Raw genomic sequence first — 53,698 nt, 5'->3', positions numbered from 1 at the left:
TGCTTTTTTTTAAGCGTTTTTCTGAAAAGCGGTTCGGCAATGTATTTGACCTTGCGCAATTCTTTTACACTGGGCACGCCTTGAACCGCCTTCTGTTTTGCGGCGTCTTCAATAACAACATCAAACGCGCCTATCGGCAGAGGGAAAAACCGAACGTCATTCATGAACGGAAAACATGAAGAGATGGAAAACGGCGTTTGAGTACATAATTCTTCCGGGTTGTCGTCAAACAGAAGAAACCATTTCTGCAGCACCGCCCCCCATAGGGAATCAGAACGGAAAGCCTGTTCCACAGACTCCTGCCCGATGCCCTCAAGGCCGAAATGTACAGGATCCTGAAACTGTAAATGGTATGCAATCATCATACAGGCGCCTTTTCTTTATTTATAAACAGGGCAAACTGTTCCTGATATTCTGAGAGCTGCCGTTCCATCTGCCCCTGTTTGTAACTGTCTGCTGTCCGCTCGGTAACCGAGGTGACAATAAATTCAACCTGGCCGTATCCCCGGGTGCCCTGGCCGCCTATGTAGTCATCCTCCACCAGGGACAATGCCTGGCAGACAAGGTGAACAAACCGGTCCGCCCGGCTGTTTTCCCCGTTTGAACCGGCATCCACATTATAGAGGTCAAGAACAAGATCAAGTCCGAAACGGGCACCGGCAGGCACCCGTTCGAACTGCCGGGGATTGGCCTTTGACGTCAGCCGGTCAATGGCAACCTCGGTTTTTATTTCAGTGCAGTACATATCGGTATTTTCAGCTTCTGCCAGGGTCTGTTCGTTAAGAAGCCTGCTGTCTCTGACCGTCAGGCGCGTTGGGGCGTAATCCGGCTTTGTATCAGCCATGTCTGCAGGAAACCCGAATAACTGGACAGCATCTTCTTCCGGGTTTTGACACAACTTTCCTGTCCACTCACCCCTTTCCTGGGAAATCTGGACAAGGCCAAGACTTTTTTCCAGCAGGGAACGCATTTTCCCCTTTATAGATGAGCCGGGGATATAGGGTACATTGTCAACAGGATTGCGGATCACAACCTTGTCCGCGCCGCCGATGCCAAGCCCTAATGAAGAACCGCCCACATGCATACCGGTAAGCAGTTTGATTTCTCCCTGAATAAAAATTTTGCGATCCAGCTTCAAGGTATATGTTTCGCTCATTGTTTTTTTCCTTATTTGCCGCCAAAGGCGCGATGATAGGCCAGGACGGCCTCAAACAGTTTACAGAAATTAACAAAACGCTTGGGTTCGTTTTCTGGGCTGCCACCCTCAAACACAGCATCAATGCCGATGGTAATTTTATCTTTGAATAATCGAAGCCCTTCTACCCGGTCCTGCCTTCCGGCTGCATAGGCAAGGTAGGGCTTGAGCATCATGAAATCTGTTCTCTGCGTGGCATAGCCCTTTGCTTCTATGGACTTCAAACGGGTAAACACCTGCCTGATTTGAGATGTTGTTAATTTCTTTTCGTTAATTTCCCTTCCCAGCTGCTCGGCAGCATTCAATAACGCGGGTTGAGGACCCTGCTGCACCCATGAAACAATCTGTTCTTTTTCCATGTTAACTCCTTATCATTAACGTAGTTTCAATTCGCTCCAGCGTGTCAGAACGCCAAGAAGCTCAATTCCGGTAATTTCGGTTCCAACAACATTCCCGGTTATAAATTCCTTTATGGATTCAATATCATTTTTTATTTTTTCGCTTTTACTGTCTGAATACCGGGATAATGTGTATACCATTCTCCATCGCCACTTTTCAGCTTGTAATCGTTTGCGGATCTCTTCAAGGGGTATTTTTCCTTTTGATTGTTTCAATTCCCGGGCACTTTCCTGCCAGGAAAGTGCAATCGCTTTGAGCCGTTGTAAAAGCGGGTAATGTTCTTTCTGACTGACAATTGCCATAAGCTTTTCCTGCATGGCAGCAAGGGCTGAGAACTGTTTCCAGTGCATGGGCTGATCAAGAAAGGTAAAAGCGTTCTTTTGCCTTTTCTCCCTGGCCTGAATAAGAACCGTTGTGTGGGATTTTGCCTTTGCTTCAGCCTCACCTGCCATTTCCGCGCTTTTGTATATAGGGAAACTGCCTCCGCTAATCACCATACCGCCGGAAAGGCTAAAGGAAGTATTATGACATGAAAACTGGGAAAACTGCCTGTGAATCTCAAGGGCGACATCGGGCAGTGCGTCCCAGGCGCCAAGCAGAAACAGGTCATCCCCCCCGGAGTAGACCACAGTTACCCTTTCACTCCAGTCAGGATTGGCATTGATCATGGCAGGAAGCACAGCACCAAAGAACTGACTCAATTGCCAGCTCATAGTCGTGATTCTTCCCAGTGAATGGAAACGGGTAGAGTTCTGAATCAGGTCGTGCTCATAATTTTCAAGCCCTTCACTGAAAATACGTCCAAGATTATCCACATCCATACGCAGGATACCAAGCCGCTTGAAGTTCCCGGCACTGCGTTCAGCAATTTCATTAAAGGTTGTGTCAAAACGATGGGAAGAACCAATGGTAAAAGGGACACAATTAACTGGAATGCAGCCCTGGACGGATTGGGAGATCTGATGGTAATCCTCTGAATTGATCCCCATGAAAAGCAGATTTTTTCCATTGATTTTTTCGGGCATTTTTTTAAGGAGCCATAACCGTTTCCCGTATATTTGCATGACAGGTTTACCCTGTTCAGGAAGGCCCGCACCGTTTGAACCGATAGCAATCCAGTTTGCCGTGCCGAGCTGACGTCCTAATTCAGCCATCTCTTTGCAGCCTGTACATATTGTTTGTGCTTTGTCTTTCATGGTTTGGCGGCATACCTCGCAGGCACCCAGGTTTTCCTGGGACCGAACGGCAAATAACAGGTCATAGTCATCTGTCGCGGCCTTGCAGTAGCGCTGCCTGTCCTGATAGACCAGCCGTCGGGTCAGCCGGTCCCAAATCCGGTAAAGCGTTGTTCCGCTTTGTCTTGTCAGGTCATCGGCTGACAAAGCTTCGTATCCGGTCCGAAGATAGAGTGTCCCGTTATATTGCGCCAGTAACTCCATGTTTACGGCATGCTGCATATCTTCAACCGATTGAAGAATTTCGGGCAGATTGGGAAGCATCAGGTAAAACTTTCCGCCGCTGGCATAAAGGATGTTGGTCTGACTCAATGAAAACCGCTCAACAAATTTATTGGCAATAATTTCGGCGAGAAGCTGGATATAAAAAGATTTACCTTTTAACGTCCGGTAGGCACCCTTAGAAGAGATTTTGTAAATAAAATTCTGGATTCCGCTGATATCCCCGCAATACAAAAGAAATTTGAGAACAGAATGGTCCGTGATATTCTTTTCGCTGAGGCTGTCGCAGTGAGCATGATACCAGTACAGACAGCCTGCCAGAGCCGCAGTTACTTTTTGATGATCAAAAAGCGATACATCCGGAAGTTCTTCCCTTCTTGTTGATGCCGGCAGGCACCATTGAAATTCTTTGCAAACGGAAAGAACCACTGGAAGCTGGGCAAATAGATCCAGCCCGTTCCCGGGAGACGACTGTATTGCTTTCTTAAAATTATGCCAGTGCTCCACATAATCCCTTTCCACCTGATTATAGGTGTATTCATCTTTCGGCACAGGAAAAAATGAAGTGAATGTTGCGGCAGATGCTGAGATCGCAGCAGGGTTAATTTTATACCGAAAGTCTTCGGATTTGACCTGCTCCCCGAGAAGTTTAATACGCGACAGGATACTGAGCAAAGGGGTTTGTCGTTTACGTTCCCTGCCGCCGGTATCATAACCGGAAAGCTCATCACCCCCTGAACGCTCATGGCCTGAGGCAATCCGATCCGCCTGGGAAATAATCAGCTCATACATGTTTCTGGGTTTGTGATGCCTTGACGCCATATTCAGGACATTCACTTCTGTGCTGCCGGCAAATCCCCGCTCAAGCTGTCCTGCAGGAAAAAGAGACTTTAAAGCCGATTCTGTGTGATAGGCATGGGCATAACGGTAGTCTTGCGCTACCATATCTTTATCTCCCTGCTCAACAGCACCGGCTCTTTCTGAAAATTTACCAATATCATGCAATAAACCGGCAATGCTTATTGCCTGAAGCAGTTCTTCATCCATTGTCACTCCCTTTTTATTTTTCCTGTTTCCTGTTTTTGAATCCGTTTTTTTCCGGCTATCTTACCAAGTTCATAATTTGTTTGACCATTTTTCCCTCATTCAGGCTGGCGCGTTTTCCTTCTTTGAAAACAACTGCGGTCAGCCATCTTGCCGATGATTTCCTGTAATTGTTTTAAATATTGTTCCCCTTTTTGTTCGATTTCAGGGGATGCTGTTTTTTCCGAAGTCCAGGCATGGTCAAACCCGTTGCGGATTTTGACCATTTCATCAACAATTTCCCGAAGCTTTGGTTCAATGCCAGCCTGTTGAAGTTTCTTAAACCATGGCATCAGTTTCAGGCGGCTTTCTTCGGCAAATTCCGAAAACTTCCATTCATTTTCCGGAAACTGCATCATATTGACAAAAACCTCGGCAAACCGTTTTCTGTATTTACGGCCGTCGCCTGAACTCATATTTTTTTGGGCGTATTTACCGCCCACACCGGCCATACCAATGGCGCCGATAACTTCGCGCATCACCGTGAACGCCTGCATGAAAAGTCGATGTTCCATGAGTACCTCGATGATTTTAATCTGGGTTTCAAAATAGGGCTGGTCATACCGGCCGCTGGGGGGATAGTCCGTGGCCAGGGCGCAGAATTTTTCCCAGACCAGATCCAGCATGAGTTGGGCGGAACCGACGGCTTTTTTGCGGCTGTTTTCCACATACGCCAGGGCGGCATTGACCTTTTGGGAGACGTTGTTCACATCCACGTTTCGGATGCAGTCGGTCATCTCCTGGAAAGCGGCCACCAGGTTTTCATCGGCCAGGGGAGCCAGGGCATCCACCCGGGATTGTTTTGCCATTTCCCCCAGTTTTCTGGCGTCCGCGTCCTCGGTCAGGCGGGATACGGACTCGGCCCAGTCGTTGATGACGTAAAAGTCTTTCATGTCCACAATGGGGTGAGGATCCCCGTCCTGGCGATTCTGGTCGTACCAGGCATACAGCGCATGTTCCAGGGTGATGTTTTTGGCCCTTGTAAGAAAACCAATGGCGCTGGAAAAGATGATGGGAACCGCCCGCATGCCGTGGGTGAAATCCATGACGAGCCTGTCACCGAAACCCACATTGTCCAGCAGCTGCTCAAACCAGCCCCACTGGTTGTCAGCGGTCATATCCGTAGGTACCAGAGCCGGGGTAATGATTTCTGGTTCATGCTTAAGATGGTGTTTGAATTCATCTGTTAACAAGTTCAGATGCTTGTCATAAGATTCCCGGGTGCAGAACAGGACCACCCGGTCCACGGTAGAGCGTTGTGTTTCACACGCTTCCATTGCAGCAAGAATGGCGGTCTGGGCAAAACAGCAGGTAATGCTTTTCTGCGTTTTTTCCGGCCAGATATATTCAGCCTTGTCATATCCCGGCTTCTTGTCGAAACCGCCGATCCCTAAAAAACTTATAAAAACATGAGCCATATTTTTCTCCTATTTTATATGCCGTAAACCCTAAACATCCGGTGTTTAAAGAAATGGGTATTTTTCACGGTGCCGTCCGGCGCCATTTCCTCCCGGGCCTGCCTGACGGTAACGGAATAAACCGGTACAAGGCTGTTGTTCAATGCATGCTGGACCATGAGCCAGGTGGCGCCGAAATCCCCTTGGATTAAAACAACATCACTGGGACAGGATTCCTTTTCAAGCCATGTTCGAAAAGGTGTCAGCGTGTCAAAAAGGCATTTTCTGTCTGCGGGGATTTGTGACCAAAGTGCCTTCAACTGCGCCGGAAGCCCAACAAAGTGCAGTTGCCTTCCCCATATGTTTTGGGCATCAGCTTCCTGATCTTTGGAAAGTGAATGATTAAACATCAGGAACATTTTTTCAGGTTTTGTCTTTTTTGGGGCATTCATCCGTTCATTGTCTCCAGCGCAACCTTTCCCAGCCCGAACGCCGTGTTTTTCCCGGCATGAACGATTTCGGCCATGCGAAGAAACGGCAGGAACGGCCCAAGGTCGCCCTGATAGGCCGCTTGACCTAAAAGACCACCCATATACATTTTCTTATCCTGGCGGGAGGAGTACCGCTGCCAGTCAAACCAGGCCAGGCGGTTGTCTGTCAGACGCACCTGGCCTGCCTGTTTCACCAGGTCCGGGTAATCCAGATCCGGCTCGCCGTTTCCGTAAGTGTTGAACAATGCTGTACACCGGCGGATCAGGGAACGCATTAAAAGGTCAAAGGGCAGATCTGGACCCTGGCCGGTTTTCGTACTGATCCTGAACGGGGTTTGCAGTTTCAGTGTGACACGATCTGTGTTGCCGTTCGGGTCCGGATGCAGAGTCATCTCCGGTAAAAGATCAGGCAGCGTAACCCTGCCGTCCGCTTTTGAGTAAACCGCGTTATTACCAAAAGTGACGGATTCCAGCGTAAAACCGGCCCGGGTGCCGTTTTTGCCCTTGCCCAGGCCGATGCGGCCCATCTGGTCAAAGGCATAGATAAAGTAGGGCAGGTTCCGGTTCAGGTCCCCGAAAAGGACCATGCCGCATACCAGGGTGTCGCCGGCAGTAAACTCTCTTTTTTCGGTTAAAGGCGGTTCCAGGACCATGGGGTGCGGGGGATCGGAAACCTTTGCGTTTTCCGGGGCAGGCAGGGCATGGGCGGTTTCAAATACCAGAGCATAGGTGCAGTTTTGCCTTAAAATACAGGTGGCGCAGGTCTGGTTCTTAAGGGCACACACGGTGCGTTTCAAGGCATGGCCCAAAAGCCCTCTGAATGTGGACCCTTTGTACGCGGGCAGAACTGCGTTTCGGGTCAGTTTGATATGGAACAGGTATTTTCCGAATTTCATGGGTGTATATTCCCTTGGATGTTGTTTTTTCACCGTTTGCTTTATCTACGGAGCGGACTGGCGGTTTTTCAAAAAATCTGTCCGGAAAACATTTATATCATATGGTTGTCAAGCTTGTATTCTGATCTGTGGGAACATATTACCTCGGTCAAAAACATGATGAAAAATGAAGTTTGATTTTCATGGACTGACAGCGTAATATTGGGTCCAATACTTTCCGGTGCTGTTTTAATAATGAACGGACCCAAGACAGTATCAGATTAACTTTTAGACCTAAAATATGCAAGCCTATCACAACCGATTGTATTTGTTAAAATGTTTATAAGAAACTGGAGACAAGATACAGGAAACAAGAGGGCGAAGCGCTTGGGGCGCCCATTTTAGCCCGCATTGTTGGCGTCTTTAGTTTCATTGTTCGTCGTGGGCTCGCGGCCCATGTGGGTTATCAGAAAACCGGCGAGTGTGAAAATTTTCAACCTATTGAATTTAAACGTATTTCAAAGCACAACTGCAACTTTCAGGTTATAGGCAGTATTCATCCGGGAATTATGGTTTTTCATTATGAAATCAAAAAAAGTGATAGTGATGTTCGGAATAGTTTTTCTATCCTGCTGAATCTCGCTTTGATTCCCACAGTATTAAAAATGCGGAAATGACATACCTGGCAGTGTGAAACGCAAAAAGGGGAAGACCACCCGGCCTTCCCCTTTTTAAATATATGCCGCGTAAACGGGTAGTTAAGTTAACCGTCCGCCGGAATAATTACATCGCTTTATGGCAGTCGCCGCATTTTGTGCCGACGTTCAGACCTTTTTCCTTGTGGCAGCCAATGCAGTTTTCATGGATGGCTGATTCAAGGTGCATGATGTCAACAGGATTTTTCTTATATTTACCCTGGAAGGTTTTGTCGCCAGGTTGTGCATGGTTGTGGCACGATTCGCATTTTTGGACATCATCGCCTTCTTTAAGATCGGCAAGGGGGTTGCCGTCTTTGTCATGATGGCAGTCGCCGCAGGAAAGTTTGTAGTCTTCATGATGTTTTTTATGGGTGAATTCAACCAGTTTGCACGGTTTTTTTGCATCCGGACTTTTTTTGCGCGTTGCATCTAAAACTTGGCTTTTCATTGTAATGACGTCGTCTGCTTGGGTCCCTGCCTGAATTCCGGAGGCAGTGAAAAACACAGCAATTCCTGCAGCCAGCAGGAGGGCGAAAAATTTCTTGTTCATAACCTCTTTTCTCCTTGTAAAAGTTAAAACGATATTACTTTTTGTATCTTTATAATTCATTTCCGGTTTTTTTACACCCAAGCCCCGGATAAAGTCAAGACCAAACAAAATGCCGGACCCTGGCGTAATCCTTGTATTCAGGGCTAAATTTAAATGTTTAAACCGTAGTGAACAGCCTATTTAAAATTTTTGCCGGGAACTATTTCCATGGGAGAACCATGGTGGGGGGAAGAAAAATTACATTGAAATCAGGTCCTGTTTTTCATATAACCCCCAGAGTAAACTATAAGGTTGAATTTTAATCAGGGGAGCGGTCGTGATTAGGCCCGGCCAAGGTGTGTGAATGGCAAAAAGAAATAGAAACACCAGAAAAAAAATACAAGAAAAACAGCGGCACATTGCAAAATTGACGTTTGATGAGCTTTTGAAGCAAGGAGATAAGCACATCCTCGACAAAAAACCCCGGGATGCCATAAAGATGTATAAACTGGCCATTAAAAATTCAAATTCCGAAGACCAGGTTCAGGCGGGGCATCACAAGTTGTTTTTAGCCTATATGCTGAGGGTGAAGGAGCTTGCCGGTAAAAATATGCCGGTGGAAGCCGCATCTTTACGGAAACAGGCCATGGATTATCTGCCGGCTCCCGGCGGTGTTACGGATCTGCGTACCATCGCTTTTGTTATTGAACTGTGCGATATAGGGAAAGCCTTTGCCTACAGCGAACAATATATTTCCCGGCAAGGGACGGATCCCCTGGTGGGTGTTCTACTGGCCGACCGCCTGGTAACCTGCGGAGACTGGGATTTTTTGGATAAGAAAGAAGCGCCGTTTTTTATTTCCCGGGATGCCCCTGTTGTTAAAGCGTGCATTCCTTTGATGGATAAAGGCCAATGGCAGCAGGCATCTGACAAAATGAAGGCATTGCCGAGAAATTCCTGTTTTGCGCATATCCGAATGTTTTGCAGGGCCATGGCGCTGTTTGGACAGGGGGATGACAAAAATATGTACAAAGCCATTTCCCTGATCCCTGAAGCATCTGTATTCGCTGAAATTGCGGCCGTGCTTGGGACAACGGTTCAATCCGTGAAAGAAAACGCCTGTATCCAGGAAAATAAAACCCTTGCGGCATGCCTGTGGGAAGGGCCGTTGGACGCATGGGAGACGGCTGGAAAGATCCTTGAAAAGGAAGAAAAAAATCAGTTTGACAACACAATGCAACAACTGATCATTACCTTTTCAAAGCAAATTTTGCCGGATGACCCTGAATATGCCAGGCAATATCTTGTGGAGACATTGTGGCAGCCAGAATTTTCCAGTCAAAAGGCGTTCATGGCATTTGAAAAAGCCCTGCTGCCCCAAAAAGGTGCATTGTTGCAGACCAAGCGGAAAATTTTATCCATGGACACCCCCCTGGACAATGCAGCCCAATATCTTGACCATCTGGAAAAAACAGGTTCAGACGCCCAGACCCTTGCCATGGTGGAGTCTGCCATTTTTTTATATGTGTGCAGGGCTGCTGTTTCGCAAACTCCCCAGGATAAGTTGACGCGGTTAAGCGATAAAACCGCCGCACGATTCTGCCTTTCTCCCGGTGAGGGAATAGATAGTCTGTGGATGCAGTGTGCGGCCCGGGGAATCCAATGTGATCCCGGTAACCGAGCGCTTTATGAGCTGGTGGCCCAAAGGAACGTCAATGCCAGGGAACCCAAAAAGATCAAGGAGGAATTGCTGCTTTCCATGTGTGAGGCATTCCCAGATGATCCCTATCCCTGCATTGAACTGGCGTCGCTGTATCATGGTAAAAACGCCTTCAGGAAAGCTGAAAATATCCTTAAAAAAGCCATGGAACTTGCACCCTATGACAGCCGGGTTCAGGATATGCACATTCTCTCACTTGTCATTTCTGCAGATAAGAGCCTTAACAAAGGTAATTATCAGCGTGTCCGGCAGGATCTGGAAAAAGCACAGGACCTTGATACCGGTACCAATGCCCTTCTTTTACAGGAAAAAAAGTTATTTTATCAAATTTGTGAACAGCCTGAAATTCCTGAAAAAAACATTGGATTAAATCTGGATCAGTTCCCTTTATTCCAAAGACTTAAACTTGTTTCCATGCTTCGCATGGATGTTCAGGACAAACCTAAAAATAATTATTTAAAGGTGTTTCACAAAATTGACACCTTGTTTAAAAACGAACTTGGGCAGGTTTCACGCCTGACCTCGGAAGAGCTGCTGGCGCTTCTGACGCCTTTCCCTCGGGAGTGGCAACATGTCTTTGCAAGCCCTGTGGTTCACCTGGTGTTTTTGGCGGCCGAAAACAAGGTGATAGAGCAATTAAACGGTGATGATCTCATCAGGTTTATGGACCGGGTTCTTTCACCGGATAATTTTACCCTTTTTCAACGTGAACTGCTAAGACGAACCCGGAAAAGACAAAAAGAACCCAACCATGATTTGCTGCAATTTTACGCTGTTGCCCTGGAAGGTATCATGGATAATGACTGGGATGTGGATAGGCTCATGGATTTGGTAGAGGATGCAGAACCTGAAACCAAGAAAAAATTCAAGGCTGCCGGAGAGTGCCTTTCCCGCCATACTCATGGGCCCTACCGCTATGCGCTTCAGAATCTTGAATTTGAAATATTAGATGAGCTGTTCATCAATGATCCGTTTGATGACTATGATGATGACTACGATGATGATGAATTTAATCTGTTTGATTTTTTTCCAAGCGGCATGATGGATATTGAGATGCTCAACGATCCGTTCATTAAAAAAATTCTTTCGGAAGAGGCAACTCGTTTGAAGCGGGAAGACCCCAGGATGTTTCAAGAGGGATTTGAACAGTTGAAGACTGCGCTGGAATCAGTTATTGACGACGAGGGATTACGTGGTGCAACCACACCCGTGTTAAATAAATTTAAAAAGGATTTGATGAAAAAAAATAATGAATTTATTGGGTTGATTTTGGCGCTCAATCTTGTTTTTGGGAATGAGGGCAAAAAGGGGTTGTCCCGGGAAGCCAAAGCTATTTTTTTTCAATAAGGCACAAAATCAATCCTAAAAAAATTTATTTCAAGGAAGAAATATGCTGAAATCTTATCTTGTTCTGGGGCTATCCCTTAATGCAACCGACCTGGAAATCAGAAAAAAGTACCTTGAGCTGGTAAAGGCCCACAGCCCGGAAAAAAATCCTGAAATGTTTCAAAAGATAACAAGTGCCTATGAGTCCATCAAGGATGCAAGAAGCCGGGCTGCAACGCAGCTTTTTTCCGCGCTGAAAAATGTGGAATCCAGGCAGGCCATTGAAACCCTTGCCTCATCCGTTAAAATCACCCGGCGCACTCCCGGGCTGCAGGAGCTGTTAAATGCCGTCGGCAGGGGAGATGGAAAAATTGATGGATAAGATATCTGAAGACCCAACCCCGTTGTCAGAGCGCGATGGGATGCAGCCGTGGAAAACCAAGGTGCTTGATGATTTTAAAACCTGGCTTTCCCAGATGCCGGACCAAGAGCCCCCGGCCCTGTCCGTGACGCCGGATACCTGTGACCTCTATACCCTGCTTTCTGAATTTACGGCCTTAAAACAGGAAATTAAGATGCAAAACAGGGAGCAGCACCGGACGTTAAAAGCCTTGGGCCAGATCACGGCCATGACCGATGCCTATGGTGAGGTCATGGACCACTTTAATGAAAAGACAAGACAGATTGCCGCGTTAGAGCAGAATATTCGAATGGAGACCGAGAAAAGAACCGTATCATATTTTCTTGATATCCGGGACAGTCTGGTGCGGGGCAGGTCTGCCTGTCCGGCCCCTGTTTCCAAAAAGAGATTTTTCCGGAAATCACTGAAAAACATGGACAGTATTCGTGACGGATATGATATGGCTATACGGAAATTTGACGCATCACTTGCCTTGCTGGGCATTTATCCCCTGGCGTCCACGGGAGCCGTCTTTGACCCCATGGTCATGAACGCCCTGGAATCAAGGACCATGGCGGGGGTGGAAAAGGGAACGGTGGTGGAAACCGTATCCCAAGGCTTTAAAAGAGGCGATGAGGTTTTACGGTATGCCCAGGTGATTGTGGCCGCCTGAACTTTTTAGAAGAATTTTTAAGGGAAAAAGGACGTTTTATATGGAACCGATCATCGGGATAGATCTTGGTACGACAAATTCTGAAGTCGCCTTTATTGTGGATGGCAAATCAACCGTTTTAAAGGAGAATGATAACGGTATTGTGCCCTCCTGTGTGGGGCTTGGGGCAAACGGGATGATGAGTGTGGGAACAGCGGCCAAAAATCAGGCCACGCTGTACCCTGACAAAACGGTTCTTTCCATCAAACGCCTCATGGGTTCACCGGAAAAAGTTGCACTGGGAAGCAATACCTACACTCCCCAGGAGATTTCCGCTTTTATCCTCAAGGAACTTAAGGAGAGGGCCCGGCGGATAACGGGCCAAAATATTACAAAAGCGGTGATCACCACCCCGGCCTATTTTACGGATGCCCAGCGCCAGGCGACCAGGGAGGCCGGCGAGATCGCAGGACTCACCGTGGTCCGGATACTCAATGAGCCCACAGCTGCGGCCCTTGCCTATGAATCTGCTGATACCCATTCCCGGACCATCCTGGTGTATGACCTTGGGGGCGGTACCTTTGATGTCTCCATTGTAAGGATTGAGGACGGGGTGGTGGAGGTTCTTTCTTCCACAGGGGACAACCATCTGGGAGGAGATGATTTTGACCTTGAGATTGAGAATACGCTTCTGGCCCATATTCAAGAGGAATATAACATTGACCTTTCAGGGGATACCATTGCAAGGGCAAGGCTTAGGCATGCTGCGGAAAAAGCAAAAATAGAACTGTCCAGCGCTCCTTATGCCGCCATTGAAGAGGATCACATCGCCCAAAAAGATGGCATGGGTATACATCTTTCCTATGAATTATCCAGAATAGATTTTCAGGCCATGATTGAGCATTACCTTCAAAAAACAATGGACAGCGTGAACAAAGCCTTGAAAGATGCTGCCATGCTGCCGTCAGCCCTTGATAAAATTATTCTGGTCGGAGGCTCCACAAGGATTCCCAGACTTTCGGCCATGCTGGAAGACAGTTTCGGCATTTTTCCCAATCAGGAAATTGACCCGGATCTGTGTGTCGCCATGGGGGCAGCCATCCAGGCCGGGCGGGAAATGGGATTGGATTCTGCCGGCATATTACTGGATATTACGCCCTACACCTTTGGCACTTCTGCCATAGGAGAACTTGACGGTGTAATGACAGAGAGCCTTTTTGTCCCCTTGATCCGGAGAAATACAAAGCTTCCTGCGGTTAAAAGCGAGGTGTTCTGGACCGTTTTTCCCGAGCAGGAAAGGGTACAGATCCAGGTGTATCAGGGGGAAGACAGAGATGCATTGAACAACATTCTCATTGGCAACTACCGGCTTGATTTGAGCCCGCGGCAGCCGGCCGAGAGCCCGGTCATTCTGAAATATGAACTGGATCTTAACGGCATACTCAAAATAACCGCCATTGAAAAGAATACGGGCAAACAGATTACCGGTGTGATCGAAAATGCCTTTTCCGAGATTTCCCAGGACAATGTGTCGGCATCAAAAAGCAAGATTGATAAGGTGTGGGAATCCCAGGACGATTGGGATACCGCAGCAGATGATTCGGATGAACAAAAGGCAGACCCGGGTGAAACAGCCGAAGGGTTTGACTCTCTTATTTCCAGGGCCAGGGATGTCCTTGAAGAGGCTTCTGCCGAAGATTGTGAGGAGATTATTAACCTCATTGAAGAGATCAAGACTCTGGCCGCTGATAACAAACTGGATGAGGCCCAACAGTCAGCCCAGGCCCTTGAAGATATTCTTTTCTATCTTGAGTAAGGCAAGGAGACCCCATGGAAAAATGTCCGGCCTGCGAGGCTCTGGTGAGTCCGGGGCAAAGCGTTTGCCGCAGGTGCAGAACCGATTTATCTGTTTTGTTAAACATTGAAACCCAGGCCCGGATGCATGAAAAAAAAGCCTGGCAGGCCTTTGAAAAACAGGCTTTTGAACAGATGTTTTACCATGCAAAAAGGTCTGCTGCCCTTATAACTACGCCTGAATCCGGCAGATTGCTGGCAGGTGCTGCGGTTCTGGCCGGAAAATATGAAACAGCCGTGAATTTTTTTAAAATCTGGAATCAGACATAAATGAATGATAATCTGCCAAAACGATTTGGACAGATCAATCAATTGAAAACGAAACTGGATTCATATCGTCCATTGACACCAGAGACTGTTTCTAATCTTCATGAGGATCTGGTGCTTCGCTGGACCTATCATCAAACGCTATCGAAGGAAATACGCTGACACTGAAAGAAACCAAGGTTGCTCTGGAAGGGATCACAATTGGTGGAAAAACCATGCGGGAGCACTTTGAAGCGATCAACCACAGGGAAGCCATTTTTTTCGTTGAAGATCTGGTCAAAAAAATGAGCCATTGTCTGAGGGGCAGATTAAATCAATTCACCAATTGATCCTGAAAAATGTGGATGGTAATGACAGAACATCACGGCTTTTGATGAATCTGGAATTGATGAAAAGTGGTTTCCCACCGGTTGTTCTTCCTGTAGAAAATCGACTGGCGTATTACGAGACTCTGGATACAGCCCATACGAAGAATGATTATAAGCGGATTTACTCTTAATTCCCGCTCAAGATTGGTCTGCAGTGGATCCATTACACACCAATATGAGCGTTTTCAGAGCTATTGAGAATGGCGTATCTTTGGTTAAAAGCACTGGCGGAGGACTATCAATTGCCGTGGACCCCTTCATCATCATTTTCACCATCTGATTTAGAATTTTTGCCGAAAATTTTTGTTCCGAGAATGCCGATTTCGTATAAAAGAATCAGCGGCATGGCCATCATGATCTGGCTCATCACATCCGGCGGGGTGAGGATCGCTGCTACCACAAAGAACAGAAGCAGTGCATATTTCCTGTTTTTTTTTAAAAAGGCTGGGGTGACCAGTCCCATGCGGGACAAAAAGGTCAGCACAAGGGGCAGCTCAAAAACAAAACCAAAGGCCAGGAGCATTTTGGATGCAAAGGATAGGTACTCCTTCATGGAGGGCATGGCCTGGATGGTTTCCGTGGTAAAGCCAAGAAAAAACTGGAACCCATAGGGGAAAACAATGAAATACCCGAATGCGGCGCCGGCAATAAAAAAAATAAGCGATAGAATGATGATGGGCAGGATATATTTTTTTTCTTCCCGGTACAGCCCGGGGGAGACAAACATCCAGAATTCATAAAACAGCACCGGGGTAGCAAGGGTGATGCCTGCCAGTAAAGACACTTTAAGATAGATGAAAAAGGCTTCGGGCAATCCTGTATAGATCAGTTTTGCATTGCCGTTTTTTGCCATGGCAGTTACCAGGGGGGCTGTCAGAATCTCAAACAGTTGTTCCTTGAAAAAATAGGCCGCAACAAAGCCTAAGCCCACGGCAATAAATGAGTGAATCAGGCGGTCACGCAATTCGCCCAGGTGCTCGGTAAAAGGACTTTTTTCTTCCGGGTCGCTCATGTCAGATACCTGATGGATTTATGCTTTTGGGGGCGTTGTTTCGGTTTCAGGTCTAGCCGGGGTGCCTGCATCCGGACTGCCCTGTGATGATTCCGGGGCCTTTTTTGTTTCAGGGCTGCCAGGGCTTTCGGTTTCAGCGGCCGTCTGCTGCGGTTTGGATTTGGGATCGTCCTCTGTTATATCCGTGATAACGTCTTTAAGTTTGTTTTTAACAGGCTCTGGCTTGACCTCTTTAACTGTTGTCTCTATATCAATGGAATTTTTCAGATTCTGGGCAGCTCGCTTGAATTCCCCCATGGCTTTGCCAAGGGTTTTGGCCACTTCCGGCAGTTTTTGAGGGCCTATGACGATGAGGGCAATGGCCAGAATCAGTAAAATTTCCGGCATTCCTAGACCAAACATATGCTGGTTTTACTCCTTGTGATTGCTTATTGGATTTAATTACCATGTTGTTTTTACATTGAACCTGATTGGGTGTCAACCGGGTCATTGGTTTTTGGCAGCCGCTGTTTTTGCCCGTCTTTGCCGTCTCCTGTAAGGCTTTTTATCTTTATTGGCGCCTTTTGTTTGATTCTGTTTAAACCTTTGTTTTGGAGGACATGGGACCGGTGCGGGCAGATCCGCCTCCAGAGCCGCTGTGGGATATTCGCAGCTGACCTTGTGGCCAAGAACCGCTTCAATTTTCGGAATTTGAAACGAACTCATTTCGTCGGCAAAACTTACTGAGGTGCCGGTGGCGCCGGCCCTGCCGGTGCGGCCGATTCGATGGATGTAATGCTCGGGTTCCAGGGGCAGGTCATAGTTGATCACATGGCTGATGTTTTCAATGTGAAGTCCCCGGGCTGCCACATCCGTTGCCACCAGGACATTGATATCTCCTGTTTTAAACTGGTTGAGCACCTTGAACCGTTTGTCCTGGGCCACATCCCCGGACAGGACCCCTGCGTTCAGGCCATACCTGGATAGTTTTTCGGACAGATACCGGGCCGTATCCTTGCGGTTGACAAAGATGATAACCCGTTCAAGTTTTTCACGGATCAGAAGATTGCAGACATTTTTAAACTTATTTTTTTCCGTGGTCAGATAAACAATCTGGGTGATGCTATCCGCAGCCGCCTGTTCCGGATCAATTTCAATGCGCACGGCATCCCGGGTCCAGGATTCGGCCAGGCGGAGCACCTCGTCTGTGAGGGTGGCGGAAAAAAAAAGGGTCTGGCGTTTGTCCTTGTGGGGTGTCATGTAAATCAGGCGGCGGACATCCGGGATAAATCCCATGTCCAGCATTCGGTCTGCCTCGTCAATGACAACAATCTCCACCCTGGACAGATTAATCAGTTTTTTTGAGATAAAGTCCAGAAGGCGTCCCGGGGTTGCTGTAATGACGTCCACGGGTTTGTCCGTGAGAAGGGTCTGCTGTTTGTGATAATCTGTGCCGCCAAAAACCGAGACAATGCGAAGATGGGAATATTTGGCAAGTTCCTTGAAATCCTTTTCAATCTGGTGAACCAGTTCCCGGGTGGGGGCAAGGATCAGTGCCCTGGGATACTTTTTTTCCCGCTTGACAGATGTGCGTACAAACCGATTAATCAAGGCTATTATAAAGGTGGCGCTTTTGCCTGTTCCGGTCTGGGCCTTGGCCGTGGCATCCCGGCCGTCAAGGGTATGGGGAAGAAGCCGGGCCTGGATCTCTGTGCAGTATTTGAAATTAAGGTCGCAGATGGCATGCATCAGCCCTGTGGGAAGCTTAAAGTCATGGAACCGGGTTTTGCCCTCCTGGGGGGGGATATGAAAGCTCTCTATGGTCCAGCGCGGTTTTTTTGGGGGGGGCTGGGGCGTTTTAACCGCCCTGGCTTCCCTGTCAGGGGGCAGTGCAGCCGGTTCGGGCGTCCGGGTTTCTGGAATAGTGATACTGGGAATTTGTTTTTTTGGGGGGCCGGTAAAAAGTTTTTTTATGAATCGAATTAATTGTTTCAAAGTGATTTAAACGTATCTTTATCTTTATTTTGAGGGTAATTTAAGGTAAATATCTAACGGTCAGTGTGTTTCTAACAGACACGCCGTTTTTTGGGAAGGAAAATTTCGCGTTTTGTGGCACGGTGCGGATCATAATTTTTAGTATAAAATTCCTTAACTGCGGCAATGTTTAGAAAAAGTCAAAAAAACTTGACTTTTCAATTGGTTCACGGTAACAAGTTCCATAAAAATAACCTGAACCATGGTGATTTAGAATGCTGATACTGTCCAATTTCTTTATGGCTGTTGCTATTGTCCTTGATTATGCTTTAAATATATATATGTGGATTGTTATTGCTTCGGCCGTGCTGTCCTGGGTGAATCCGGATCCGTACAACCCAATCGTCCGGTTTCTTCGCAAGGCTACGGAACCGGTGTTTTACCAGATCCGCAAACATCTTCCCGTGACCTTCGGCGGTCTGGACCTGTCCCCGATAGTTGTGTTTTTACTTATTATTTTTATGCAGAATTTTGTTGTAAAGAGCCTGGTTGGCCTGGCCCGGTCAATGTGATAAGGACCGCAGATGAAAAAAAATTACGGTCCGAATCTAAAGGGAGTTTGTTAATGGGCGTTACACCACTGGTGATCAAACAAAAAGAGTTCTCCACCCGTTTCAGAGGTTTTGATGTACAGGAAGTGGATGCCTTTCTTGAAGAAGTGGCAAGGGAACTTGAATCCCAGGAAACTGCCCTGGAAAATTTCAGGCAGGAAAACTACCGGCTGAATCTGGAAAACCAGGGGTATAGAAAACGCGAAGAATCAATGAGAAATGCCATGATTCAGTCCCAGAAAGTACTGGATCAGATGAGGGAGAACGCTGAAAAATCGGCCCAGGTAACCATTGCCAACGCAGAGGTTGAGGCTGAAAAAATCCTGAACCGGGCCCATAAACGTCTTTCCCAATTGCACAGTGATATTACGGAACTTAAACGCCAGCGTCTCCAGCTTGAAATGCAGATCAGTTCGGTGATTGATTCGCACTCAAAGCTGCTCGAGATGACCAAAGAAGAAAACAAAGCGGCCGATGAATCAGACGCGGCCCTGAAATTTATCCGGCGGGCCTGATTCCTTTTAAATAAGCTTCTGGTTATACGTCCTTATCGTACAGGGCTGTGTTGTTTTATGGACAGGTGTTTCCAATATTCTCATTCAGGGGGCAAACAACAAAAAAGGGGCAAAAATGGCTGAAATTGATGCATTTTTTAAGCTTATGCATGACCAAGGGGCGTCCGACCTGCACCTGACGGCGGGGCAGCAGCCTGCGTTAAGGCTTCACGGCGACATTGAGCGAATTAAATACGATAAGCTGACCAATGATAAGCTGAGGGGCATGCTTTATGAAATCACCTCCCAGGAAAAAATTAAGGAATTTGAGGAGACCGGGGATGTTGATTTCGGATATGAAATTCCAGGCCTTGCCCGCTACAGGGCCAATTTTTTTATGCAGAAAAACGGCATAGCTGCTGTCTTCCGCGAAATTCCATCGGATATCATGACTGCCGAAGCGTTAGGGCTGCCAGCGGTGATTTCAAAACTGGCAGATCTGCCCCGGGGGCTTGTACTGGTGACAGGACCCACCGGGTCCGGTAAATCAACCACCCTTGCTGCCATCATTGACCAGGCCAACAGAAACAGAAAAGACCATATTATTACCGTGGAAGACCCCATCGAGTTTGTTCACAAAAGCCAGAGCTGTATTGTGAACCACCGGGAAGTGGGGACCCATACCAAAACCTTTTCCGCCGCGCTTCGCGGGGCCCTGCGTGAAGATCCGGATATTATCCTGGTGGGAGAGCTTCGGGATCTTGAAACCATTTCCCTGGCTATTGAGGCGGCTTCCACCGGTCATTTGGTCTTTGGCACCCTGCACACATCAAGTGCCCATAAAACCGTGGACAGGCTTGTTGAGGTATTCCCCAGCACCGAGCAGGCCCAGATCCGTTCCACATTGGCAGACGGCCTTCGGGCCATCGTGGCCCAGGTGCTGTTTAAACGGGTTGATAAAAAGGGCCGGTGCGCTGCAATGGAAATCCTTGTGGCAACCCCTGCGGTCAGAACGCTTATTCGTGATTCCAAAACCCATCAGATCCCTTCCATGATCCAGACCGGCAAGCAGTTCGGGATGCAGCTTCTGGATGATGCCATCATGGCGCTGTATAAACAAGGGAAGATCAGTTCCGAGGATGCTTATTCAAAGTCCAATAACAAATCATTGTTCCGGCCGTTTCTTAAACACCCGCCTGCGGATTTCACAGAAGCGTGATCGCCGGTTTTGTGACATAACAGGAGCAAGGCATGAAAAAACAGCAGCTTGATTATATTCTTACCAACATGCTGGATTCCCACGATAATGTATCTGACCTGAATATTACACCGGGAAAACCCCTTCAGGTGGAAAGCTCAGGCCAGCTTACGGCCGTTGATCTGGGTTCGGGGTTCAGTATTCTGACACCGTTTCAGACCGAGGTTCTGGCACTCAATCTTATTAATAATGACAGAAAACAGATTGAAACCCTGCTGCGGGAAGGCAGCTGTGATTTGTCCTACCAGCTGGGCACCAAGGCAAGATTCAGGGTGAACATCTTTTCCAGGTCAGGCAAATACGCCATTGTATTAAGAAAACTTGAGACCACCATCCCCACCATTGAAAAGCTTAATCTGCCGGCAAGTTTTCATAAAATGGCCGAGGAGAAGAACGGCATCATCTTTGTTACAGGGGCCACAGGTTCTGGTAAATCCACCTCACTTGCCGCACTTTTAGACAAAATCAACGCGACCAAATCCGTGCATGTGATTACCCTGGAAGATCCCATAGAGTACCAGCATACCCAGAAACGCTCCACCTTTAACCAGCGGGAGCTGGGTATGGATTTCGACACCTTTGCTTCGGGACTGCGGGCTGCCTTGCGCCAGGCCCCCAAGGTGATTCTGGTGGGCGAAATGCGTGACCGGGAAACGGTTGAGATCGGCCTGGCCGCTGCCGAGACCGGCCATCTGGTGGTCTCCACCCTGCACACCGTGGATGCCGGACAGACCATCAACCGCCTGCTGGGCATGTTTTCCACAGAAGAGGAAAGGCAAGTTCGCATCCGTCTGGCCGACACTGTCAGGTGGGTGGTGGCCCAGCGGCTCTTGCCCAAGGTGGGTGGTGGGCGGGTGGCTGCCTTTGAAATTATGGCCACCAACCTGCGGGTTAAGGATGCCATTTTAAACGGAGAGTCCGAAGGCAAGACCTTTAATGATATTATTGTGGCGGGTAAGCCCCAGGGCATGATTTCCTTTGACGAGTTCATTGTAAGTTTGTATGAACAGGGAAAGATAGACGAAAATACGGCCACGGCCTATGCGTCACGCAAAGATATTGTGGGCAGGGGGCTTGACCGGATCAAGAGTGCCAGGGGGGAATCCACCAGTGGCATTCAGTCCCTTGAGATTGACCGCAGTTATGGGGAGGACGACGAGGAGGAGGACGACTACTTATTATGAAGATTGCTTGCCCGGCATGCGGCAGAAATGCAAACCTGCCCGATGGTAAGATACCAAAAAACAAGGATTTTTCATTCAAATGTCCCCAATGCGGGGCCTTGGTCCCGGTCAAGGCATCGGCTAAAATCCCCGGGGGTGCCGGTTTTGAGCAGAACACAGCCGGCATGGGCCCGGATGATATGTTCAAGTTGAAGGCCGGCGGCGCGAAAAAGGCGCTGGTCTGCCTGACACCTTGCCTTGGCCGCAACCGGATCATGGCTGCACTGGAACATGCCGGTTTTACAGCCCATGTCCCGGAAACGCCGGCCCAGGCAGTGAAAAATCTTGAATATTATGTTTACCCCCTGGTGGTGATAGATGACGCCTTTGGCGCCGGCAAGGCCATGGCTGCCAAGATGAATAATATGGATATGTTTCTTCGCCGCAAGACCTGTCTTGTCCGGATCGGTCCGGGTTTTGAGACCGGGAATGCCATGACGGCCCTGAATCTGAGCGCAAACTATGTGATCAAATCCCAGGATCTTGAACAGGAAGATTCTTCCCTGGTGAATCATGTTCTGGCCGTGGCCCTGTCCGAACATGAACAGATGTATGCTGTGTTCAACGATTCAATGAAGGCTGTGGGCAAAGCCTAACATCTCTTTGTCCTGTTATGAATCTGCGCGCGCAAAACTGGCATGGGCCAGGGACCCTGGCAGAGTGGCTCAAACGGATATGTTCGGTTTTAAATCTGGCCATTCTTTTGGTGACCTGCATTATTGTTGTATCTGAATTCCGTTTTGACTGGTGTGAGCGTCTGGTGGGCAATTATCTTTCCTTTACCAATGACGCCCGCCCTGAAAAAGGTGCCATCTGGGAGGCGGGACGGCACATGGTCAGTGCGCTGCAATCCCTGGACCAGATGGCCCTTGCCCGGGAAAGTGCCGGACGAACAGTGCGGACGGCAGATTCCTTTGCGGATCTGGCTGCCAAGCTGGGGCCTGGAGAGTGGGCCAACCTGAACAAGGAGCGGTTCAGGGAGCTGTATCTGTCTTTACCCCCCTATCGCCGCAGGGATGTGGTGGATCCGGTGCGCCTGGTGTGGCTGCTCAACGGCGGTGCCACCGACCGGATTTTCTGCGAAGGCCGCATAGGCGGCATGAAAATTTTTTTCATTGATACCCAGAATCGGGTTGTCCAGCAGGTGGATCTGGATGTCCAGGCTTTGGAGAACGACGGCGGCCAAGCCGTGGTTCCGGGAACCCTGGACAATGCCCCTGAATTTTTTGGCAGAATCTATCCAGCCTCTCTTTTCTTTACAGCCGTCTCAAGGCTGCCTGGGGACATGAGATCAGAATTGATACTGGATACCCAGGATCTTTTATCTGAAAAAGGCTCCCTTGGCCGGGTGGGCGTGGGCAATTCCGCCCAGGACGGTTTTATCTGCCTGGGATTTGAATTCCGGCACCTGGGACAATCCCGGGTGGTGGAGGTCAAAGCCCGGGAATGGGCAGTCTGGCAGTTGACCCTGGTGCTGAGGGGAGAAGGCTGATGCGGCTGTTTTCATGGCTGGTCTCCCTGGTGCGCCTGCTGTTCTATTCAGGGCTTCTTGCCGTTGGTATTATGGTGGCGGCAGGCTGCCTCATGGTTTTTCATATTTCCCAGGATCTGCCCAAACTGCCCTCGCCGTTAAGCCGTATCATTGAAACCCCCCAGAGTCTGATCTACGCCGCAGACGGCCAGGTACTCATTGCCCTTGGCGAGAAGACATCCGTTTCCCTGAACATGGTATCTCCGGATTTTCTCAATGCCATTGTGGCCACCGAGGATCACAGGTTTTTTGAGCACCATGGTGTAAATAAACTGCGTACCTTTAAAGCCCTGTATATTACCCTGTTTGAACCCGGCCGGATTCAAGGGGCCTCAACCATTACCCAGCAGCTGGCCAAGAATCTGTTTTTCAGTTTTGAAAAAACCTGGCAGCGCAAATTCAAGGAGATGCTGGTGGCGTTTCAGATTGAGCAGGCCAATACCAAGGAGCAGATCCTTGAGGCCTATATCAATCAGATCCATTTCGGGGCCGGGGCCCAGGGCATTGAAAAGGCGGCCCGCATGTATTTTGATAAACCTGCCCAGGATCTGACCCTGGCCGAAGCTGCCCTGCTTGCGGGCCTGCCCAAAGCTCCCACCCAGTACAATCCTTTCCGGTATTATGATAAGGCCCTTGCCCGGCGGCGGGTGGTGTTAAACAGCATGGTGGCGGCCGGGTTTATCTCGGCGGATCAGGCGGCCAAAACCGATGCTGTTCACCCGGAACTGCACGATGGCCGCAAGGATGCCCGCACCGGCAGTTATTTCCTGGATGCCCTGATTCAGGAGCTTGTGAAAATTTACGGTGAGGATGTGGTGTATCATGGCGGCATAAAAGTGTATTCCACCATGGATTCAAAACTCCAGGCCGATGCCCGTACCGCTGTGGCGGAAGGGATGGCCCGGCTTGACGAACTCATGGGCTTGGATAAAGAGGTGAAAGAAAAACCCCAGGCTGCCCTGGTGGCGATTGATACGGCCAGCGGTGCGGTCAAGGCCATGGTGGGCGGCAGGGATTATTATGCCAGTGAATTCAACCGGGCCGTGAACAGTAAACGCCAGGCAGGCAGCGGATTTAAACCCTTTTTATACTATGCTGCTTTCAGGGATAGAAAGCTTCACCCGGCCACCGTGTTCCAGGACAGGCCTGTGGCCATTCCCGTTACCGGGGCGCCTGACTGGTACCCCCGGAATTTTGAGAAAACCTTCAGGGGGCCCATGATCCTTAAGCAGGCCCTGATCCAGTCGGTGAACACCATTGCCGCCCAGGTGGTGGTAAGGGTGGGGCCTGCTGCTGTGGTGGATGTGGCAACGGCCTGCGGCGTAAAAAGTCCTTTAAAATCCGTATACTCTTTGGCACTTGGTTCGTCTGACGTCAGTGTCATGGACATGGCAGCCGGGTTTTCCACATTGGCTTCTCTGGGTATTTACCATGACCCTTTTTTGTTCTGGCGGGTTGAGGATGCAAGGGGCCGGGTGCTTTTTGAGCATATTGTCAAGGACCGCAGGGTATTGGATGCGGCAACGGCTTTCCAGGTGGTGGACATGATGGAAGGCGTTGTGGACGCAGGATCGGGCAGGGATGTCAGGCGCCTGGGGTTCCAACGGCCGGCAGCCGGGAAAACAGGCACCACGGACAATTATAATGATGCCTGGTTCACCGGGTTTACCCCGTCCCTTTGCGTGTCCGTATGGACAGGGTATGACAAAAAGAAAAAACTCAGCGACAAAGACGGCAGGGGGATTACCGGGGGCCGAGGGGCCGTGCCCATATGGACGGATTTCATGATCCGGGCCATGAACGGTGAGCCGGAACGTGATTTTTTGATTCCTTCGGATATCCGGTATGAAATCGTGGGAAAGACCACGGGATGTCCGGCTGTATCCCGGCAGAATATGGATGGTGGCGACGATTCGCCGCAGCCCGTGGCAGACCCTTCCGGCACCATTCGTGTGGCGTTGAAAAAGGGCCAGAACCCCTGCCGGGGATATTAAGATGATTCGCATTGTCCGACATATCAGTGTCCGGTTCTGGCTGACAACCCTGATGGTTCTGCCTTCAGGGTTTATCTTGTTTCCCCGGTTGTCCGGGTGGCTTTCGGATATGCCTGCCTCGGTATTTATCCCCCTGATGTATGTGTTCTGTGGTCTGGGACTGGGTATATTCATGGATATTGCCGGGCTTTGGCGCATCAGGGGACTGGTCCGGGAAGCGCAGTTGTGGGAACGTTCCGGTATTGCCACCCGGGCTGAAAAAAAGTTTATCCAGGCCGTCCGGATCTATGACAGCGCCTGGATATCGCCTTTGGCTGCGCGGCGGGCAGAGCCCATGCTCACCTCTTCCCTGGCGCGGTTTTACCTGGCGTCGGGCAGCCGGCGCCAGGAAATCCAGGGCGCAGCCAGTGCCTGGCTGGCACAAAATCCCAAAGACGAGAGCCTTGCCCGGTTCTGGCTTGAGCGTATCCAGGATCAGGATATGTCCGGAACATTCACTCAGTCCATACTTACGGCGTTGGCAGATAGCTGGTATGCAGATCCTGATCTTTGCCGGAGACTGGTGGGGCTGTTTTTGGACCAGGGCAGGATGGATTTTTCTGCAAGGCGCCTGTACCGGTCTTTCCTGGATATGACAGACGGAGACAAAGAAGCATCACAACAGGATAAGGCCCGGGCTGAAACGATCCGGGACATGATGTTTGTACACCTGGATACGCCTGCACCGGATCCTGAGCCGGAGCCGGAAATGCCGGAAGCGGGATGGGTTACCCTTGGGGATGAACGGGTTGATCCGGAGACATTTACGCTCAAGGATCAAGGGGGCCACGGCCAATTGGCAAGGCTGGGTGACCAGATATTTGAGGAGGGTCCGGCAGGGTGGCGGCCGGAAGAAAATATCTATACCAGTAAGCAAACTTTTGGCCGGATGTCAGCCCTGGTGTCCGGAATCGGCAGAAAAGCGGCCGGGGGTGGATCTTTTATCGCAGATAGTACCGGAAAAGCCAAATACGCTGTTTTAAATTTGATCCAGGCCCGGGAAAAATGGTGGGGCCGGGTGCGGGGCATCATGATTGCCTGCTTGGGCGTCTGGCTGATTTTTTTTGTCTGGAACACGCTTTCCCACATGTTTAAAACGGCAGAGCAGCCGGCCCAGCAGATAAAGGTCGTGGTTCCAAAACCCTTTACCATCCAGGTGGCTGCCTACCATAAAAAGGCACATGCCGACAATTATATGTCAACCCTTTCCCAAAAGGGAGTAGAGGCCACCATGAAAACCACAGATGGCGGGGGACAAACCTGGTATCTGGTCCGGGTATCTGAGTTCACGGACCAGAAAAGTGCCCAGTCTTACGGCAACCGGCTCAAGGCTGATCACATCATTGACGATTTTTTTGTAACCCCAAAATAGAGCCCGCCTGTTTATCTTTTCTTCCAATTTGAGATTCAAATCATCAATTTGTAAAATCTTTCTTGTTCCCTTTCTCATTTTCCGATAATATATCGTAACAACTAAAAAAAAGTAAGAAATACACAGCCTATGATCCATAGAACCGTTTCAGATAAAACCCTTCAGCTCGCATCACAATATCCGGTGGTCACTGTTACCGGGCCTCGGCAATCTGGTAAGACAACACTGTGCAAAATGCTGTTCCCGGATAAATCATATGTTTCCCTGGAAAATATCGATGACCGCCAGTTTGCATTGAACGACCCCAAAGGGTTTTTAAACAAATTTCCGGATGGTGCGGTGATTGATGAAATCCAACGAGTACCGGACCTGTTGTCTTACATTCAGACAATTGTTGATGAGCACCAGCATGAAGGTATGTTCATTATTACCGGCAGCCAGCAGTTTGAGTTGATGCAGCACCTTTCCCAATCCCTTGCCGGCAGGACAGCGCTGATCCGCCTTCTTCCTTTTTCCATTGAAGAGGCATACGGCCAAAAAGCATTTTCTTCCCTTGAAAACACGTTATATACAGGATTTTATCCGCGTATTTTCGATAAAAATCTAAATCCGTCCGAAGCAATGCTTTTTTATGTGAACACCTATGTAGAAAGAGATTTGCGCCAACTTATCAATATTCAGGATCTCTCAAAATTCGAAGTTTTCCTCAAGCTTTGTGCCGGTAGAACAGGGCAGATACTAAATCTTACCAGTTTAGGGAATGATGCAGGCATCAACCACACCACGGTAAAACGATGGATCGGTGTATTGGAGGCAAGCTATATTGTGAAACTATTGCGGCCGTTTTACAAAAATTTCAACAAACGCCTTGTTAAATCCCCCAAGCTTTATTTTCTTGATTCCGGACTGGTCTCTTTTCTTCTGGATATCCAGAATGAAACCCAGATGGCCTCCCACCCCTTAAGAGGTCCAATATTCGAGGGCCTAGTGGTATCTGAGTTGTTGAAAAAGCGTTTCAACGCCGGGTTGACTGACAATTTATATTATTTTAGAGATAACACGGGAAATGAGGTCGATATCATCTGCGACCGGGGCCAGGAATTAATTCCCATTGAAATAAAATCCGGCCAGACCATCAGTTCCGATTTTTTTAAAGGGCTTCGTTTTTTAAGGAACCTGACGGACAATATCCATCGTTCATACCTTGTTTATGGGGGAAACGAAAATTACAAGCGAGAAGGATTTGAAGTCGTCGGCTGGCAAGATTTTGGAAAATTCATTTCCCCATGAATAAGGCATGGTATGAGCTCCATGCTATTACTGAAGTATGAACGTGCTACTGACAATCTGATTTCCTGGTTAGTGAGGAATGGCGGCTTAGTCCTTACTAACCAGGAAATCAGAAATGCCATGACCCAGTCAGCTATCCGGGAATTTCTCGAAGAACTGGCCGAGGACCAATATCTGAAAAAGTCAATTGGTGACCAGAGCAAACACATGGTGGATCAGGAACTGGTGTTGCGGTTTCTGGCGGTATTTCAGAAGTTATATTTTTGACCATGGGCCTTAGAGCCTGTTTGGTAATTGATGAATCGGCTGCAATCTCATGAAAATGGCCCCAATTTCCCCAAATTTTATGCCAATAGTCCGGCTATTAACAGAAAATTTGTGAAAATTGGTTCTCATTTTCATGAAATTTCGCTTCGATTCCCTAATTACCAAACAGGCTCTTAGAGATTGATCACCTTGTCCGCCAGCTGCATGGCTGTGATAATATCCAGCATATTGGTGGTCTGGCCAATGGCTTTTTTTTCCATCAGTCCCAGGTGGGTCAGGCAGGTCCCGCACACAAGAATGGTGACGCCTGATTCTTCAAGCGCGCGCAGTTCATCAAGCACTGCAGAGCCACCCGTGGTAAGGGTGACGCCATGGTTGACAAAAACCAGGCGCCACAGATCCTTCCCCATCTCCTTAAGCGTTTTGATGAAATTGATCATCAGCTTTGCGCCCAGTTCATCATCCCCAACACCCAATTTGTTGGATGCGGCCATCACCATGATTTTTGCCGGGATGTTTTTGGGGGATGACTCTAGGGCGGGTCCCGGCTGCCCTGTCGGCCCGGAAGCCAGCTTTACGGCAGCGGCCCGGTCCCGGGTGCCTTCCACAACAGACAAGGCCCCGTCGGATTCCACACCGACTTCAAAACCGGCATAGGTTAAAAACCGGCTGACGTTTTCAATGGCGGCATCATTGTCCACCAGCACCCGGATATGTGATAATCCTTCGCTTTCAAGGCATTTCTTTGTTTCGAGCACGGGTGCCGGGCAATCCATTTTCCTGCAGTCAAGTTCTTTTACCATTTTATTTTAAGTCCTCCTTGTTAAAGACGAACCGTTTTTTCGTGCCCAACCACAGATTTTGCAAAAACCTGAAAACCGCCATTTAACGGGAAAATCCCGGCACTGGGACGGTTTGACAGGATGGATGCGGCAGCCATTGCTGTCCAGGAAAATACAGGCCCCGTCAAAGGCATCAATGATTGAAAGCCCTTTGCGGTCCCGGGTCAGACAGGTGAAGGTTTCTATAAAATCCAGGACATTCATATTCAGAAAATCCGCAATGATATCAGGTTCGTTCGCGTCCAGGCGAACATGGCCGCTTTGTCTGCAGCAAGCCCCGCACCCTAAGCATTCAAATCGTGTCAGGTCCAATTTATCGTTTTGTGTCATTGTTTACCCAGGTGTTGGGGTTTTATTCTAAAGGACCGGCCAGGGTAATTTGAACTGAGGCCCTGAAGGCGTCATCTGACGCGTCTGTCTGTTTCATGTCATCGGGTTTTTCAGGGCCTTGGTTGGTGTCGGAAGCGCCCTGGTCGGGTGGTCCTTCCCCGGGAGGTACTCCCTTGGACCGCTCATCTTTGTTGCCCTCCAGGCTTTCCCGCCGTTTCATGGCAAAAGACTTGCCTTGGGCTGACAGGGCAATGTTCATCACTGAACCTTCTATCCGGGGTACGTCGAAAAATATTGCATCAAGGCTGATCACCGCTTCAAAAATCAGGGTGTGTCGGTCTGCATCTGCCAGGCCAAGGGCTATACCTGTGACCCGGGCCTCCTTCATGGACATGGTCACGGGGCCCGAAGAGAAGGGATAAGTCACGACCAGGGTATCCGGCAGTTTGACGCCCGGCATGGATCCAGGCGGTTTGTCCTGGGCCATGGCCGGCGAATCCGGTGTATCCCCGGGGTTCCCCTTATCCGGACCATGCCCGGGTCCGCCCCGGGGTTTGAAGGGGGCGCGGCCTTTGAGCTGGATTGAAAAAGGCTTGGCATTTTTTTCTCCTGTTTCCATGGACAGGATTAAACCGTCCTGGGTCAACTGCCGTGCTATTCCTGGATTTTTGACTTCAGCCAGCAGACAGATCTGTTCGGCATTGTTGCTGATCCACATTTTTGTGTCTGTTTTGCTGTCTTTGTATTGCGGGGCGGATCTGGGCCAGTCCGCTTTGCTGCCGTCTGCATTGATGGTCCGGCTGTTCCATTTTCCCAGGGCTGTTTGCGGCGGTTCCGGTTTGGGCGAGCCTGCACAGCCGACAATTAAACCTGCGGCAGCCAGGGCTGTTATTTTTCTTAAAAAATTTTTTTTGTCCATTTTTTTATCCATGCACATTTGGGTTTCCTCCTTGTGCATTGTTTTTTACTGCATTTGTTTGGTAAAGACAAGATTGTCAAATGAACAGATTGATATTGGGCAGGCGTAATGTCTGGGGCGGCGGGTCCAGAAGGCGCTGTATGTTGCCACAAAGTTGATTCATATCTTCAGCCCGTATCAGGGATTTTAAAATGGCGTTGGAGAATTTGAAATTGGCGCAGAAATACGGGGCAAATTTTTTAAACATCTTCAGGGCAAACCGGTCCTCATAATAGCCGCTTAACAGCCTTGCCATGTCCAGGGCGGTTTCCATATAAATGGACGGTTCCGGTTTAAAGCCTTTTGTCCACTGGGCAAAAATCCAGGGCTGGGCCACGGCCATTCTGCCGATGGAAAGCCCCTGGCAGCAGGTTTCCCGGACCATTCTGATCCCGTGCTCGGGGGCAAACAGGTTCCCGTTGCCAAACACGGGAATGGTGACAGCGTTCTGTACTTTGCCGATCAGCTCCCATCTGGGTCTTCGGCTTCTTCTGTCCGGGGCCACCCGGGGATGAAAGGTCAGGGCATCTGCCCCGGCATTTTCAAAGGCCCGGGCCATGGTTACAGGGAAGTTGGGGTCATCCTGCCAGCCGGTTCTGAATTTAACAAAAACCGGGCATGACACCGCCTTTCTGACGGCAGATACAATGTCAACCGCCTTATCAGGCGTTTTCAAGAGTGCGGCCCCGCATCCTTTTTTGCAGATTGCGGCAACGGAACACCCGAAATTCAAGTCCACCCCGAAGAACCCTTCGGCTTCAACGCGCCGGGCAGCCCGGGCCATGATTTCAGGTTCTGCCCCAAATATCTGGCATACGGTGTGGCCCAGTTCTTCGGGCCGCCAGGAAAACACATGGGATATCCCGGGGTTTTCATGGGGAACGGCTTTGGCAGAGCACATGCCCGTGAACAGCAGGCCGAATCCTGAAAACCGGGTCACAAGCTGCCTGAACGCGATGTGCCCCAGCCCTGCCATGGGGGCCAGAACCATCCGGTTGGAGATGGTTTTGTTACCGATGGTCAGGGGCCTGAGCAGATATCGGGCCAGGTCTTCGGGCGTGTTGACAAAGCTGGCTGCTGTTTTATCACAATTCAATCGTGTCATTAAAATCCATGCTCACTATTTTTGTCCCCGGGCACTGCAGGTTCACCTGTTTTATAAACGGGGTGATGTCCACGGCCCGGGAGACCGGCGGGAAAAAATTATCCTGGTGGTGGGGAAGCACAAATGCCGGCTTAAGGGCTTTTACATAGGCCATGGCCCTGGCGCAGATATCCGAATGGCCCTGGAGGGGCACAAGCAGGAGGTCCACAGGATCTTTTGCCAGCATCTCAAGTTCCGCACGGGTGGACCCGCCGGTGCCAAAGAAAAGAATGCGTTTGCCTTCAAGTTTAAACCGCCAGCTTAAAACCTGGCCGCAGGGGTAATTTTTCAGCAACGGCAGTATGTTTTTGATCTGTTTTCCTGCGCGTATCAATGTGGAGATTAAAAGCTTGGCATCAAAGCGGATGTGACGGCTGAAAAAAGCTGTGGCTTGAATATGGGCAAAACAGATGTCATCTCCGCAATTTTTTATTTCCATCAGATGAGAGCGGGCCATGCCCATTTTTATCAGGGTCCGGGCAACAACGGGGGAGCACACCACTCGGGCGTCCGTAGGGTTAACAATGTCCGGAATATCCAGGATATGATCAAAATGTCCGTGGGAAACAAAAATGTGGGAGAACGGTGCAAGATCCTTGGGTTTTATTGTCTGAACCGGCCATGCCCGGGCATTCCGGCTCAGATAGGGATCAATAAGAAATGAAGCGTCCCGGGACTGGATTTTAAAACCGGCTGTGCCTGTCCACTGAATTTTCATGTTATCACCATGGGCTTGATTGTGGGTTCCCGGGTGTTGTATCAGCCATGGGCTGTTTGTGCAATACCGGCAAAAGGCCGGTTACAGGTTGCCGGACAATGCCAGGGCATTTTTATTGATGGCAATCCCCAAATCCGGTTGGATAATATCATGGTGGGTGGATTTAAAGGGCAGAAAAACCAGGGATACGCTTTGGGGAACCACGTCAGTCCCGGGTAAAATTTCAAGGGTCTCTTTTCTGGGCTTCAGCAGGGCGGCCATGGTAATGCGAATGGTCTGGATGGCCTCGGAAGCGGGCAGGTTTACGGGCTGGTACACATTGTCTTCAATGGTTTGGGACAGGCCCGGTTCCAACTGGGCTGAGGTCATCTGACCCAGGAGCCGTAAAAAAATGTTGGGACGTACCTTAAATCCCGGACTCCAGAAATGCACCGGTTTTTTCTCCCATTCCCGGGGAATTGCCAGTGGCAGGTTTGCCCTCCGGGCCAGATCCGCATGGCTGGACAGGTTTATGGGCGAGATTTTGGCACTGATCCGCCAGAACGGCACCATGATGTCATCCTTGTGGGCAGGGGCTGCGGCACTGAATTTGATTTTTGCAAGTTTCTCCCCCCTGGCCCGCCACAGGCAGTGGCAGTTCCGGCATACCAGGAGCAGTGAATCTCCGCTGCCCCGCACTGGGGGCATTGATGCTGGACCGCGTAGCTAATGTTTTTCTCCGCACTGGTTGCAGAAAAGTGCACCAGGCAGATTTTTTGCCCCGCAATTGCCGCAGGTTTTTTCTTTTATCTTTTCCATGACCTGTTTTCCGCATCCGGGGCAGAATTTTGTGCTAGGTGTGATGTTTTTGCCGCAATACTGGCACCGGGCAAAGATCACCTGCTGGTGACCGCACTGGGGACAGAATTTTGCGTCCAGGGGAATCTGGTTCTGGCACTCCGGGCAGACTGTGGCCAACGCGGCCTGGTCTGACGGCTGTCCTGCCGGGGAAGGCATCTGCTGGGAAAATATGCCGGGCAGCATCATGCCAATGCCTAAGCCTAATCCTGCCTGGGCTCCGTCCGAGGCAATGCCCTGCGGGTTCTCAGCAATCTTTTCCATAGCCATGGCAGTTTTCATCTGCATCAATTTGTTCATGTCATCAAACAACCCTAACCGGCTTTTGTCGTCAATGGCCTGCTGGACCTCGGGGGGCGGGGTGATGGCATTGATGTAAAGATGGGTCAGATCCAGTCCGAATCCTTTGAAATCCTCATGCAGCCTTTGGGCCAAGCCTTTGCCCAGTTCATCGTAATGTTCCGGTAAGTCAAAAATAGAGGATACCTTCTCTCCAATATAGTCGTTAAACCTGGATACCACCACCTGGTTGAGGTAATCGCTGATATCAGAACTTGCATAAATGCCCTGGGTACCGGCCAGGGTATTGACGAACAGGACCGGCTGGACAATTTTCAAGTTAAAGACACCAAAGGCTCTGAGCCTTACCAGGCCAAGAGATTTGTCCTTGAATGCCACCGGGTCCCGGGTTCCCCATTTCAGGTTGGTAAAGGTTTTTAAGTTGATAAAGTATACTTCTGCTTTCAGAGGGCTCTCCATGGCCCAGGGAAGGCTTGCGATTTTTGTCAGAATGGGGATGTTGGCGGTTTTTAAGGTGTGCCGGCCGGGACCAAAGGCGCCAACGGCTCTTCCCTGGTAGAAGAAGACTGCGGCCTGACTCTCCCGGACAATGAGCTGGGCCCCGAATTTGATTTCGCCGGAGCCTTTTTCAGGCAGACGGTGAACCAGTGCCTGGCCGGTTTCGTCAAACCACTCCAGTATTTCAAGGTAAATCAGGTTGTCGGTTCCCATGGGCGGCCTCCTTGCTGTTTTTTGAACGGGTTTGGATTTAAGGGAAAAGTGCTTGCATTCTATTTTTGATAAGATCTTCAAGGTTATAGGATTGATCGAACCGCTGGTATTTATCCGGTGATATTCCCTTGAGAACCTCTTCCCGGGCAAAAGGATCGTCCTTGTTATTTTTATTCAGCCATCAGGATGATAACGCCTTACGGCAGGCAAAGGCAAAATCTTCGGGAAAACATCCCCCGATAAAACGCATCTGGGCCTCGGAAAAGGTGCCCGGCGCATAGGGCAGACGCGGGATAAACGAGTACACAAGGTGCTGTTCTGTGACCGGGCTGTTAAACCGGCCTGAAAATTCCACGCTTGTGACCATCTGTGCCCCTAAGGTTTCCAGGGTCTGGACAGCCATGCGGATGCCGGTGTCCAGAGCATTGCGGGTTGCGGTATCAGCGGAAAGCACATGGGGGCAAGGGGCTTTGGTCATCAGCATCAGCTCCCATTCACTGACCTGGGCCTTGGGGGCAAACAGCATTACCTTTTCATTTTCCCAGATCTTCAGGGCGTTGGGGCCATCCGGGTTCATGTCTGTTCGCCGGTTGTTTTCAATGGCCGTGATAAAGGCGTTAAAAAAATCTGTATTGTGGGCTGCTTTGTAATCCCGGATAAAATCGGCCACAAGATCCCCGCAGGCAAAGCAGGGATACGGGTTGCCGTCACTGTCCAGAATGCTTTCCGGAATCATGGCGTTTTGCTGGTGGATCATTTGGTGGGAGGCATGCAGCCGGTGTCCGGACTGGGCAAATCCAAATCCGAAATTCCACCCCCATAACGCCCCAGTGAAAAAAGGCGGATCACTGTCCAATGGATTGTGATCACCCGATGAGATGGTCTCCATGATTTCCATGCGCAGGGCTTCCAGTTCATCTGTGGACAGGGACCGGCCTGTTGCCGGAAGTTTTATCCCCAGCATTCGGGCGACGCGGACATAGATACGCTGATAATACAGATGCCGGATACCTGCCATGTCAGCAGGGGTCAGGTCATTGGCCCGGTAGCGGATTTGATCATTGGCCATGTTGTCGGCATAATGACCCCAGGGGATATATGAGTTGGCTCGCATATATTCAAAAACATGGGTGTTATCCAGGCTTTCTCCCACAATGGGGCTGTTCCCCTGGATGCCGGGTTTGAGCACCATCACCTCTTTATATGCATCGGGCAGGGCCGGATTGTTGCCAAGCACATCATAGAGATCATGGTCGTGGATGACCGGGAAGGCCCTGCCCTTGACATCCTTTTCAAAAGCAACGCCAGTGGGCGGATGGTCCCCACCGTTATCATACACAAAGTCGCAGGCAAGACCGGCAAGGGCACAAAGTTCCTCCGGGTCCGTGGATGCCTGGGCCAGGGCCAGTTTCAGGGGGCGGGGAAGCAGTTCCAGCACCTGGATCACAGGCCCTGTCTGCACACGCTTTTCCTTTTGCCATTGTTCCAGACAAGCGGTTAAGGAACACTCCGGCCGGGCGGGAAGACTTATGGTCCCAGGGTGCTCTGCCTTGCGGTCCGCCCAGGCCGAGTTAATAAAGGTGCTTCCCCTGAAGGGAAATGCATTGGCGATTTCGTAAATCCGGTCAGCCGCATCTGCCCGGATCTGCCCCTGGGGGTAATTGCCCAGATTTTCCACAGGCCCGCCGTCGGGAAGGCGGCCAAGCACCTCTTCAGTGATCGTCTGCCTGAAATTATCCACAGCAAATTCAGGTTCGTGGATTCCCACCACAAACCGTCCCCGGGGGCTGACACAGGTTCTGGGCGCGTTCATCTACATCTCCGGGGCTGGCGACGGCACTAGGCACAGAAAGGCAAGGTGTCCATCCGAGCTGTTTTTTATCTGGTGGTCAACATTGGGGGGTACATAGACCGCGGTCCCCGGGGAAATGGCATGCCACTGGTCCCCGATGAGCACCTCGCCGTTGCCCTCAACCACATAAATCTCATGCTCCCAGTCATGGGTATGCCGGGGCGCATGGCCCCCGGGCTCAACATCAAATCTTCTCATGCAGAAATTTCTGGCCCCGTCTTCCCTGCCGATGAGCACACGGCCCGTGACATGTTTGACCATGTCGTTATTCATTTGTTTACCTGGGATATCTGTATAGTGGGTTGCTCTCATTTCTTCTCCTTTAAAAGGTCGCTGTCGGGCTGGTTCGGGTAAGTGATGATATTTGAGTTTAAGAACCTGGGTCTGAATTGTCAATGGCTGTTCATACGCCGAATTTGGTCTGGAGTGACATGACAACCGCCTGATTATAACGGATTGGGGAAGGCCATTGATTCGGCTTTCTGGTCCGTCCCTATTTTTCAGGCTTCTTGACCATTGAACATGAATTCTCTGTCCTGTTTTTTGTCACAATCTCAGGACAGGATCTGAAATGTTTCAAAATAAATTAAAATAGTTAAGCATGATCCCCCAAATCCTTTATAATCAGAATCTTTGAAGTGACGCAATCGGGAAAATCAAAGGGCCGGGGATCTCTCTTAATTTTCTTCTGCCGTCTGCATGGCCCGGATCTGTTCCAGGGCAGCCAGAGCCGCCGGTTTTTCCCTGGGACATTTACAGGCAAGGGAAAAGGCCTGTTTTGCTTTTTGGGGATTATCGCTGCTCAGGGCTGCATATCCGGCCATGAGCCATGACCGCCCTGGCGAGGGTCCGCCCCCGGCCAGTTCCTTATAGGCGATATATGCGGCGTTGTATTTTTTTTCCCGGAACAGCAGGTCTGCCTTAAAGGCCAGAAGCCTTGCATCACACCCCTGGGCAAGGCCTCTGTCCGCCCATTTAAGGGCTGCCTGATAATCCCGGCCCTGCTGGTAGGCCCGGGCTATGGCAAGGATACGGTCTGTCATCTGTTTCCGTCCTGCAGAGGAGATATTGGCCGGATCTTTCTGAACCCGTCTCAGCCACTCTTCATACACCCTGGCCGCTTCCAACGGAATGTTGCACCCGGCATACAGGTCTGCCAAAAGCTTGGTTTCGGATGCAGACAAGGGCGTTGTGAAACTGTAAATCATGAACGCTTCAAGCCCTTTTTCAAGGCGGTTTTTATTCAAATGGATGTTGGCCAGGGCCCGCCACCACTTGGGCTCTTCAGGTTCCTGCCGGGTCAGTGCGACGGCATAATCCACGGCCTGTTTATCCATGCCAAGTTCCATGTACTGGTGCAGCAGCACCTCCTGCCAGGTCCGTTTTTTATCTGCGTTGGATTTTTCGGCCAGTTCCTTAAGATATGGCAGGGCCTGGCGGTTTTTTTTGAGGGCAAACAGGATGTTGACCAGAACCTCTTTTCTGTCAAGGGTCATGTCGGCGGGATGGTTTTTCAGCAGCCGGTTAAAGGCATTCAGGGCATTTTGATAATCGGTGTTAAAATAATAACATGCCGCAGCCTGATAAAGATACGCTCCCTTTTTTTCCGGGGCAGCATCATATCCCCGGATAAAGGACCGGGCAGCCTTGTCCATCTGCTTAAGGGTATACCGGCACTGGCCCAGGTTCAGCCAGCCCTGGTAAAACCCGTCATATTTTTTAACGGCCCGCTCATAGGCAGAGGCTGCTTTTTTCACGTGGCCTGCCCCCTGTTTTTCCATCATCATGCAGCAGTTGCCCACAAGAAAATCCAGGTAATAGTGAGTATATCCCTTTTGGCGGGCTGTATCAGGATCAACGGTTTTTGCCTTGGCCTGGAAGAATTCAATCTCCTGGACAGCTTTGGCATAGCTTCCCTTTTCCATGAGCCCTGCAGCCTTGTTTGCACACATACCTGCGGCAACCGGCAGCGCATCGCCTTCCTGGCCGGCAGCCGGCAGCGTACAGGGAGAAAACACCACAAAAAAAACAAGGCAAACCCACAACAATCTGGCCATCACTCCTCCATTTTAAACCGGATGGTGGTCACGACACGAACCTCCACGGCGCTACCGTCCACGGTTCCCGGTTTGAACCGGTACTGGGATACGGACTGGGTTACACTGGATTCAAACACACCCTTGGGCTCAGCCTCCACCACCTTGATATCCCGTACCCGGCCTTCCCTGGTAACAATAAATTCCACGGTTACCCAGCCTTCAATGCCCAGCCTGCGGGCACGCATGGGATAGGATGGCGGCAACCGGACAAGCTGCTGCAGGGGCTGGTCCAGCTCTGAGGTAGAAAACAAGCCCTGGGGCATTTCCATTTTCATGGAAAAATTTGATAGCGGGTCCAGGGCAATATTGCTGGGCAGCTTGGGCAGGTCAGGGTTTAACGTCACAGGCAGATTCGGCCTGGCAAAGGTGGGTCTTTGAATCTGTTTTTGTATGATTTTTGTGGCTGATGCCACTTCCCTGGGCTGTTCAGGCGGCCTGGGCGGTTCTTTTTTGCGCGGCGGCGTATCCGGGCGCTTGATGCGGATGACCTGGATGGCCTGGATAAGTTCCGCGCCATCCGGTGCATCGGGTACCCCTTGGATCAAGGTCGGCATAATCCCGAAGATAAACAGATTAAGCCCCAGGGCCAGAACAATGGCCGAAATCCATACCAGAACAGTACCCGGCTGAAATCTGCGAGACCCTTCCCGGTATGAAATCCGGGCAGTACCGGCCATTTATTCACCCTCGGGCAGGCTTGCGGCAAGGGCCACATTTTCAGCCCCGGCCAGCTTGCAGGCATCCATAACCGAAATGACAAGGCCGGTTCTGCTCTCCTTGTCCGCCACAATCACCACGCCGGCTTCGGGATTTTCAGCCATGGCCCGTTCAACGCCCGAGCGCACGGCCCGGACATCCATCTCCCTGCGGTCCAGGTGAACGGTATTGTCCCGGGTGATGCCGATGAGAATGGTGGCTTTGTTTTTTGCCACAGCCGTACTGGCCGTGGGCCGGGAGATATCCACCCCGGTCTCCTTGACAAAGGAGGTGGTGACCAGAAAAAAGATCAAAAGGATGAACACCATATCGATCAGGGGCGCAATATTCAGTTCAAGGGTCTTTTTTGCGGCCCGCCTGGATGCGGATATATTCAGCATGAAACACTCCTGGTGCGGATAAAGGGTTTAAGATACATGGCTGTGGAGGCGATGCGGTACTTGAGGTTTGAGGCACGCCGGTTCAGCCACCCGCTCATGTAAAGCCCGGGTATGGAGATCATCAACCCGGTCTGGGTGGTCACCAGGGCCACTGAAATCCCCGAGGCCATGGCCCGGACATTGCCCGTGCCAAATACGGTGATCACATCAAAGGTCTCCATCATCCCCACCACCGTGCCCAAAAGTCCCATGAGCGGCGCCACGGCAGAGAGCACACCGATCAGGGCCAGGTACTGGTCCAAAGAGGCGGTCAGGGCCATAACCGTTTCATCAAGAATACGCTCGTCCAGATCCGGGTCCGGCACCGGGCTGCGCCGGGACAGAAATTCCCTGATTAGAAAAGCATTGGCCCCCTTATACCTCTTTCCGGGCCACAGGTTGTCCCGGACCAGTTCCCCGGCCCTGGCCCTGGGCATGTTTTTCACATACAGGCGATGCAGGAAAAACAGGCGGTTGAAAATCAGTATCCACATCACGAGGGAAACGCACAAAATGGGCACCATCACCACCCCGCCGGAACGGATATAAGCGATCATCTGATAAAAAAACTCGTCCATCCGGATCGTTCCTTAATTCTGGTCCCTGTTTGTTGCGCTGGAAATTTCAGGCGGCCGGCATCCGTTCCTTGCCTTGAACACCATATTGACAAAGGCCACGGACTTTTCCTCCATGATGCTGATCTGGGTCTCCACGCGCCGGGATAAAAGGGTGTGAAACAGCATAATGGGAATGGCCACGGTCAATCCGAGCATGGTGGTGACCAGGGCCTCGGAAATGCCGCCGGACATCATTCTGGGGTCTCCTGCTCCGTAATAGGTGATCACATGAAAGGTGTTAATCATGCCGGTAACCGTTCCCAGAAGCCCCATGAGCGGTGCAATGGCGGCCAGCATGCCCAGGGTGGATAAAAACCGTTCTATGGCGGGAATCTCTGCCAGGATCGCTTCCTGGAGCATATTTTCCATATCCGTGCGGGTCTGGGTTCTTACAGCCAGGGTCTTAAGCAGGACCCGGGGAATGAATCCCCGGCTGTTGGCCTGCATCAGGTCCCGGCATGCCTGAAAGTTCTCGGATGCAAGCAAAGGGGACAGTTTTTCCATAAAAGGCTCGATCCGGATTTGATGCCGCACAAAGAAACACCCGCGCTCCACCAGGATGAGAACGGCAAGTCCCAGCAGGGCCAGGATGGGCCATACAAGGGGGCCGCCCTTGGGCACCTGGTCCATCAGGTTCAGTTCATGGGTAAACCGCCGAAGGGCGCCGCCTTTGGAGATATCCACGGGCACACAGTCGCTTTGCCCGGCAAGATAGGCGTCAATCTGATCCCCCAGTTTTTTTGAGGGCAGTTTGGACAGGGCGAAAAACCGGCTGCTTTGATCCGAATAGAGCAGAAAACCGGTTTCCGATTCCCGGCCCTGCTCATCATTGAGCACATAAAGGGAGGTAAAATTGCCGACGCTCAAAATTCTGGCGTCCCTGTCCTTTCCCTGGCGGTCCACCACCATGCCCTGGCGCAGGGAGACCTCACCCGAAGCCAGGATTTCGTCAAACAGGATATCGGAGATCCGGCGGATATCATCCATGGACCAGAACCGCTCCTGGTTGATCACAGGTGTAAGAAAACTGTTCCGGTCTTTGTCAAAGGCGCTTTGAGGGCTTTGAACCAAAAGGCTGTTGAGATCCTTGGCGCAGGTTCTGACAAAGCCTGCCAGCTCCTTGTTCACCATTCTGGATTCTTCAAGACTGCTCTGCAGTTTAGCCTGTTCGTCTGCCAGGACATCAATTTTTCCCTGAAGCCCCCCATTGGCGGTCTGGAGGCGGCTGTTTTTGGATTTCAGCGTTGCAATGGCCGAAACAAGGGCATCTTTGTCCTTTTTTATGGCCTGGGCATTTTCCAGGGCCTCGGCCTTGGCTGCCGCAAGTGCTTTGGCCGCTTCAGCAGCCATATCCCGGCGTTTTTGTTCAAGATCGGCATAGGATTTACGCATGTCTGCGGCCATAACTTCCGGCCCAGGGACCAGGCAGACAACCGTTGCGGCCAGGATCAGGCTGGCCAATAAAGGAATTAACAGGGATTTCATTGGTATCATTTCTGATCCCCCCCTTCCGGGGCAATGGCCCCCAGGGGCAGGGCCACCACCTCCATGGGCCGGTGTTTGGCCGCCATTTCCACCACAGCCTCAATGGCCGGCACACGGGTTTTGTCCAGGGTGCGCCATTGATTTGTCGCCACATCAAAAATTCCTGCGCTTTCCCGGTCCAGGGCCAGAAAGAACAGCGCCACCCGGCCCATACGGAAAATATCTGCAAGGACTTCTGCGCCGTCCGCAACAATTTTTTCCCGGTACACCTCCACTGTATTGCCGTATTCGGCTTCCACAAACAGGGCTTCCATCATTTTTCTATATCTTTCGGCAATGGTGATATCCGGATCATCCAGGATCACCCCCAGCCGGGCCAGCCGGTCATTGCGTTCCCGGGATAAAAACGGGGCGTCCGCTGCCACAAGGGACTTCAGCCGCCTAAGAAGGTCCCCTAAAAACGGCGCCAGTTCAGTTCTGATCCGCTGGCCCTCCTCTTTTTCCCGGGTAAGGTCCTGATTTGATTTCTCCAGATCCAAAGCCTTTTTGGCCAGGTTCCTGTTGGCAAAGGCAAGCTGGTCATTTTCCGCTTTAAGGCGGTCATATTCCTCTGCAAGGGCCTGGCGCCGGGCATCCCAATTTTCCCGGGCCGCCTGGGTGGCCTGGCGGGTATCCACCGAGGTGGCAACCGGGGCTTCAATATCCTTTGGCACCGATACCCGGGCATGGGCGGCAGATCCAATCCATGCCGGGAATATGAACAGGCAGACCATGACAACGCGCCCCATCCATGTTCTGCCATGATCCCGGGATACCTGATTCTTTTCACTTCCCATTATCTTCCCTTTCATCAACCTTGAAGTCCAATATTTTTTAAATCCATGGCGTGTTTTAGCTGACTCCACAAAACGGGCCGGCTAAATCATCCCTGTAGTACAAGACCGAAAAAAGAAAGTCAAGGCGAATCTATATTATTCATACCAAGTTAATAAGTCTTTTATAAATAAGACAGGCTTGGGCTGAAAATGATTGCCATGTCCATGGTCATATAATTGACAATTGGAATAAAGCGGAATAGTACTATTTAAAAAAAATTGATAATTTAGATGATCAAGAAAGGTTCTTATAATGCATCAGCATGGTTACATTGGCCGCAAAATGCGGCTGCCAAAACTTAAAGATCAACCGGCAATCATTATTGCGGCGTTTGGCTCTTCTTCCAGGGGGCAGGCAGCCATGGACGCAGTTGAAGCCCAGCTTGCCGGAAATTTTGCCGACTATCAGATATACTGGGCATATACATCCGAGATCATCCGCAGGAAAAGAGGGCTTCCCAGTCTTCTGGAAACCCTGGCCAAAGTGGAGTCTGACGGGTATCGCAAAGCCGTTGTCCAGCCCCTGCACGTTTTTCCCGGCACAGAGTATCAGCAGGTCAAAGAGTCTTCTTTATATTTCCCTGGATTACGGGTGATCTTGAGTGAAACCCTGTGCCACCGGTGGGATTTTATCCAGGAAGTTCTGGAAGAAGTGTCAGGGGATTTTCTCACCGGGGAAAACCAGATCAACCTGCTTGCCCTGCACGGAACCCCATTGGCCGCAGATCCCGTGAACATGGTCTATCTGGGCATCAGTCATCTTGTCTCAGGTCTGTATGACAATGTTTATGCGGCCACGGTTGAAGGGATTCCCACTATCCAAAGCGTTGTCAGCCAGATCAAAAAAGACCATGCCCGGACACCGTTTACCCGGATTCGCCTGATCCCCATGATGTTTCTGGCGGGCATGCATGTGGAAAAAGATCTCATGGGTGACCAGGACAGCTGGCGCAGTATGTTTGAAAAAATGGGAATGGACATAGACTGCCCCACCATCACCTGCGGGGCACAGGAATATTTCAAGGGACTGGCATTCAGAAAAGAGTGCATCCAATTTTTCTGCCAAAGACTTAAGCGGGCACTTGATATTATGAAATATTATTAGGGGGGGGTGATCGTAAGATGGGTCACAAGGTCTCCAAAAAAATAGGTATACCGAAACCTTCAACAACAGTGAAAATGCAAATCCGATCAAACATTTTTGAGAAGAAAAGAGGGAGGGGGGCTTGTACATACTTTGCCTGAATTGCCATGATCGTCCGGGAATTGTTGCCGCGGTTGCGAACGCTTTGTGTGGTTCAAACTGTAATATTGAGGAATCTTCGCAGTTTGACGATCCATATTCCAATCAATTTTTTATGCGCGTTATGTTTTCTGCCGTAACTGAAGGGGCTGAGGAAAAGTTTAGAACCATGTTTGAGGTTGTGGCCGAGGGATTCGGCATGAGCTGGTATATGAGAGAAATGGATGAGCCGGTCAAGACACTTGTTCTGGTGTCGAAAGATGATCATTGTCTGAACGATATTATCTATCGCTGGAGGACAAAGCACCTTAACATTGAAATAGTTGGCGTAGTATCAAATCATGAGGTAAATCGAGAGCTTTCCGAGCAATTCGGGCTTAAGTTTTATTATGTGCCCACACAGGGGGTTGTTGATAAAGATGCGGTTGATGAGCAGCATTTCAGGATTATCAAGGAAACGGGTACAGAGCTCATTGTGCTCGCGCGCTATATGCAGATCCTTTCCGAGAATATGTGCGAGAGATATGCAGGGCGGGTGATCAATATTCACCACTCGTTTCTGCCGGGCTTCAAAGGCGCAAAACCCTATCATCAGGCATATGAGCGCGGTGTGAAGCTTATCGGGGCAACCGCGCATTTTGTTACGAGGAATCTTGATGAAGGGCCGATTATAGAACAAGATGTCATGCGTATTGATCACCGCGATTGTCCGAAAAAATTGCAAATTCGGGGGCAGGATACGGAGGCCAGAGTGCTCGCCCGCGCGATCGAAATGTACGCCGAACGACGGATATTCCTTCACGGGAGTAGAACGGTTATTTTGTAGGGGGTATTTTTTAGTAAGGTTACCGCGCGCGGGTGCTCCCAGAAAATTTTCTGCCCTCCAGCGTTCGCAGATCACGGCATTGGCCTGTTCAAACCCCAGTGACAATGGAAGCCATGAAAACGATGGTCCGGTGAGAAACTTGCTCAAACCGCCGTTGAAAAAAAAATTTGTAAAATCGATATCTGCCGGTACCGTTCGTCGGTGGCTGGATCAGGATAAGATCAAGCCCCAAAATATGGATAGAGCAGACATTACCTGACATTGTCGCTCAGGCACAAAAACAAAAAGCATATCTCCTGTTTGGAGATGAAGTCTCCTTTCCTCAATGGGGCAGCCTGACTTATACCTGGGCACCAATTGGACACCAACCGACTGTTCCTACTTCGGGAATACGAAAAGGCTATAAAGTATTCGGACTTATCGACTACTTTTTGGGCATTGTGAAGAATTAAAAGCTGCCTGATTTTTCAAGGACTTATGTTAGCAAATTATTTATCTGGAAAACTATAGGTACCTGTAGCTTGTGTGGGTTAATCAATGTGGATCTGCCGTACCACCACCGGGGCGCTGACATTTTTCAGGATTTTGGACTCAGGCGCTCCCATGGCAAACTGCTGGTCCAAGAGGGATGCCGTGGATTCAGAGACCAAAACGCTGCCCTTTTCGGCAATGCCGCATATCCGGGCCGCGATGTTAGTGACAGGGCCCGAGGCCGTATAGGTCCAACGGTCCCCGGTAATGCCCGAAAATCGTGTTGACCCGACAGCAGCCATACCGGAGTTGATACCCATGTTCACGACCAAAGGGTCTTTCTCCTTTCTAAGGGTGTCGTTAATCTGGGCGGTCCGCTTTTGTATGCCTACAGCCGCAGACACCGCATTTTTTGCATGGCTTTTCGGGTCATGGTCCATGAACAGAATCATGAGGCCGTCTCCTGCGGTCTCGTTGATATCCCCGTGATTTTCCATGATGATATCGAGAAATTCGCTGAAATAGGTTTCGATAAGATGGTTCATCTTCTCACGGGGTGTGGTTTCACTCAGTTTGGTGTACCCGGCGATATCCAGGAAAAGGACCGAGATATCTCGTTCATGCTTATCTAAGTCCGGGTTCTCAGGATTATGTTCAATGATGTCCTGAACGGATTTTGGCACGAATTTGTTGAGATGTCCCCGGATGCCTTCTAAAAGCCGGACCCTGGCAAGGGTCTCCTCAAGCTTTTTGTTTTTTGCTTTAAGCTGCTCCAAAAGTTGTTCCAGGTAGAATTCCCTGCCCTCCACCTTGACAATCATCATGCCCAAGGCCTCGGCCATTTCGGAGACCATGGGTGGATACTTTTCCTGGTTGGTCAGTTCCATGAGGCTGCTGGTTTGTTCATACGCTCCCCTGGAAACTTTTTGGGCCGTGTCCAGCAAAATCTTAAAGAGTTTCTGGTTTTCCGTTTGATCCATAGGTTTTAAGCATCCTATGTCTTATATATTGGGTTTTATATATTGCCAAGCGCACGCCTGAATGCCTTCAGGTCTGCGGTTTTGCCCATGACAATCAGTGTGTCCCGGGGGTGGATAATGGTTTCAAAATGGGGGGCAAACTCCATGTGGCCTGACTTCTCTTTGATTGCAATGATGATCAGGTTATAATTCTGCCGGATGCCGGAATCCTTAAGCGGTTTCCCTGCATAATCCGATATCTCCGGTACAAAGGCCTCTTCAATCTGGATGGCATCGCTTTGCCGGGACAGTGCTGTATTCAGAAAATTGGAAACCGTAGGACGCAACAATTTCAACCCCATGGAAACCCCACCGATATCATAGGGGGATTCCACTTGATTGGCACCAGCCACATAGAGTTTCTTTCCCACCATGGGGCTTGATGCCCGGGCCATAATATAGATGTCCGGATTGAGTTGCCTGGCCGTGAGTACCAGGAATACATTTGCCGTATCCGTTGCAAGGACCGCCACCAGGGCTTTTGCCCGCTTGATCCCGGCTTTTTCCAGAACCTCCTCGTTTCCGGCATCTCCGATGATATAGTGGATTTTATCCTTTTCCAGGACATCTTTGAGTTCTTCACTCTGTTCTACGACGACAATGTCCTGGGTATCTTCGCCCACGAACTTGCACAGCACTCTTCCGATGCGGCCGTACCCGCAGACAATGTAATGATCGTTCATTTTTTTTATTTTGTTGTCCAAACGCTTCCTCCCCAGCATGCTTTTAATTTCACCGTCCACTACCGAACTGATGAAAACGCCGCCCAGATACAGAAAATATCCTACGCCTGTAAATATCAGAAAAATGGTGAACAACCGTCCGCCGTCTGACAGATCGTGGACTTCCAGAAATCCCACAGTGCTCAGGGTAATGGCTGTCATATAGGCGGAATCAAGGACACCCCAGCCTTCAATGGCCATGTACCCGGCAGTGCCGAATATAAAAAACAGAACCGCGATAATTACGGCCATTTCCATTTTTAACGTTTTATCCATGGCTTTTTATTTACGTTTACTGACGCCCAAACGCAAGGGAAAGATGAAAAGCGGTTAATTCCCATAACGGCTTTGATTACGTGCTTTAAACCCGTTTTCTAATGCTTGACGGCTCCGGCGGTTGCTGGTATTAAAAGGCCATGACAGACGAACCCACAAAATTTTCGCGCTGGCGCAGGGATATGGTGGAAAAGCAGATCATTGCCAGGGGGATAAGCGATCCTCTGGTGATCCAGTCCATGCTCCAGGTGCCCCGCCATCTTTTTGTCAGTGAAGCCCTGGTGGACAGCGCCTATGGAGATTTTCCGCTTCCCATTGGTGAGGGCCAGACCATTTCCCAGCCTTTTATCATCGCTGAAATGACCCAGAGCCTGACCCTGACAGGCCAGGAACGCGTCCTTGAGATCGGCACAGGCTCCGGTTATCAGGCTGCTGTGCTGTCACGTATTGTTTACAGGGTGTATACCATTGAACGGAATAATACCTTATATTTACAGACCCGGAAACTGTTTGACCGCATGAAATACCATAATATCGTAACCCGCTATTCCGACGGCACCCAGGGCTGGAAAGCCGAAAGTCCCTTTGACGCCATCATTGTTACGGCCGGCGGCAATCAGGTCCCTGAACCTTTAGTGAATCAGCTTTCAGAGGGCGGACGCCTGGTCATGCCCGTGGGGGGGCTGCATTCCCAGGAGCTTTTACGTATTGAAAAAACCAGCACCGGCATCAGAACGGTCAATCTGGGCGGCTGCCGTTTTGTTAAGCTGATCGGCGAACACGGGTGGCCAGCTTAGATCGTGTTTGAACCTAACGTCACCCATCTGCGGCGTTGCAGAAAAACAGGTAGCAATTAACTCATCCCATAGGTAAATTTTTATGTCCTTTTTTTCTTCTGCCACCTCGGCAACCATAAAAGAGTTGCTCATGGGGTTCTGCCTGGGCGTCGCCAATATCATCCCGGGGGTTTCCGGCGGGACATTTCTGCTGGTTTTCGGGATATATGAACGGGTGTTTTCAATTTTAAACCAGATCAATAAATCCTTTATTTTAAAATGCCTTGAACTTGTTCTCTCCTGTTTCATACACCCGGTTAAGGGAATTAAAAATTTATGTACATTTTTCAGGGAAACCGGTTTTTATTTCCTGTTTAAACTTGCGGCCGGGACCGCCGTGGCCATTCTTGCCCTGTCCAGTCTGATGAAATATCTTTTGCTCCACCATTTTTCAGTAACCTATTCTTTTTTTTTCGGACTGATTCTGGTCTCTGTCATTATCCCGGTAAAGATGCTCAGGCGTTTTGATACCTGGGCAGTGGCTTGCCTTCTGGCCGGGATCGGCATCACGGTGTGGGTATCAGCCATGGTCAACCCCTATGATAAAATCAAGATGAAGTCCGATCATCTTGCCCGGGCCTGCCAGGCCCAGTCCGTTTCTGCTGCCGGTCAGGATGGTTCTGTGCGTGAATCGGGAAAAAGGATTTCAACTGTCCAAAGTTATTCTTCCGGGGACTATCTGTATATTGCACTTTGTGGTGCCCTTGCCATCTCCGCCACAGTGCTGCCGGGTGTCAGCGGGTCCCTGGTACTGATTTTACTGGGGATCTATTTTGATGTTATTTCAGCCATTTCCGAATTAAAGTCCTTTCATTTGGAGACATTTATATTTCTGGGGGTATTCGGCCTGGGGGTGGGTCTGGGCGGTCTTTTGTTTGCCCGGCTGGTCAGCTTTGTTCTTTCCCGTTACTATAATGCCACCATGGCCTTTTTAGGCGGGCTGATGGCAGGCTCGCTTTATGCGTTGTGGCCCTTTAAAAAGATTGTATTCATGGCCCAGCAGTATGTAAAACAGGCAGGAGAAGTGGTCTGCCTTGAACATGTGGCAATCCAGACCAATATCAATGTCCTTCCCACCGGAGATGATCCTTTGATCGCAGCGTTTGCCTTCTTTGTCCTTGGCTGTATTATCATGATGTTTTTTGTCAGAAACGAGACAGCTGCTTCGCCGGCAGACAAATAAATCATCAGGGTTTGAAGATTGCACACATTGTTTTTTGGAAACCTGATTTATGATGACCCACGATGATTTTTTAAAGATAGAAAAACAGTTTCATGCGTATGCCAGCCCTTTTGTTGACAAGGCCGAAGATCCTTACCCATTTGTGCTCAAACAGACGCATACTGCCCGGGTCTGCAGGGCCATGGAGATGCTTTGCGCATCCCTTGATCTTGACAGCTCCAAAACTACCCGGGCCCTTCTTGAAACCCGGCAGAACGATTCAAGCTGTGTAACCACGCTTAATAACATGAGGATTTTTCAGGCCGGAATGGTCTATGATTTAAATTTTCCTGCTGCGGCCGCTGCTATCCTGGAGCTGGAAGTCATTCCTGTCCTGTTAGGCGGTATTCCCCCATCAGAGCTGATTACCCGGCTGGCGCAGGCGCTTTTGGGTCATTTGAAATTTCTTGCCGCATCCGTGGTTATCTTAAGTTAAGAATGCCGGTTAACTTCTTTTGGCTGAACCGGTAGGTTGAATTACAGTGATGGCAGCGAAGCGCCAATGGAAATGGGCCGTTGGCCAGGATATCGGTACGGTCTTCTTCTGGCAGGTTCCTAAGGTAGTCTGCCATTCGCTCCTTTGAGCACCGGCAGTAAAATTCCACCCGGGAACTGTCCAGAAACCGCGGTGACAGGTCGGCAAAACCGGTCTTAATGATGGATTCCGGTGTCTGATCCGCCTGATCCGGGGCAAAGCGGTGGCCTAAAGCGTCGATTTCCCGGATCATGGTTTCGGCCCGGGCAACGTTATCGGGTTGGGCACCCGGCAGGGCCTGCAAAAATATACCGCCTGCACCGGTGATGTTTTCATTTTCATCAAAGGCCACGCCCAGGCTGAAGCCTGAAGGAATCTGTTCCGAGGTCAGAAAGTATTCTGCCAGATCTTCGGCAATGGCGCCGTGGGCCAGGGCAATCTGGCCGGTATAGGGTCGGTTAGCATCCTCTATGTACCTGGTCACCGACAAAAAACCTGCCCCGTAAAGGGTGGACAGCCGTTTGATCCTTTCCGGATTTTCTACTTCAATGGGGTTGGCCTTTAAATATCCGCGGATCTCCCCAAAGGCATTGGCTTCCACATCAAGGCCCTTTATGGGGCCGGAACACCGGATGTTCATTGCAATCCGGTCCCGGCCTTTCAGGGGCGCGCTCATCAGGGCCGCGGCAATATATGCCTGGCCCAGAACCAGGGTTTCCAAAGGACCCAGATCATGGTTTGCCTGCATCTCTTTAACCATCCGGGTGGCATGCACCACCACCCCTTTAATCTGGTCATCCGCCATTAAAAAACGGTACAGCCGTTCTTTGGCCGAGGCCTGGAACCGGGCTTTTACATCATGGTTAAATATATCTTTTTTTATCATTTTTTGATTCCCAAAAGTAATTATACCGGGTTATTATAAGACCTGAGCGGTAAATGTAAATCATAGTTTGCAGTGGATTATATATCACCGGAGACATGGATATGAAAAAAAATTTTGAATTTTGCCTGGACCATGTATTGAAGAGTGAAGGGAGCTGGTCAGATCATAAGGATGATCCGGGCGGTGCAACCATGAAAGGGGTGACCTTGCTCACGTACCGGAGGTTCTATGGTGCGGACAAGACAAAAGAGGATTTGAGGCAGATCAGTTCCGGGGAGTTGTCCCACATCTACCGTACCGGGTATTGGAATACATGCCTGTGTGACGACCTGCCGGACGGTGTGGATTTAACGGTTTTTGACGGCGCTGTGAATTCCGGGCCCGGGCGGAGTGTCAAATGGCTTCAGGCTGCTGTCGGCGAAGCCCAGGATGGTCATATCGGTCCGAATACCATTTCAAAGACCCAGGCGGAGGACGGGGTCTCTGTGATACATGGGATCTGTGATCAGCGGCTCTCCTTTCTCAATGCATTATCGACCTGGCCATCCTTTGGGAAAGGATGGCAGCGCCGGGTGGAAGGGCTGAGAGCAGATGCCGTGGCTCTTTTCCTGGGCAAGATTCCCGACGAGACAGCTCCGCCGGAACAATTTGAAATCGTCAGGAAGGGTGATTCAGGGGACTGGGTGGTCAAGGTTCAAGAAAAACTTGGGATTGATGCCGGCGGCATCTTCGACAGCAACACGGAAGATGCGTTGAAAACCTGGCAGGAGAAACACGGTTTGGAACCGGACGGAATTGCAGGCCGGAATACCTATCGGGCAATGGGTTTGATTGCCTGATTACCGATACCTTTTTTATATGAAATCAATACGTTTCAACACCTATGACCATGAAAGTGAGGATGACATGCCAAGCACTGAACCCCAGGAAGGTTATCTTATCAGTAATGCAGAAACAAGGGCCGCGAATTTAACGACAAGTAAAAGTTCGGAAATCCCTGCCACGAAACAATTTGTTGTCAATGCAACCGGCAACCTGTTTGTGGCGACAACCTTGAACGGCACCGGAAAGGAAACCGTTTCCATATCCGGGGAGGCTGAAGAGGCCTTCGGCCAGGTGAGCGTCTTCTTTGCAGCAATGACCAAGGCCATGTCAGAGGCCGGTGCCGGGTTGTTTAATTATGACGCCATTGACAAGCTGGTGTCTTCCTCTGGTTTGTTTGTCAAAATTACTGAAAGCATCATTGATTTTGAGAGCAAACAAAAAGGAATCACCCTGGGAAGTCAGTTGATACAGGCCCTTCTGGGCTTGAGCGGGAACCTGGCTTCCATTGGAAAATCCTTGATGGATATGATTATGGGGATGGGCCAGGAAGCCGTAAAGATTGCCTCTGATACGTCCAGTCAAAGCAAGAAAGTCGGCACGATTATTTTTGTTTGCGAGTATTTGCTGGGGGCCGTATCCATTACCCCGATTGTTATTTCCGTGGACGCAACCACTGCAAAAGGGCTTTGGGAAGCAGGACCCTGCCTTAAAGTCGAAAGTTCTCAAATAAAAATGAAAATTGGTAAAGCGGTGTATCTGTTTGTACCGCCTTCTTTTGTAAAACATGCGTCAGCGTTAAACGAGGCCATGTCAGATCCGGAATTCAACAACCTGGTTGAATCGATGAGATCTGCTATCCTTGCCGGCACACCTGAACCCGAAGCCACGTCATCCTAAATTTAAAAGAGGGGCCGGAAATGTCAGGAAAATTTTGGCGCTGGTTGACCCGGAAAGGTGAAGGCGCGGAGTCATCCGGCCAGGAAGCGTTTTTGCCTCAGTATTTGCCGCTGGCAAAGCACTATGTGTTCAATGAAACCGGAAATATTTTGCTGTGTGCAACTGCCGACAGCATCCAGCACTTTAATGAAGATATTCGAAATTCCTTCATGGATGTCAGCGTGTTTTTTACGGCAATGACCAAAGCCGTTCATTCAACCGTTAATCCGGTTACCCAAAAACCGTTTTCCATTTACAATTATCAGGTATTAAAAAATATTTTGAACCAGTCGGGAATGTTTGTTGAGACGAACGTGGAAGAGGGTGAGTTCTGCAGTCAGGGGGTGGGCGCATCATTGGGGAGAGAGTTAATTCAGACCATATTGAACCGGAATTTTTCTGAGTCTCCGCTCCATTTTTCCAAGGGAATGTTTAACGGAATGGGGTATCAGAAGGTTTCTTCTGACCAATGGCAAAAGATGAGTAAAGATGAACGCAGGTTTTGCCGTAGCGGCAACATTTTTTTTATTTGCGAGTTATTGTTGGGGGTTCCTCAAACATCGGCGATTGTGGTGAAGATAGACCCGTATACCGTCAGCAGGGACCCTGAGGAAGACAGGCAGAACATCTTTGACCTGGGCAATGTAAACGGTAAGGATGAGCACGAATATCAAAGTGAGTCGCGGCATTGGACGTATAAGAAAAGAACCTATTTATTCGTACCGCCAAGCTTTTTTAAAAGTAATATCGCCAGATTAAAGGCGTCGGACTCCCATGAATTTGACAGCTATGTGGAATTCTTGGCAGAACGCTTGCAGGCCGCCGCAAAGAACCCGGCAACACCCCAGGCGGATTAAGATGAATCGGCCGTTTTAAAGGGCTCATCCTGAATTGAGTATCTTCTGCTGGATCATCGTTTCGGCCGATTTAAGAATTTGGGGCATTGTTCAAATTCAATCCATTTGCAAAATTGGGTATGATGCTTCATGGTGTCGTCAATCAAAAAGTTGCCTTTGACAATTTTGTAGGTATCGCGCATGTTCAGCAAATGCAGGCGTTGCATTTCGATAGTACAAAATTTGCTGTCCGATAAAAATTCGGACAGCGATGATATGCTCTTTTGCTTCAGCCACATTCGGCTGATTTCGGTAAGGTTGAATTTCGCCCCGAGAATCAAAGCCGATGCAATCAGTGTCAAATTTTGCAACTGGATATTGGTAAGCTCGGGTTTTAAAAATGCGAATCCGGCAATTATGAAGGCTGGTTTGCAGACACACGGTATCTCCCCCTGTAACTCCCTATTTATAATGTATAATACTAACGCGGGCATAGCCCGCGTTAGACTACCTCTCTTAGTGTATTTACAAAGGTTTGAATATCCTCTTCCCGGTGCAGAGCGGTTAAGCCCAGCCTTAATATAGCCTTTCCCAAGGGTACTGTGGGAAAACGGGCCGAAAAAGCCAGGATGCCCCGGGAAAGAAGATCCTGGGAGACTTGTGCCGCTTTTTTTTCATCTCCCATCAGCACAGATATGATATGGGCGTCTCCAACCACCTGGAATCCTTCCCGGATCAGTGTTTCGCCCATGGACGCACTGACATCCTTTAAGGTTTTCCGCACGTTGTCTCCCTGCTCCACAAGTTCCAGGGCATCCACGGCAGCCAGGGCATGGGCCTGGGGAAGGGAGGTGGTGTAGATAAGCGGGGAAGCGAAATTCATGAGATACTCCTTTACCCCGTACGGCAGCAGCACAAAGGCGCCAAACAGCCCCAGGGCCTTGCCAAAGGTGCCAAGGGCTATATCCGTCACCCCATGGGCAATTCCCCTGCCTTTGTCCCCCAGGACGCCAAAGGCATGGGCTTCATCCACAATCCCATAAAATCTATGTTTTTTCTTTAAATCCCCAAATCTTTTTACGGGTAAAATATCCCCGTCCATGCTGAACAAAGATTCAGTAACAACGCCTTTGTTTTCCAAAGACGCAGCGTCCAGGCGCTTTTCCAGATGTTCCAGGTTGTTGTGGCGATATCCCTTAAGAGACGCACCGCTTAAGGAGATTCCCTTGACGCAGCTTGCATGCACATGTTTATCAAAGATAAGGGTGTCTCCCTTTTCAAACAAGGTTGAGAGAATGGCCAGGTTTGCCTGAAATCCGCTGGAAAAGAAGATGGCATCGTCATACCCGAAATAATCGGCAAAAATTTTTTCAGCCCGGCAGATGGTTTGGTAGTTTCCCGCCACCAAACGGGATGAGGAGGCGGAAGAACCTTCAGCCTTAAAATGTTTTCCCACCTGGGCAGCA

54 protein-coding genes are annotated in these 53,698 nt (G+C 49.9%); 23 read left to right on the top strand and 31 right to left on the bottom strand.

What is annotated here, in order from left to right; translation table 11 throughout:
• The 8 genes from csm4 to AB7U36_RS00815 all read right to left on the bottom strand — a co-directional run.
• A partial coding sequence (gene csm4 / locus AB7U36_RS00850) for a type III-A CRISPR-associated RAMP protein Csm4 (protein WP_428157908.1) occupies nt 1-365 on the bottom strand: 365 nt, incomplete at its 3' end.
• Entirely contained in the window at nt 362-1,156 is a 795-nt protein-coding gene (gene csm3 / locus AB7U36_RS00845; RefSeq protein ID WP_428157907.1) for a type III-A CRISPR-associated RAMP protein Csm3, read from the bottom strand. The genes csm3 and csm4, both read right to left, overlap by 4 nt.
• Nucleotides 1,157-1,167: 11 nt before the next feature.
• Nucleotides 1,168-1,554 carry a type III-A CRISPR-associated protein Csm2 gene (csm2, locus tag AB7U36_RS00840; protein WP_428157906.1) on the bottom strand — a complete coding sequence of 129 codons (387 nt, stop codon included), beginning with the start codon at nt 1,552-1,554 and terminating at the stop codon, nt 1,168-1,170.
• A gap of 15 nt (nt 1,555-1,569) precedes the next feature.
• Nucleotides 1,570-4,098 (bottom strand): type III-A CRISPR-associated protein Cas10/Csm1, encoded by a 2,529-nt coding sequence (cas10, locus tag AB7U36_RS00835; protein WP_428157905.1) that lies wholly within the window; start codon nt 4,096-4,098, stop codon nt 1,570-1,572.
• Nucleotides 4,099-4,193: 95 nt separating this feature from the next.
• Nucleotides 4,194-5,552, bottom strand: coding sequence for a TIGR02221 family CRISPR-associated protein (csx2, locus tag AB7U36_RS00830; protein WP_428157904.1), 1,359 nt, complete (start codon nt 5,550-5,552; stop codon nt 4,194-4,196).
• A 14-nt stretch (nt 5,553-5,566) separates the two neighbouring features.
• Nucleotides 5,567-5,941, bottom strand: coding sequence for a CRISPR-associated protein Csx20 (gene csx20, locus AB7U36_RS00825; protein WP_428157903.1), 375 nt, complete (start codon nt 5,939-5,941; stop codon nt 5,567-5,569).
• A gap of 38 nt (nt 5,942-5,979) precedes the next feature.
• Entirely contained in the window at nt 5,980-6,918 is a 939-nt protein-coding gene (cas6, locus tag AB7U36_RS00820) for a CRISPR system precrRNA processing endoribonuclease RAMP protein Cas6 (protein ID WP_428157902.1), read from the bottom strand.
• A 762-nt stretch (nt 6,919-7,680) separates the two neighbouring features.
• On the bottom strand, nt 7,681-8,145 hold the full coding sequence (locus tag AB7U36_RS00815; protein WP_428157901.1) for a cytochrome c3 family protein: 465 nt from the start codon (nt 8,143-8,145) through the stop codon (nt 7,681-7,683).
• 343 nt (nt 8,146-8,488) lie between these two features.
• Here AB7U36_RS00815 and AB7U36_RS00810 point away from each other — a divergent pair, with 343 nt between their 5' ends.
• The 5 genes from AB7U36_RS00810 to AB7U36_RS00790 are packed head-to-tail and all read left to right on the top strand — an operon-like array spanning nt 8,489 to nt 14,346.
• A complete protein-coding gene (locus tag AB7U36_RS00810; RefSeq protein ID WP_428157900.1) occupies nt 8,489-11,191 on the top strand; it encodes a hypothetical protein in 2,703 nt (900 codons plus the stop codon).
• A 43-nt stretch (nt 11,192-11,234) separates the two neighbouring features.
• Nucleotides 11,235-11,552 (top strand): J domain-containing protein, encoded by a 318-nt coding sequence (locus AB7U36_RS00805; RefSeq protein ID WP_428157899.1) that lies wholly within the window; start codon nt 11,235-11,237, stop codon nt 11,550-11,552.
• Nucleotides 11,545-12,243, top strand: coding sequence for a nucleotide exchange factor GrpE (gene grpE, locus AB7U36_RS00800; protein ID WP_428157898.1), 699 nt, complete (start codon nt 11,545-11,547; stop codon nt 12,241-12,243). The genes AB7U36_RS00805 and grpE overlap by 8 nt, the downstream gene beginning before the upstream one ends.
• Nucleotides 12,244-12,283: 40 nt before the next feature.
• The gene (locus AB7U36_RS00795) at nt 12,284-14,038 is read left to right on the top strand and encodes an Hsp70 family protein (RefSeq protein ID WP_428157897.1); all 1,755 of its coding nucleotides are present in this window, start codon (nt 12,284-12,286) and stop codon (nt 14,036-14,038) included.
• A gap of 14 nt (nt 14,039-14,052) precedes the next feature.
• Nucleotides 14,053-14,346, top strand: coding sequence for a hypothetical protein (locus AB7U36_RS00790; RefSeq protein ID WP_428157896.1), 294 nt, complete (start codon nt 14,053-14,055; stop codon nt 14,344-14,346).
• Between the two features lie 603 nt (nt 14,347-14,949).
• On the opposite strand, the gene tatC is transcribed toward AB7U36_RS00790, so the two are convergent.
• The 3 genes from tatC to AB7U36_RS00775 all read right to left on the bottom strand — a co-directional run bounded on the left by tatC (nt 14,950) and on the right by AB7U36_RS00775 (nt 17,697).
• Entirely contained in the window at nt 14,950-15,723 is a 774-nt protein-coding gene (gene tatC / locus AB7U36_RS00785) for a twin-arginine translocase subunit TatC (RefSeq protein WP_428157895.1), read from the bottom strand.
• A gap of 18 nt (nt 15,724-15,741) precedes the next feature.
• Nucleotides 15,742-16,125, bottom strand: coding sequence for a twin-arginine translocase TatA/TatE family subunit (locus AB7U36_RS00780; protein WP_428157894.1), 384 nt, complete (start codon nt 16,123-16,125; stop codon nt 15,742-15,744).
• Between the two features lie 84 nt (nt 16,126-16,209).
• Entirely contained in the window at nt 16,210-17,697 is a 1,488-nt protein-coding gene (locus AB7U36_RS00775) for a DEAD/DEAH box helicase (protein WP_428157893.1), read from the bottom strand.
• 254 nt (nt 17,698-17,951) lie between these two features.
• Between AB7U36_RS00775 and AB7U36_RS00770 the strand changes: the two genes are divergently transcribed.
• From AB7U36_RS00770 to AB7U36_RS00725, 10 genes are all read left to right on the top strand, one after another.
• Nucleotides 17,952-18,248: a YggT family protein gene (locus AB7U36_RS00770; RefSeq protein WP_428157892.1), complete on the top strand. Its 297-nt coding sequence runs from the start codon at nt 17,952-17,954 to the stop codon at nt 18,246-18,248.
• A gap of 53 nt (nt 18,249-18,301) precedes the next feature.
• Complete coding sequence (locus tag AB7U36_RS00765; RefSeq protein ID WP_428157891.1) at nt 18,302-18,802, top strand: DivIVA domain-containing protein; 501 nt, start codon at nt 18,302-18,304, stop codon at nt 18,800-18,802.
• A 115-nt stretch (nt 18,803-18,917) separates the two neighbouring features.
• Nucleotides 18,918-20,000 carry a type IV pilus twitching motility protein PilT gene (locus AB7U36_RS00760; RefSeq protein ID WP_428157890.1) on the top strand — a complete coding sequence of 361 codons (1,083 nt, stop codon included), beginning with the start codon at nt 18,918-18,920 and terminating at the stop codon, nt 19,998-20,000.
• A gap of 32 nt (nt 20,001-20,032) precedes the next feature.
• Nucleotides 20,033-21,223, top strand: coding sequence for a type IV pilus twitching motility protein PilT (locus AB7U36_RS00755; RefSeq protein ID WP_428157889.1), 1,191 nt, complete (start codon nt 20,033-20,035; stop codon nt 21,221-21,223).
• The gene (locus AB7U36_RS00750; RefSeq protein WP_428157888.1) at nt 21,220-21,858 is read left to right on the top strand and encodes a hypothetical protein; all 639 of its coding nucleotides are present in this window, start codon (nt 21,220-21,222) and stop codon (nt 21,856-21,858) included. The genes AB7U36_RS00755 and AB7U36_RS00750 overlap by 4 nt, the downstream gene beginning before the upstream one ends.
• Before the next feature lie 17 nt (nt 21,859-21,875).
• Nucleotides 21,876-22,754, top strand: a complete 879-nt coding sequence (locus AB7U36_RS00745) for a hypothetical protein (RefSeq protein WP_428157887.1) — start codon at nt 21,876-21,878, stop codon at nt 22,752-22,754.
• Complete coding sequence (locus AB7U36_RS00740) at nt 22,754-24,787, top strand: transglycosylase domain-containing protein (RefSeq protein WP_428157886.1); 2,034 nt, start codon at nt 22,754-22,756, stop codon at nt 24,785-24,787. The genes AB7U36_RS00745 and AB7U36_RS00740 overlap by 1 nt, the downstream gene beginning before the upstream one ends.
• Nucleotide 24,788: 1 nt before the next feature.
• Complete coding sequence (locus AB7U36_RS00735; RefSeq protein ID WP_428157885.1) at nt 24,789-26,198, top strand: SPOR domain-containing protein; 1,410 nt, start codon at nt 24,789-24,791, stop codon at nt 26,196-26,198.
• A 129-nt stretch (nt 26,199-26,327) separates the two neighbouring features.
• Nucleotides 26,328-27,488: an ATP-binding protein gene (locus AB7U36_RS00730; protein ID WP_428157884.1), complete on the top strand. Its 1,161-nt coding sequence runs from the start codon at nt 26,328-26,330 to the stop codon at nt 27,486-27,488.
• A 120-nt stretch (nt 27,489-27,608) separates the two neighbouring features.
• Nucleotides 27,609-27,755: a hypothetical protein gene (locus AB7U36_RS00725; RefSeq protein ID WP_428157883.1), complete on the top strand. Its 147-nt coding sequence runs from the start codon at nt 27,609-27,611 to the stop codon at nt 27,753-27,755.
• A gap of 173 nt (nt 27,756-27,928) precedes the next feature.
• Here AB7U36_RS00725 and yedF read toward each other — a convergent pair whose 3' ends face one another.
• The 15 genes from yedF to AB7U36_RS00650 all read right to left on the bottom strand — a co-directional run bounded on the left by yedF (nt 27,929) and on the right by AB7U36_RS00650 (nt 41,620).
• Nucleotides 27,929-28,558, bottom strand: a complete 630-nt coding sequence (gene yedF, locus AB7U36_RS00720; protein WP_428157882.1) for a sulfurtransferase-like selenium metabolism protein YedF — start codon at nt 28,556-28,558, stop codon at nt 27,929-27,931.
• A gap of 6 nt (nt 28,559-28,564) precedes the next feature.
• Nucleotides 28,565-28,927, bottom strand: coding sequence for a YkgJ family cysteine cluster protein (locus AB7U36_RS00715; protein ID WP_428157881.1), 363 nt, complete (start codon nt 28,925-28,927; stop codon nt 28,565-28,567).
• 22 nt (nt 28,928-28,949) lie between these two features.
• A complete protein-coding gene (locus AB7U36_RS00710) occupies nt 28,950-29,846 on the bottom strand; it encodes a hypothetical protein (protein WP_428157880.1) in 897 nt (298 codons plus the stop codon).
• Nucleotides 29,847-29,922: 76 nt separating this feature from the next.
• Complete coding sequence (locus tag AB7U36_RS00705) at nt 29,923-30,990, bottom strand: tRNA dihydrouridine synthase (RefSeq protein ID WP_428157879.1); 1,068 nt, start codon at nt 30,988-30,990, stop codon at nt 29,923-29,925.
• The gene (locus AB7U36_RS00700) at nt 30,971-31,747 is read right to left on the bottom strand and encodes an MBL fold metallo-hydrolase (protein WP_428157878.1); all 777 of its coding nucleotides are present in this window, start codon (nt 31,745-31,747) and stop codon (nt 30,971-30,973) included. The genes AB7U36_RS00705 and AB7U36_RS00700 overlap by 20 nt, the downstream gene beginning before the upstream one ends.
• Nucleotides 31,748-31,828: 81 nt before the next feature.
• Nucleotides 31,829-32,425: a hypothetical protein gene (locus AB7U36_RS00695; protein ID WP_428157877.1), complete on the bottom strand. Its 597-nt coding sequence runs from the start codon at nt 32,423-32,425 to the stop codon at nt 31,829-31,831.
• Nucleotides 32,426-32,452: 27 nt separating this feature from the next.
• Nucleotides 32,453-33,595 carry an SPFH domain-containing protein gene (locus tag AB7U36_RS00690; RefSeq protein WP_428157876.1) on the bottom strand — a complete coding sequence of 381 codons (1,143 nt, stop codon included), beginning with the start codon at nt 33,593-33,595 and terminating at the stop codon, nt 32,453-32,455.
• A 181-nt stretch (nt 33,596-33,776) separates the two neighbouring features.
• Nucleotides 33,777-35,408 carry a hypothetical protein gene (locus AB7U36_RS00685; RefSeq protein WP_428157875.1) on the bottom strand — a complete coding sequence of 544 codons (1,632 nt, stop codon included), beginning with the start codon at nt 35,406-35,408 and terminating at the stop codon, nt 33,777-33,779.
• Nucleotides 35,409-35,759: a cupin domain-containing protein gene (locus tag AB7U36_RS00680; protein ID WP_428157874.1), complete on the bottom strand. Its 351-nt coding sequence runs from the start codon at nt 35,757-35,759 to the stop codon at nt 35,409-35,411.
• A 365-nt stretch (nt 35,760-36,124) separates the two neighbouring features.
• On the bottom strand, nt 36,125-37,504 hold the full coding sequence (locus tag AB7U36_RS00675) for a tetratricopeptide repeat protein (RefSeq protein WP_428157873.1): 1,380 nt from the start codon (nt 37,502-37,504) through the stop codon (nt 36,125-36,127).
• Nucleotides 37,504-38,223 (bottom strand): energy transducer TonB, encoded by a 720-nt coding sequence (locus tag AB7U36_RS00670; protein WP_428157872.1) that lies wholly within the window; start codon nt 38,221-38,223, stop codon nt 37,504-37,506. The genes AB7U36_RS00675 and AB7U36_RS00670 overlap by 1 nt, the downstream gene beginning before the upstream one ends.
• On the bottom strand, nt 38,224-38,643 hold the full coding sequence (locus AB7U36_RS00665; RefSeq protein ID WP_428157871.1) for an ExbD/TolR family protein: 420 nt from the start codon (nt 38,641-38,643) through the stop codon (nt 38,224-38,226).
• Nucleotides 38,637-39,260 (bottom strand): MotA/TolQ/ExbB proton channel family protein, encoded by a 624-nt coding sequence (locus AB7U36_RS00660; RefSeq protein WP_428157870.1) that lies wholly within the window; start codon nt 39,258-39,260, stop codon nt 38,637-38,639. The genes AB7U36_RS00665 and AB7U36_RS00660 overlap by 7 nt, the downstream gene beginning before the upstream one ends.
• 12 nt (nt 39,261-39,272) lie before the next feature.
• The gene (locus AB7U36_RS00655; RefSeq protein WP_428157869.1) at nt 39,273-40,793 is read right to left on the bottom strand and encodes a MotA/TolQ/ExbB proton channel family protein; all 1,521 of its coding nucleotides are present in this window, start codon (nt 40,791-40,793) and stop codon (nt 39,273-39,275) included.
• Nucleotides 40,790-41,620 (bottom strand): DUF3450 domain-containing protein, encoded by an 831-nt coding sequence (locus AB7U36_RS00650; RefSeq protein WP_428157868.1) that lies wholly within the window; start codon nt 41,618-41,620, stop codon nt 40,790-40,792. The genes AB7U36_RS00655 and AB7U36_RS00650 overlap by 4 nt, the downstream gene beginning before the upstream one ends.
• 322 nt (nt 41,621-41,942) lie before the next feature.
• On the opposite strand from AB7U36_RS00650, the gene AB7U36_RS00645 reads away from it, so the two are divergent.
• Together AB7U36_RS00645 and purU are read left to right on the top strand one after the other, a co-directional pair.
• Nucleotides 41,943-42,764: a sirohydrochlorin cobaltochelatase gene (locus tag AB7U36_RS00645; RefSeq protein ID WP_428157867.1), complete on the top strand. Its 822-nt coding sequence runs from the start codon at nt 41,943-41,945 to the stop codon at nt 42,762-42,764.
• A gap of 121 nt (nt 42,765-42,885) precedes the next feature.
• Entirely contained in the window at nt 42,886-43,728 is an 843-nt protein-coding gene (gene purU, locus AB7U36_RS00640) for a formyltetrahydrofolate deformylase (protein ID WP_428157866.1), read from the top strand.
• Between the two features lie 530 nt (nt 43,729-44,258).
• On the opposite strand, the gene AB7U36_RS00635 is transcribed toward purU, so the two are convergent.
• A complete protein-coding gene (locus tag AB7U36_RS00635; protein WP_428157865.1) occupies nt 44,259-45,179 on the bottom strand; it encodes an adenylate/guanylate cyclase domain-containing protein in 921 nt (306 codons plus the stop codon).
• A gap of 35 nt (nt 45,180-45,214) precedes the next feature.
• Nucleotides 45,215-46,198: a potassium channel family protein gene (locus AB7U36_RS00630; protein WP_428157864.1), complete on the bottom strand. Its 984-nt coding sequence runs from the start codon at nt 46,196-46,198 to the stop codon at nt 45,215-45,217.
• A 158-nt stretch (nt 46,199-46,356) separates the two neighbouring features.
• On the opposite strand from AB7U36_RS00630, the gene AB7U36_RS00625 reads away from it, so the two are divergent.
• The 3 genes from AB7U36_RS00625 to AB7U36_RS00615 all read left to right on the top strand — a co-directional run bounded on the left by AB7U36_RS00625 (nt 46,357) and on the right by AB7U36_RS00615 (nt 48,710).
• Nucleotides 46,357-47,013 carry a protein-L-isoaspartate(D-aspartate) O-methyltransferase gene (locus AB7U36_RS00625; RefSeq protein WP_428157863.1) on the top strand — a complete coding sequence of 219 codons (657 nt, stop codon included), beginning with the start codon at nt 46,357-46,359 and terminating at the stop codon, nt 47,011-47,013.
• Nucleotides 47,014-47,095: 82 nt separating this feature from the next.
• On the top strand, nt 47,096-48,235 hold the full coding sequence (locus tag AB7U36_RS00620) for a DUF368 domain-containing protein (protein ID WP_428157862.1): 1,140 nt from the start codon (nt 47,096-47,098) through the stop codon (nt 48,233-48,235).
• Nucleotides 48,236-48,284: 49 nt separating this feature from the next.
• Nucleotides 48,285-48,710 (top strand): hypothetical protein, encoded by a 426-nt coding sequence (locus AB7U36_RS00615; protein WP_428157861.1) that lies wholly within the window; start codon nt 48,285-48,287, stop codon nt 48,708-48,710.
• Here the strand turns inward: AB7U36_RS00615 and AB7U36_RS00610 are convergent.
• Entirely contained in the window at nt 48,697-49,635 is a 939-nt protein-coding gene (locus AB7U36_RS00610) for an Hsp33 family molecular chaperone HslO (RefSeq protein WP_428157860.1), read from the bottom strand. The two genes, AB7U36_RS00615 and AB7U36_RS00610, sit on opposite strands and share 14 nt — an antisense overlap.
• 101 nt (nt 49,636-49,736) lie before the next feature.
• On the opposite strand from AB7U36_RS00610, the gene AB7U36_RS00605 reads away from it, so the two are divergent.
• From AB7U36_RS00605 to AB7U36_RS00595, 3 genes are read left to right on the top strand one after another with little or no spacing between them, the layout of a single operon-like run.
• Nucleotides 49,737-50,474 (top strand): glycosyl hydrolase 108 family protein, encoded by a 738-nt coding sequence (locus AB7U36_RS00605; RefSeq protein WP_428157859.1) that lies wholly within the window; start codon nt 49,737-49,739, stop codon nt 50,472-50,474.
• Between the two features lie 19 nt (nt 50,475-50,493).
• Nucleotides 50,494-51,357 (top strand): hypothetical protein, encoded by an 864-nt coding sequence (locus AB7U36_RS00600; RefSeq protein WP_428157858.1) that lies wholly within the window; start codon nt 50,494-50,496, stop codon nt 51,355-51,357.
• Between the two features lie 20 nt (nt 51,358-51,377).
• Nucleotides 51,378-52,253 (top strand): hypothetical protein, encoded by an 876-nt coding sequence (locus AB7U36_RS00595; RefSeq protein ID WP_428157857.1) that lies wholly within the window; start codon nt 51,378-51,380, stop codon nt 52,251-52,253.
• A gap of 138 nt (nt 52,254-52,391) precedes the next feature.
• On the opposite strand, the gene AB7U36_RS00590 is transcribed toward AB7U36_RS00595, so the two are convergent.
• Nucleotides 52,392-52,673, bottom strand: coding sequence for a hypothetical protein (locus AB7U36_RS00590; RefSeq protein ID WP_428157856.1), 282 nt, complete (start codon nt 52,671-52,673; stop codon nt 52,392-52,394).
• Nucleotides 52,674-52,734: 61 nt separating this feature from the next.
• Nucleotides 52,735-53,698: aminotransferase class I/II-fold pyridoxal phosphate-dependent enzyme (locus tag AB7U36_RS00585; RefSeq protein WP_428157855.1), on the bottom strand; the 964-nt coding region annotated here is incomplete at its 5' end.

The sequence above is a fragment of the Desulfobacter sp. genome, assembly GCF_050177295.1.
The sequence above is the reverse complement of the archived record's forward strand: the minus strand, read 5'-3'. Positions and strand labels throughout refer to the sequence as shown.

Coding starts and splice junctions, on each gene's coding strand:
- csm3 (WP_428157907.1), bottom strand. CDS start 1,156: ATGAGCGAAACATATACCTTGAAGCTGGATCGCAAAATTTTTATTCAG.
- csm2 (WP_428157906.1), bottom strand. CDS start 1,554: ATGGAAAAAGAACAGATTGTTTCATGGGTGCAGCAGGGTCCTCAACCC.
- cas10 (WP_428157905.1), bottom strand. CDS start 4,098: ATGGATGAAGAACTGCTTCAGGCAATAAGCATTGCCGGTTTATTGCAT.
- csx2 (WP_428157904.1), bottom strand. CDS start 5,552: ATGGCTCATGTTTTTATAAGTTTTTTAGGGATCGGCGGTTTCGACAAG.
- csx20 (WP_428157903.1), bottom strand. CDS start 5,941: ATGTTTAATCATTCACTTTCCAAAGATCAGGAAGCTGATGCCCAAAAC.
- cas6 (WP_428157902.1), bottom strand. CDS start 6,918: ATGAAATTCGGAAAATACCTGTTCCATATCAAACTGACCCGAAACGCA.
- AB7U36_RS00815 (WP_428157901.1), bottom strand. CDS start 8,145: ATGAACAAGAAATTTTTCGCCCTCCTGCTGGCTGCAGGAATTGCTGTG.
- AB7U36_RS00810 (WP_428157900.1), top strand. CDS start 8,489: ATGGCAAAAAGAAATAGAAACACCAGAAAAAAAATACAAGAAAAACAG.
- AB7U36_RS00805 (WP_428157899.1), top strand. CDS start 11,235: ATGCTGAAATCTTATCTTGTTCTGGGGCTATCCCTTAATGCAACCGAC.
- grpE (WP_428157898.1), top strand. CDS start 11,545: ATGGATAAGATATCTGAAGACCCAACCCCGTTGTCAGAGCGCGATGGG.
- AB7U36_RS00795 (WP_428157897.1), top strand. CDS start 12,284: ATGGAACCGATCATCGGGATAGATCTTGGTACGACAAATTCTGAAGTC.
- AB7U36_RS00790 (WP_428157896.1), top strand. CDS start 14,053: ATGGAAAAATGTCCGGCCTGCGAGGCTCTGGTGAGTCCGGGGCAAAGC.
- tatC (WP_428157895.1), bottom strand. CDS start 15,723: ATGAGCGACCCGGAAGAAAAAAGTCCTTTTACCGAGCACCTGGGCGAA.
- AB7U36_RS00780 (WP_428157894.1), bottom strand. CDS start 16,125: ATGTTTGGTCTAGGAATGCCGGAAATTTTACTGATTCTGGCCATTGCC.
- AB7U36_RS00770 (WP_428157892.1), top strand. CDS start 17,952: ATGCTGATACTGTCCAATTTCTTTATGGCTGTTGCTATTGTCCTTGAT.
- AB7U36_RS00765 (WP_428157891.1), top strand. CDS start 18,302: ATGGGCGTTACACCACTGGTGATCAAACAAAAAGAGTTCTCCACCCGT.
- AB7U36_RS00760 (WP_428157890.1), top strand. CDS start 18,918: ATGGCTGAAATTGATGCATTTTTTAAGCTTATGCATGACCAAGGGGCG.
- AB7U36_RS00755 (WP_428157889.1), top strand. CDS start 20,033: ATGAAAAAACAGCAGCTTGATTATATTCTTACCAACATGCTGGATTCC.
- AB7U36_RS00750 (WP_428157888.1), top strand. CDS start 21,220: ATGAAGATTGCTTGCCCGGCATGCGGCAGAAATGCAAACCTGCCCGAT.
- AB7U36_RS00745 (WP_428157887.1), top strand. CDS start 21,876: ATGAATCTGCGCGCGCAAAACTGGCATGGGCCAGGGACCCTGGCAGAG.
- AB7U36_RS00740 (WP_428157886.1), top strand. CDS start 22,754: ATGCGGCTGTTTTCATGGCTGGTCTCCCTGGTGCGCCTGCTGTTCTAT.
- AB7U36_RS00735 (WP_428157885.1), top strand. CDS start 24,789: ATGATTCGCATTGTCCGACATATCAGTGTCCGGTTCTGGCTGACAACC.
- AB7U36_RS00730 (WP_428157884.1), top strand. CDS start 26,328: ATGATCCATAGAACCGTTTCAGATAAAACCCTTCAGCTCGCATCACAA.
- AB7U36_RS00725 (WP_428157883.1), top strand. CDS start 27,609: ATGACCCAGTCAGCTATCCGGGAATTTCTCGAAGAACTGGCCGAGGAC.
- yedF (WP_428157882.1), bottom strand. CDS start 28,558: ATGGTAAAAGAACTTGACTGCAGGAAAATGGATTGCCCGGCACCCGTG.
- AB7U36_RS00715 (WP_428157881.1), bottom strand. CDS start 28,927: ATGACACAAAACGATAAATTGGACCTGACACGATTTGAATGCTTAGGG.
- AB7U36_RS00710 (WP_428157880.1), bottom strand. CDS start 29,846: ATGGACAAAAAAAATTTTTTAAGAAAAATAACAGCCCTGGCTGCCGCA.
- AB7U36_RS00705 (WP_428157879.1), bottom strand. CDS start 30,990: ATGACACGATTGAATTGTGATAAAACAGCAGCCAGCTTTGTCAACACG.
- AB7U36_RS00700 (WP_428157878.1), bottom strand. CDS start 31,747: ATGAAAATTCAGTGGACAGGCACAGCCGGTTTTAAAATCCAGTCCCGG.
- AB7U36_RS00690 (WP_428157876.1), bottom strand. CDS start 33,595: ATGGGAACCGACAACCTGATTTACCTTGAAATACTGGAGTGGTTTGAC.
- AB7U36_RS00685 (WP_428157875.1), bottom strand. CDS start 35,408: ATGAACGCGCCCAGAACCTGTGTCAGCCCCCGGGGACGGTTTGTGGTG.
- AB7U36_RS00680 (WP_428157874.1), bottom strand. CDS start 35,759: ATGAGAGCAACCCACTATACAGATATCCCAGGTAAACAAATGAATAAC.
- AB7U36_RS00675 (WP_428157873.1), bottom strand. CDS start 37,504: ATGGCCAGATTGTTGTGGGTTTGCCTTGTTTTTTTTGTGGTGTTTTCT.
- AB7U36_RS00670 (WP_428157872.1), bottom strand. CDS start 38,223: ATGGCCGGTACTGCCCGGATTTCATACCGGGAAGGGTCTCGCAGATTT.
- AB7U36_RS00665 (WP_428157871.1), bottom strand. CDS start 38,643: ATGCTGAATATATCCGCATCCAGGCGGGCCGCAAAAAAGACCCTTGAA.
- AB7U36_RS00660 (WP_428157870.1), bottom strand. CDS start 39,260: ATGGACGAGTTTTTTTATCAGATGATCGCTTATATCCGTTCCGGCGGG.
- AB7U36_RS00655 (WP_428157869.1), bottom strand. CDS start 40,793: ATGATACCAATGAAATCCCTGTTAATTCCTTTATTGGCCAGCCTGATC.
- AB7U36_RS00650 (WP_428157868.1), bottom strand. CDS start 41,620: ATGGGAAGTGAAAAGAATCAGGTATCCCGGGATCATGGCAGAACATGG.
- AB7U36_RS00645 (WP_428157867.1), top strand. CDS start 41,943: ATGCGGCTGCCAAAACTTAAAGATCAACCGGCAATCATTATTGCGGCG.
- AB7U36_RS00635 (WP_428157865.1), bottom strand. CDS start 45,179: ATGGATCAAACGGAAAACCAGAAACTCTTTAAGATTTTGCTGGACACG.
- AB7U36_RS00630 (WP_428157864.1), bottom strand. CDS start 46,198: ATGGAAATGGCCGTAATTATCGCGGTTCTGTTTTTTATATTCGGCACT.
- AB7U36_RS00625 (WP_428157863.1), top strand. CDS start 46,357: ATGACAGACGAACCCACAAAATTTTCGCGCTGGCGCAGGGATATGGTG.
- AB7U36_RS00620 (WP_428157862.1), top strand. CDS start 47,096: ATGTCCTTTTTTTCTTCTGCCACCTCGGCAACCATAAAAGAGTTGCTC.
- AB7U36_RS00615 (WP_428157861.1), top strand. CDS start 48,285: ATGATGACCCACGATGATTTTTTAAAGATAGAAAAACAGTTTCATGCG.
- AB7U36_RS00610 (WP_428157860.1), bottom strand. CDS start 49,635: ATGATAAAAAAAGATATATTTAACCATGATGTAAAAGCCCGGTTCCAG.
- AB7U36_RS00605 (WP_428157859.1), top strand. CDS start 49,737: ATGAAAAAAAATTTTGAATTTTGCCTGGACCATGTATTGAAGAGTGAA.
- AB7U36_RS00600 (WP_428157858.1), top strand. CDS start 50,494: ATGAAATCAATACGTTTCAACACCTATGACCATGAAAGTGAGGATGAC.
- AB7U36_RS00595 (WP_428157857.1), top strand. CDS start 51,378: ATGTCAGGAAAATTTTGGCGCTGGTTGACCCGGAAAGGTGAAGGCGCG.